This window comes from Tenacibaculum sp. 190524A02b (genome assembly GCF_964036645.1).
Classification (GTDB): domain Bacteria; phylum Bacteroidota; class Bacteroidia; order Flavobacteriales; family Flavobacteriaceae; genus Polaribacter; species Polaribacter vairaonense.
The window spans coordinates 1,727,228-1,784,898 of the sequence record NZ_OZ038525.1 but is presented as its reverse complement, the minus strand read 5'-3'; the positions used below and the strand labels follow the sequence as shown (position 1 = coordinate 1,784,898).

The window sequence follows — 57,671 nt, the reverse complement described above, 5'->3', positions numbered from 1 at the left end:
TTCAGATACTTTTTGAGCAATACCTACAATGACTTCACTAGCTTTTACAATACTTTCAGCAGGCACAAATTCATAACGTCCGTGGAAGTTGTGTCCACCAGCGAAAATATTTGGACAAGGTAACCCTTTGTAAGATAATTGAGAACCATCAGTTCCACCTCTAATCGGTTTAATTAACGGTGTAATTCCTATATCTTTCATCACTTCTTCAGCGATATCAACAATATGCATCATTGGTTCTACTTTTTCACGCATATTATAATATTGATCTGTAATTTCAACTTCTACTAAATCGTTACCTAGTTCTTTATTTATAGCAGCAACAGTATCAAGCATAGTTTGCTTACGTTGTGCAAATAAATTTTTGTCAAAATCTCTAATAATATAGTAAAGTGTAGTTTGTTCTACTTTACCTTCCATATGATGTAAATGGAAAAAACCATCGTACCCTTTCGTTTTTTCAGGAACTTCATTAGCAGGTAAAGCATTCATTAACTTACTCGCAATGTATGTTGAGTTTATCATTTTGCCGTAAGCATATCCAGGATGTACAATTTTACCATTAATAGTAACTACAGCCTTAGCAGCATTAAAGTTTTCGTATTCTAATTCTCCTATCTGGCTTCCATCCATAGTATAAGCCCATTCAGCACCAAATTTTTCAACATCAAATAAGTGTGCTCCCTTTCCTACTTCTTCATCTGGAGTAAAACAAATACGTATTTTACCATGTTTGATTTCTGGGTTTTGAATTAAGTACTCCATTGCAGAAACTATTTCAGTAACACCAGCCTTATCATCGGCACCTAATAAAGTAGTACCATCAGTAGTAATAATAGTTTGTCCTTTATATAAAAGTAAATCTTCAAAATAGCTAGGAGATAAAACTATGTTTTGCTCTTTATTCAAAATGATATCACTACCATCATAGTTTTCGTGAATTTGTGGTTTAACATTTGCACCTGTAAAATCTGGGCTTGTGTCAATATGTGCAACAAAACCAATAGTTGGAACTTCATAATCCAAGTTACTAGGGAGTGTTGCCATTATGTAACAGTTTTCATCTAGTTCAACATCTTCCATTCCTATTTCTTTTAATTCTTTTTCAAGGACTCTGGCTAAATCCCATTGTTTTTCAGTACTAGGGAAAGCTGGATTGTTAGGATCACTTTCTGTATCAATGGTAACGTACTTTACAAATCTATCTATTATGTGTTGTTTGTTCATCAGTTTAATTTTAAATGCCAAAAATAATTATTTCAATTGTATTTCATCAATTAATTTTATGGCTTTACAAATACGGTCATCAACCAATGAATCACCATAAATTTCTGTTTTTACATGCAAAAAACTCGCTTCGCTTACTTTGCTGAATAGGTTTAGAATATGGTAATTATACTTTCCTTTTTTTCCGTTAGCTAAACTGTAATAAGAAGTGTTGCCATAATGCTTAAATAATTTTCCCTTAACTTCTTTTAGTTTCAAATTAGAATTATCAGTAGAAATTTTTTGAATAAAAGCATTATCTATAGAGATAGGAGATTGAATTAATGAAATATCTAAAAGAGTAGCTTGTGTTAAACTTACTGTAGTATCTGCTGCGTATATAGATGACTGTCCGTTGTCATAATACAAATTCACTTTCCAGTGCTCAGGGAAGTCAACAGTAAAAAGCTTTTTAAAATCGGTATTAGTTTTTAAATTTTTAAAAGAACCAATGTTATTACAAATAAAGTCTTTTTTTAAATCAGAAGATTTACAAGAGCATATCAATAAAAATCCTATAACAAGTATATATATTCTCATGAAATATTTTAATTATGATGTTTTTCAAAATAAGCGATTAGCAAATCTACTACATAACTGTAAGATTTAATACCATTTGCTTGATTGTTTGCTTTTAAATATGAATTATACCCTTTTTTTAAGTAAGGTTCAATAGGGTTTTCATATTTTTTCCAATGCAAATAACTATTTCTATAATCTTTAAAAATACCTTTGTTAACTCCTTTATTAATAGTTTTGGCTAATTCTTTATCTCTACGAGTTAACTCTTGAATTAAATATCGAAAAGCCATTCGGTAACCAGCATACTGAAAGTACTTATCGTTGTTATAAATACAGGCTAAAAAACCAACAAAATTAGCATCATTTTCAGCAGACCATCCAATTTGGTGCGCCATTTCATGACAAGTAGTTGAAGGATATCCAGGTTTAGGCATTAGGTCGTTTACTTGTGCTTCTCCGGTTATTGGATTAAGGTATCCTGAGGTACCATTATAAGATTGTAATAAGCTAACTAACGAACTTTTTATAGAAGGTGCAGTATATGATAATTGTGGATATGTTTTTGCTAATGCATTAAAACCATTTGGGGCTAAGTGATACATTTGTTTTCTAGAATAAGGAACAGTAACAGCTATCGTATCATTTTGAGTAATAGTAAAATGAGAGTTGTTAAGTTTTGGAATGATTTTAATGAGTGTTGTTTCTAATTGTTCGGTAGTATAATTAGATTGCTCTAATGCTAAACTTTTAGCCAAAGGTTCCCTAAAATAATTCAATCCCCAGAAAGCGTAAAAACAAAAATAAAGAACAGATAAAAATGCAGTAAACTGTAGCAGTTTAGGAATGAAATTTGTAAATTTAGAAATAAACAGTTTATAAATGTTTTTACAAAAAATAAAAATGAGTAGTAAGCCTAATACATCTCCAAATGAAAAAGGAATCCATCCTAAAAGTATTCGGAGTATTTTAGCTATGTAGGGATAAATACCATTACTATAATAGCGTTCTATAAATATTGGTTTTTGGCTTAAATATTGCACAATCATTACTTGTATAGGCAATAAAAAAGTTAAAATTAAAGTTGTTTTAGAGTATTTCATTGCCATCAAAAATAAGAAAGAAGAAACGTTATCAACAAGTTAATAACAATTTTGTTTACAAAAAATGTGTATAAAGAAAGTTTAAGAAACCCACAGTAAATATCAGACTAAAAAATTACTTTTGTCGCCATGGAGAAAACGCATTCGGTTAGAGGAACTAAAATAGATAAATCAAGAATTATAAGTTTAGAAAAAGGAAAGTTACCACCACAAGCTTTGGATTTAGAAGAGGCAGTGTTGGCAGCGATGATGATTGATAAAAAAGGGATTGATACCGTTATTGATATTTTACATCCCGATGCTTTTTATGATAAGAGGCATCAAGAAATCTATAATGCTATTTATACACTTTTCCAAAATTCGGAACCTATTGATTTATTATCGGTTTCTAATCAGCTTAAAAAAAATGCAAAGTTAGAATTAGTTGGTGGAGATTTCTACTTAATTAATTTAACACAAAAAGTAGCTTCTTCGGCACATATTGAATTTCACTCAAGAATTATTCTTCAAAAGTATATACAGCGAACATTAATAACTATTTCTTCTGAAATTATTGAAAATGCCTATGATGAAACAGTAGATGTGTTTGACTTGTTAGATGATGCTGAAAGTAAATTATTTGAAGTAACTCAAGGAAACTTAAAAAAAGGAGCTGAAAAAGCAGATTCTCTTGTTCAGCAATCTATTAATAAAATCCAAGAAATTTCTACAAAAGAAGGAATGAGTGGTTTGGCTACTGGATTTACCAAATTGGATGCTTTAACTTCTGGATGGCAACCTTCCGATTTAATTATTATCGCAGCTCGTCCAGGTATGGGAAAAACGGCCTTTGTAATTTCCATGGCTAAAAATATGGCGATTGATTTTAATCACGCGGTAGCTATTTTCTCTCTGGAGATGTCATCAGTACAGTTAATTACCCGTATGATTTCATCTGAAACTGGATTAACGTCTGAAAAACTTCGTAAAGGAAATCTTGAACCGCATGAATGGGAGCAGCTAAACGTAAAAGTAAAAAAGCTGTCAGACGCACCTATTTTTATAGATGATACTCCTGCTTTGTCTATTTTTGATTTACGTGCAAAAGCGCGTCGATTAGTATCTCAGCATGATGTAAAAATTTTAATTATTGATTATTTACAGTTAATGACAGCAGGTGGTTCTGGAGCAGGGAATCGTGAACAAGAAATCTCTACTATTTCACGTAACTTGAAAGCTTTAGGGAAGGAATTAAATATACCAGTAATTGCATTATCGCAGTTATCTCGTTCGGTAGAAACGCGTGGAGGAAGTAAACGTCCTTTATTATCCGATTTACGTGAATCTGGAGCCATTGAGCAGGATGCCGATATTGTATCTTTTATTTTCCGTCCAGAATATTATGGAATGACAGAATGGGATGATGATGATCATTCACCATGTGAGGGACAAGGAGAGTTTATTGTGGCAAAACACCGTAATGGTGGATTAGATAACATTCGATTGAAGTTTACTGGACACTTAGCTAAATTCTCTGATTTAGAAGAAGGGTTTAGTAATGAATTCCAATCTAGTATGAATAACGGATTTAATGATGAAATAGCATCTAATAATTTTGCTTCTCCTGAAGATGCGTTTGGAGCGCCAGATAATGGAGGAATGGATGATGTGCCTTTTTAAATTCTAGTTGATTAATGATAAATCAACTGAAAATTTTACTTGGAAAAGATGGTTTTAGAAAGAATAAACTGCTTACTAAATTAAAGTTATTTGGTTTAGTAAATGAAAAAATAAAACAGTTAGAAATTCTTAATAAAGATGAGGAGATTGATATAAGATTACCAGAAGAATTTGAAGGTTCAATAATTAAAAAATGGAATTTTAAACCAGGAAGTATCGTAGATTACAATGATATTTTATGTGTAACAGAAAATAATCAAATGATATTTGAGCTTGAAAGTTTTTATTTGGGTAAAATAACTTATATTAACAAAACAAAATTACCTTTAAAAGGAGGGGAGCTTTTGTTGAAAATAAAAGGTTTGTAATTTGAAAAAACACATATACATATTAATATCGTTACTTCTATCAAACTCAATTTGGGCATCGTTTATCTATGTACCTATGAGTCACGATAACCAAAAAAATCACTTAAAAGCATACGGAATCGTTTATTATGCGTTGCAAAACGGATTAAAAGCAAAATGGCTATTGAATTATGATGGAGGTGCTTTTTTAGTAGAGAATAATGAGTCCGTAGAGAAAGAGTGTAAAATTAGAGGCGTGTCTTATCAGGTAGTTTCGTCTGCTAAAGCACAATTAATTTTAGAAGAAATAGCTTCACCTTCTAAAAATCAAGAAGCGGTAGTTTTAGAAAAAGCACCAAAAATAGCAGTATATTCTCCAAAGGATAAAATGCCTTGGGATGATGCGGTTACTATGGTGTTAACGTATGCTGAAATTCCTTTTGATGTTATATACGATGAAGAAGTATTAAGTGATAAACTATTATTGTATGAATGGTTACACTTACATCATGAAGATTTTACAGGACAATATGGGCGCTTTTATGGTGCATTTAGAACAGCACCTTGGTATATTCAACAAAAAAAAGATGCAGAAGCTTTAGCTGTTAAACTAGGATATAGTAAGGTATCAGAAGAAAAAGGAGCAGTAGCTAAAAAAATTAGAGATTATGTAGTTGGAGGTGGATTTATGTTTGCCATGTGTTCCGCAACTGATAGTTTTGATATTGCATTAGCAGCAGATGGTGTAGATATTTGTGAAAGTATGTTTGATGGAGATCCTTCTGAACCCAACTATCAATCAAGAATAGATTTTAATAAAACATTTGCTTTTAAAAATTTTGAGTTAATACGTAACCCTACTACGTATGAGTTTTCATCTATAGACATGACACGTAAACGTAGAATTAATAAAGAAACTGATTATTTTACATTAAAAGAATTTTCAGCTAAATGGGATCAAGTACCTACGATGTTAACGCAAAATCATACGCAATTGGTAAAAGGATTTATGGGACAAACTACAGCCTTTGATAGAAAAATAATAAAATCTACAGTCATGGTTTTAGGCGATAGTAAAACTAATGGAGAAGCTCGTTATATTCATGGCACAAAAGGAAAAGGAATGTTTACTTTTTATGGAGGCCATGATCCTGAAGATTACCAGCATAGAGTAGGAGATCCAAAAACGGAACTAGACTTGCATCCAACTTCACCAGGCTATCGTTTAATTCTAAACAATGTGCTATTTCCTGCTGCAAAAAAGAAAAAGCAAAAAACTTAATTATCAACTTTAGATTTCTCCAGTTCTTTAATAAAATAAGAAGGTTTTAATTCTGTGTATCTATAGAATGCTTTAGAAAATGATTCTGCATTTTTAAAACCTACTTCGTTAGCAATAGCCTTAATGGTGTATTTTCTCCATTTAGGGTCTTTTTTTAATCGTTGTACGGTGTAGTCAACTCTAAGTTTGTTGATGTAATTTTTGAAGTTACTATGCTTATGTTGATTAATTACTTTAGATAAATAGTTAGCGTTGGTATTTAACTTGGTAGCTAATTTTTGTAAATTAATAGAACTAGATAAAAAAGCTTCTTTTTGTTCAAACTGATTTAACTTTTCTAAAATATTTTTTATAACCTCTTCAGGTAATGAGATGTTATTTTTAGTACCGGATTTTTCCTTGGTAATTGATTTTTTAATTAAAAGTTGTTCTTTTTCGACTAAAGCTAAAAAACGTTTTTTATAGGTTCTTTTTTTCTGGATTTGATAAACTATAAGAAGTACAGTCAAGGCTAATAAAGAAAGGTAAGTGATCTTGTTTCTTTTTGATTGTTGTACTTTGGTCTCTAATTGGTTAATTATTTTTTTCTTTTCCTCAAGTAGATTAGGAATATCGTATTCTTCAGTAAATATTTTGTTTATTTTTTCCCTTTCATTGAAATGGAAGTCTTTAACTTTTAAAAGTTTGTTGATATAGGTTAATTTCTTTTCTAAATCTTGTTTATTCTCATAGTATTTCATCAAAAAAAGATAACTATCTTGTGTATATCTTGTATACATGTTTGACAAGCTAACTATAGAGTCTGTTTTCAAATGAAACTTGTATGCATTACTATTGTTGTTAATAGAGTCAGAAGCAATTCCTATTTTTGTATATATATCTGAAAGTATTCTTCTATTATTGTCTTTATTAATAAAGTTTAAGGTAACCTTAAAGGATTTAATGGCTTCAAGGAATCTTTGTTGATCAAATTGAATATCCCCTTTAACATATAGTGAATAATTTAAGTTTAATGAGTCACCTATCTGTCTATATAAGTTTATAGCTTTATTATTAAAAATGAGGGCAGAGTCTAAATAGTTTAGTTTTTTGTATACTAAAGCTAGATTTAAAGGAAGTGTGATAAGATCAGGGTTTTTAGTTATATCTTGAAAATTAGCTCTATTGTATATTTTTTTAAAAAAGAATAAAGATTTATTATAGTCTTTTACTGAATATTTTATGGCTCCATATAAAAAATTAGTTAACTTCTGTAAACTATCATTTTTTACTTTTTTTAATTGTTTAGTTACTAAAATAAGTTCTTTTAAAGCATTACTGTTTTTTCTATTATTGAAGTAGAACTTACTTTTATCCAAATAGATTGCAGAGGGAAAGTTTTTAGATGTAAAATTCTTAGTAAGTTTAATTAATGAGTCACAAAAGTTTAAATAAATACTGTCATTTTTTTTTACATCTGCTAAAAAGTATTTTCCATTTAACATTTTCATAGTATCTTTTTCTTTAATAGCCTTATTAAAATAAGCCTTTGCATATACAATAGGTTTTAGTTCAGAAGGCTTATCACCATAGAATAAATCAGCTAATTCTTTAAAACTTTTTTGAGTTAAAGAATCTATAATATTGGTTTTTTTTTGAGCGTAATTAGATAAAGTAATACTTACAAAAATTATAAAATAAAACACTCTTTTTAGAAAAAATGACATGAAATAGTTAAAAATATGAGTTCCAAATCTACGGTTTTTATAAATAAAGTGTAAAAGTTTTATGGTGTTTGTTATTAGGGTTTTAAGTTAGTTTTTTTAACTCGTTTTTCATGAAAACCGACAAGTTTTACTTGTGAAATAGCGATAAGATGAAGTTCTTTGACGTATGGAAATGAAGGGGCTCATAGAATACTTTATCGTCGGGAAAATTTACTGAAAAAGAACTACTGATTCAAGAGCCCTTTTTCTTTTTATGAAAAACCTAAAAAAAGTAATTGGCAATTCTTTTATAAACAATTACATTTGTCGCTATAAAACAAAACAATAATGCCAACAACACAACAACTTCAAGATTTTACGCAACAAGTTCGTAGAGACATCGTTCGTATGGTACATGCCGTAAGCTCTGGTCACCCAGGTGGATCATTAGGATGCGCAGAGTTTTTTACTTGCTTGTATCAAGAAATAATGGACTATTCTACTGATTTTAGTATGGATGGTAAAAATGAAGACCTTTTCTTTTTATCAAACGGTCATATTTCGCCAGTATATTATAGTGTATTAGCGCGTAGTGGTTTCTTTCCTGTTTCTGAATTAGCTACTTTTAGAAAAATGGATACACGTTTACAAGGGCATCCAACTACACATGAGCATTTACCAGGTATTAGAATTGCATCTGGATCTTTAGGACAAGGTATGAGTGTGGCTATTGGTGCAGCGGAAGCTAAAAAGTTAAACGGAGAAGACAAAATTGTATATTCATTACATGGTGATGGAGAGTTACAAGAAGGTCAGATATGGGAAGCAGCAATGTACGCTTCTGCTAAAAAAGTTGACAATTTAATTTCTACAGTTGATGTAAACGAAAAGCAAATAGATGGTACTACTGATCAAGTATTAGCTATGGGAAGCTTAAAAGCTAAATTTGAAGCTTTTGGTTGGGATGTATTAGAGATTAAAGAAGGAAATGATGTTGATGCTATTTTAAAAGGAATGGCTGAGGCAAAGTCTAGAACTGGTAAAGGAAAACCTGTATGTGTATTATTATATACAGAAATGGGGAATGGGATTGATTTTATGATGGGAACGCATGCATGGCATGGAAAGGCTCCTAATGATGAGCAGTTAGAGGCATCTTTAGCGCAAAACCCTGAAACTTTAGGAGATTACTAGCACGTAATTTTAATAAAATATTTTTAAGAGGCTATCTAAAAATTACTTTTTAGATAGCCTCTTTTGGTATGGAAAAAATAGCCTTAAATAAAACGTTAATATAAAAATGTTTGAAAGTTTAAGTTAGCTTAAAGATTTACTATTTGTAAAAAAATAACTTACAGTTTAATCTCTTAGTAATATTTAAACATGAAAACAACTAAACAAACTTATTTAGTATTACTGATAACTCTTTTAATATCAGTAAAAAGTATCGCACAACAATTTGTTTTAAAACCCTATTTACAGAATGGAACACCTAACCAAATGGTTATTATGTGGGAAACTAATATGTTAGGTAAATGTTATGTAGATTGGGGCACAAGTCCGTTTGCATTAAACAATACTGTAACAAGTACTTCTATAGCAAGTAGTGGAATTAACCGTTTGCATACAGCTAAAGTTACAGGCTTACATCCTTCAACAAAATATTATTATAAAGTAAGAACAAACACAGGAACAGTGTCTACTTTATATAATTTTAAAACACATCCAACAGTTTCATCAGAAGAATCTTTAAAGTTTGTAGCAATGTCTGACATTCAACAAGATAATAATAGCCCTAATGTTTTTAAGAGTGTAATAGAAAATGGAGTTTCTGTAGTGGCTAAAAACTCTTACCTAAATGGAGTAGAAGACTTGGATGCAATTATTATTCCAGGAGATTTAGTGGTTCAAAGTAACCATTCTTCATGGAGGAGTGAGTTTTTTAATCCTTCTAATACTATTACACCTTATGTACCAGTATATCCTGTTCCAGGAAACCATGATGTAATTGGTTCTGGAGGGCTTGGGTTATTTTTGAAGTTTTTTGATTTACCAACAAATGGAGCACCTTCTAGCCCAGAAGAATGGTGGTATAAAGATATGTCTAATGTTAGATTAATAGGTTTAAATTCTTCCAGCTCTTCAGGTAAGAAACAAGCGCAAGTTTCTTGGTTAAAACAAACGTTATCTAATGCAGAAAATAACATAGCAATAGATTTTGTTTTTGTACAATTACACCATCCGCATAAGTCAGAACTTTGGACACCAGGAGAATCTGATTTTACAGGAGAGATAATTAAAGAATTGGAAAAATTTACTGAAGCTTCAGGAAAACCATCAGTACATTTTTTCGGGCATACACATGGGTATTCAAGAGGCCAGTCAAGAGATCATAATCATTTATGGGTGAATGTAGCATCAGCAGGAGGTAAAATTGATTATTGGGGAGAGTTTCCAAACCAAGATTATGAAGAGTTTACCTATACGGAAGATGAATATGGGTTTGTTATGTTAGAAGTAGAAGCAGGTAACGATCCTAAATTTGTATTAAAGAGGTATTCAAGAGGAGATAAAAATGTAGTAAAAAATAACACAATATCAGATCAAATAACTATTAAAAGATATGGAATTGCTCCTACAGTGCCTGTTGGTATCTCACCAAAAGGAGAAGTGTCAGTAGATTGCGTTACTTTAAAAGCATCAGCTTTTACTAATGGAAATAATACACATCAAGCTACACAATGGCAAATTGTTGAAGGTTGTGATTTTTCAAGTAATACAGTCAAGAATATTTGGAAACAATCTATGAACTGGTATAATGAAGTAGATAGCCAATTAAATGATGACTTAACGGATGAAAAAATTACTGGATTGATGGCTAATAAAAATTATTGTTGGAGAGTACGCTACCGAAATACTAATTTAACATGGAGTTCTTGGTCTACACCAGTAAGCATAACCACAAAAGAAGGAAATAATGTAACTGAAAACTTACTGCTAAATGGAGGAGGAGAATCAGGAGTAACTAATTGGACAGGAGATATTGAATCTTTACAAAGTAATGCCTGTAATTCTATTCCTGTTTACCAAGGAAGTAGGATGTTTGCAGTAGGAGGTATTTGTGCTAATGAAAAAGCACAGGGGATTGCAAAACAAACCATAAGCGTAGAACAATATACATCTGATATAGATAACCTTACCTTAGAAGTAAAATATGAAGGTTTTCTTAGATCGTATAGTGGAACGGACAAACCAGAAATGTATATTGAGTTTTTAAATGCTAATAATACGATTATAGGCACTTCAGCCTCTATTACTAACAAAACTGCTGTGTGGACAAATGTTACTAACAAAGAAATTATTCCTCAAGGAACAAGAAGGTTAGTAGCGGTATTAAAAGGAACAAGAAATGGAGGAACTGATAATGATAGTTATTTTGATAATTTAAGTGTATTGTTAACTAAACCTAGTAGCTGTGGAATTGTTTCTTGTGAAGAGGCCTCTGCATCGGCTACCAATTGTTTACCGTGTAATGTATCTAACCTAATAGTTAATAACGGAGCGGAAAATGCTACCAATAACTGGATAGGTGATATAGAATCTTTAGCAAGTGGTGATTGTTATTCTGTAGAAGCTTACAAAGGACAAAGACAATTTGCAGTAGGAGGTGTGTGTGCTAATGAAAAAGATTTAGGATTAGCAAAACAAACGATTAATGTTGCAGATTATGGTGTAGGAATAGATAATGGACTATATACGGCTAGTTTATCAGGATATTTAAGAGCATATAAAGATGGAAATGATCAGCCAGAAATGTATCTAGAGTTTTTAAACTCAGCTAACTCAGTACTAAAAAGAACCAATGCACTATCCAATACAAAAGGACAATGGATTGAATTAAGTCAACAGGTAATTATTCCTGTAGGAACTAAACAAATTACTGTAGTATTAAAAGGAACAAGATTAAGAGGAGGAGATAACGATAGTTATTTTGATGAATTAAGCCTTACTTTACAAAATACAACTTGTAGTAGTCAGCGTAAGCCAAAAGTTAAAAAAAATAAGATTGTTTCTAAAAATAAAGAGAAAAGACAACAAAACACAGCGCTTTTAACAAAAGAAATAACTCCAGTTTCGGTATATCCAAATCCATCTTCAGGAGAAGTATATTATAGTGTTGTAAAGCAATTTGAAAAAATTACAATATTAGACATTAATGGAAAAGTTATTAAAGTTCAAAAATGTAATGAAGAAAAAGGAAGGTTAGATTTATCTGATTTAAAAATAGGAGCTTATCTGTTAATGTTTGAAGGAGATAATACTACGGTGAGTAAAAAAATCTATATACAAAAGTAAAACCAACTTAAACTACAAAACTAAAAATCCTCAAATTTTGAGGATTTTTTAGTATATTATAATAACATAAAAAGTAAGTAAAAGCGTACTTTTACGTCATAAATTCATAGCTTACATAAATATTAATAAATATGAAAATCGGAATTGTATGTTATCCAACTTTTGGAGGAAGTGGAGTAGTAGCAACAGAATTAGGAATGGCTTTAGCCGATAAAGGACACGAAGTACACTTTATAACATACAACCAACCTGTTCGATTAGATTTCTTTTCACATCGCTTACATTTTCATGAAGTAGTATTAGAAGAATATCCCTTATTTCAATACCAACCATATGAGTTAGCATTGTCTAGTAAAATGGTAGAAGTAGTTGAAAAATATCAATTAGAAGTCCTGCATGTACATTATGCCATACCGCATGCTTATGCAGCGCACATGGCAAAAAAAATGTTATTAGATAAAGGAATTAATGTAAAAGTAGTAACTACATTACATGGAACAGATATTACTTTAGTAGGAAGTCATCCAACATATAAAACAGCTGTAGAATTTAGTATTAATAAATCAGATGAAGTAACTACCGTATCTAATAGCTTAAAAGAAGATACCTTACGTTTATTTAATATTAAAAAAGAAATAAAGGTAGTATATAACTTTATAGATGGTGAAAAATATGCAAGAGCAGAAGAGTCAGAATGTAAGCGAGCAGCATTAGCCAATGAAAATGAAAAAATAGTAACGCATATAAGTAATTTTAGACCCGTAAAGCGTACAGATGATGTAGTACGAATATTTAATGAAGTTCAAAAAGAGGTTCCTTCTAAGTTAATAATGGTTGGTGACGGACCTGAACGATTAAAAGCTGAAAACTTAGCAAAAGAATTGGGGTTAGAAGATAGAGTACTGTTTTTAGGAAATAGTAATGAAGTAGCAAAAATATTATGCTATTCAGATGTTTTTTTATTACCCTCAGAAACTGAAAGTTTCGGGTTAGCAGCTTTGGAAGCAATGGCAGCAGGCACAGCAGTAATTTCTACAAACTCAGGCGGGTTACCAGAAGTAAACATTCATGGAAAAACAGGTTTTTTAAGCGAAATAGGAGCAGTTGAAGACATGGCTAAAAATGCAATTCAGATTTTAAAAAATGAAGAAACACTAAGTCAGTTTAAACAAAACGCAAAAGCTCACATAAAACTATTTTCATTAGAAACTATTTTACCACAATACGAAACTATTTATAAAAAATGTTACGCTACTATGGTGTAGTTTTTAGTGTTTATGTTAAGGCATGTTTGTTTATCCAATTAACAACTATAGGCCATATTTCTTTTCGAGAATTTTGAGATTTAAGAATGTGACTGTGATTATAGTTTTCTAAATTCCCATTTTCTTTTGAAAAATAGCATAGTTTATTGGCATTATTTTCAAAAGCATTTAAAAACTTTTCGCAACCACTTTTGGGAGCTATAAAATTATCTCCCTTTGCACAAATTGATAATATAGGGATTTTTATTTCTTTCATTTTAGACAAATAATTTATTCCATTTTTTCCAATAAATTTATTTTTCAAATTCCAATCAAACCATTGTTTCATTGTGTAATAATTTTCACCATTTTCAGTTGAGCCAGCTGTTTTAGAAGGGATTTTACCCAATAGGAAGGCTAAGTATTTACTTGAGAAAATTTTTATTTTATTACTTAATGTTTCGGCTGCTCCAAATGCTTGTACTCCAAAAAAGCTAATACTGTTTATTTTTGAGGAGTGCTTGGGTGTATTAATTAAAAACATAGTAAGTATAATTCCCCCACCACTGTGAGTTATACAATCTATATTTTTTATTTTTTGCTGATAAAAAAGAAATTCAAATGTTGATTTGAGGTCAAACTCTGCAATCGTTTCAAAATTGAATTTTTGTTTGGCTTTTAAACTGTTTCCATGGTTTCTCCATTCCATAATCCAGCAAGTGTAGCCTATATTGACTAAATATGATGCGATTCCATCACATATTTTTCTGTTTGAGAATGTTCCATGAGTCAAAAAAACATGTTTATTAAGTACTTTTTCAGAATAGAATTTCCAAAGTGCTATTGTATGATTATCTTCGGTTTTTATATGGTATAGTTGCTCTTTCAATAGTAATTTTTTTAATAAAGGTTAGTACATGGGGTGTGGCTAAAAAATAGTTTTGATTTATCTCATATTTTCAACCACCATTTTAAAGTTTCTAGTTTGTCAGACTCTAACTCGTTCAGATTTTGGTTTTCAAATTCAAATATTTTAACTTTTAATAAATCAAATCCATAATTTTCTTTTAACCAAAAAGGAAACTCTTCCACACTTTTATTCCAATTTTTAATAGTTGATTTTAGAATCGAGTTTAAGTCAATGTCAGTCCTTGGTTTTAGCGCATCTAATATTTTTCCAGCATATTTTTGATCAAGATATAGAGATTTTGGTCTACTAGTATTTTCAAATATTTTGATGATTCCAAGGATAATTATTTCATCTGAAACTTTGTTAAGAATATCAATCAGCTGGCAAACCCTTAAATCACCAATTTTGTCAGTTAGGTCAACTGAAAAATAAAATTCATTTATAAATTCATCTGGTGTTTTTGGAATATTCATTTTTAGTATGAAGATTGTCTTCAAATATACAGTATTAAAAGTATACTAAGTATATACCTAAAAAAGCTACAGATAGGTTTAAAGTTTAATACCTTATATTTCTTAAAGAGCTAAATGTATGTAAATTGTAGCTGAGCTTGTCGAAGTTACCACAGCGTATTTCGTTCTGTTTGTTAATACAAAAAAGACCTCCTTAAGTAAAAAGAGGTCTTATAATAATTTATTTTTTATTCAAATTAACTAGCGTAAAAAGCCAAGCTTTCTAAAATAAGTTCTTTGCTCACTTTACAATCAATTTTAAAATCTTCGTAGTTGTTTAACAAAACAAAGTTAATCTCACCACCAACATTCTTTTTGTCGTGTTTCATTAAATTAAGAATAGGATCATAATCCTCATTTTCAAAAGTAGCTTTACCATAAATTGTAATAATAGCGTCTTTTATCTCTTGTACTTGCTCTGTAGGGAAGTTTAATGTTTTTGAAGAAATGTAAGCTTCGCATACCATACCAATGGCAATCGCTTCTCCATGGGTTAAGCTTTCTTTATGATCACTTTCTAAAAAGTACGACTCTACACCATGTCCTATAGTATGTCCCCAGTTTAATACTTTTCTAAGTCCTTTTTCTTTAGGATCTTCTAAAACCACTTCATTTTTAATTTCAATAGAACGATGAATTAAATCCACAATATTCAAATCAGGATTGTCTTTAATTTGATTAAACAAATTAATATCATGTGTCATTCCATACTTAATAATTTCTGCAGTACCAGAACGAATTTCACGAGGTGTTACCGTATGTAAATACTCAGCATCAATAACTATTAGTTCAGGATTTGCAAAAACACCAATTTGGTTTTTTAATACGCCTAAATCCACACCAGTTTTACCACCAACAGAAGCATCAACCATACTTAATAAAGTTGTAGGAATGTTTACAAAGTCAATTCCACGTTTAAAAGTAGAAGCAACAAAACCACCTAAATCAGTAATAACACCACCACCTAAAGTAATTAGTAAGCTATGTCTATCAGCCCCTAATTCAGTCATGGCATTCCAAACACCTACACAAGTTTCTATATTTTTATGAATTTCACCTGGAGTAATTTGAATTACTTCAATAGGTTTGTCAGTGGCTAACAATTGCATAAACCGCGGGTAGCAACACTCCATAGTATTATCATCTACCAAAATAAAAATAGAAGAATAATTTCGCTCAGTAATTAAGCCAGCAAGTTCCTTATAAGCCTTTTCGTCAAAGTGTACGGGATAGGTTACCGCCTGAATAGTTGTCATTTGTTGTTTGTTTTACAGCGTGCAAATTAAATAGAAAAAATTAAAATATCTCATACTAGTCGGTTATATTTGTTTCCTTATAAAACAATAACACTACTTTAGTTGATGAAACTATTTGATAACACAGAAATAGCATTTAAGTTAAAATCTGATTCTGAATTAGAAAGAGCGCACTTTTTGTTTAGAATGATACAAAATCAACCAATGGTTCGTATTGGTACAGCAGTAACAAATTTTGCATTAAAAGCCCATTTACCTGTTGAAGGATTAATTAGATCAACAGTATTTGACCATTTTTGTGGTGGAATTACAGAAGAAGACTGTATTCCTAATATAGAAAAAATGTATAATAAAGGAAGGGTTTATAGTGTATTAGATTATTCTGTAGAAGGAAAATCAGAAGAAGAAAGCTTTGACGGAGCTTTAGAAAAAATACTAAAAATTATTGAATTTTCTAGAGAAAAGGAATCGATACCTTTTGCTGTATTTAAACCTACTGGTTTTGGACGTTTTGCGTTGTATCAAAAAATAACAGAAGGTGAAAATCTATCTTCAGATGAAGAAAAGGAATGGAGCAGAGTAAAAGAGCGTTTTCATACTGTATGTAAGGCAGCAGTAGAAAAAGATGTTCCTTTATTAATAGATGCAGAAGAGAGTTGGATGCAAGATGCTGCAGACGATTTAGTAGAAGAGTTAATGGAAGTTTATAATACTGAAAAAGCCATTGTATTTAATACCTTACAAATGTATCGCCATGATAGAATGGAGTATTTAAGAAGTTTACACCAAAGAGCGCATCAAAAAGGGTATCATATTGGTATGAAAGTGGTTCGAGGAGCATACATGGAAAAGGAAAGAGAAAGGGCAGAAGAAATGGGGTATGAATCACCTATATGTGCAAATAAACAAGCAACAGATGATAATTATAATGAAGCTGTTTATTATATGATGGAACATAAAAACATGGCCATTTTTGCTGGGACTCATAATGAAGAAAGTTCGATGCTATTAATAGAGTTAGCTAAGAAATATGGAATTAAAGAAGATGATAAACGTATGTGGTTTGGACAGTTGTACGGAATGAGTGATCATATTAGTTTTAATTTGGCAAAAGAAGGATATAATGTAGCAAAATATGTTCCTTTTGGTCCTGTTAGAGATGTGATGCCTTATTTAATTCGTAGAGCAGAAGAAAATACTTCTGTGGCAGGGCAAACTTCAAGAGAATTAAATTTATTAAAAACAGAAAAAGCCCGTCGTAAACTGTAATGACTACAGTAGAAGAAATAAAAGAAGCTATTCAAAAAAATAAAAAACGATTAGCCAAAGAACTTCAAGAGAGTAGAGAGTTAGTATACTTAATAAGAAAGTCTTTAGTTACATCTTTAAATGATGAAGAAAAGTCAAAAGTAAAACAACAAATGTTAGATATATGTAAGGCGATTCCTGCGTTTACAGTTTTCATGTTACCAGGAGGCGCCTTATTATTGCCTCTTTTAATAAAACTAATACCAGATATTCTTCCAAGTGCTTTCAGAGAAGATGAAGAGTCTGAAGAGTAGTAGTAGGCTTTAAAAAAATGCTAACTTTGCTGTGCAAAAATTGTAAACAGTTTAAAAATGAAAAAAATATTTCTAATTGCTATTGCAATCCTAGGTTTATTAAATGTAAATGCACAAAACAAAGGCGATTTTGAGTTTGGAGGAAATGCTGGAGTGAGTTTTTCCAATATATCTATTATACTCAACGGCTTTAATTATTCAACCAATTTTACCACAGGAATATCGGGAGAGTATTATTTTTCTGATCGTTGGGGAGTCAAGGCAAAGTTAATTTACGATCCTAAAGGTTGGGGAAATGGATTTATAGATGAAATTTTTTTTGAAGATGTTACCGTAACTGATTTTACCTTACATTATATAACAATGCCAATTATGGCAAATTGGCATTTTGGATCTGAAAGAAATTGGTATATAAATTTAGGTATGTATATGGGGTTTTTAATAGATGCAAAAGCATATATTAATGATGTTGATGTTAGTAATCCTATTGATAAAATAGAATTAGGGATAGCTGCTGGAATTGGATATAAATTTTCTGTAAGTGAACGAACCAAATTATTTTTTGAAATAGATACACAACATGAGACTAAAGGTATAGGAAAAGAAAGGTTAGCTATAAATTTTGGAGTACTATTTACTTTATAGGTTGTAAGTAAAACTAAAGAAGTTTCACATTACATTTGATAAGTCTTTTTATGAATGGATAAGGAGGGCTAATAAAAACGATTAAAGTATATAAAATGGTTTAAACCTATAATTCTTAATATAAGTACTAGAGAAATTAAGCCTTAATTTATTATTCTAAGATAAAATAAACAAGTACTTTTCAAATTCGGAATTAAAAATCTGTAATTTTTAAATAATAATACACTACTTTTGCCGCAAATTTAACGTAGTAAAATGCAATCAATTAGAAACATTGCTATTATAGCACACGTTGACCACGGAAAAACTACCTTGGTTGATAAAATTATAGATCAGGCTAAAATATTAGATGAGCGTAAAGAACGTACCGATTTATTATTAGATAATAATGATTTAGAACGAGAAAGAGGAATTACTATTTTATCTAAAAATGTATCAGTAAATTACAAAGGAGTTAAAATTAATGTAATTGATACTCCTGGGCACGCCGACTTTGGTGGAGAGGTAGAACGTGTATTAAAAATGGCTGATGGTGTTTTATTATTAGTAGATGCATTTGAAGGGCCTATGCCACAAACACGTTTTGTATTAGGTAAAGCAATTGAATTAGGATTAACACCAATTGTAGTAGTAAATAAAGTAGATAAAGAAAACTGTACGCCAGATTTAGTACACGAAAAAGTGTTCGATTTAATGTTTGCCTTAGAAGCAACAGAAGAGCAGTTAGACTTTACGACCATTTATGGTTCTGCTAAAAATGGTTGGATGAGTACAGATTGGCAAGAACCAACTGAAGACATTGTTCCATTACTTGATGCAGTTTTAGAAACAATTCCTGAAGCTCCTTATAGAGAAGGAACACCTCAAATGCAAATTACTTCGTTAGATTATTCTTCATTTAAAGGAAGAATCGCTATTGGTAGAGTTTTTAGAGGAGATTTAGAAAAGAATAAGGATTACATGTTATGTAAAGCGGATGGTACTAACAAAAAAGTACGTATCAAAGAACTACATGTATTTGAAGGAATGGGGAAAGTAGAAACAGATAAAGTTCGTAGTGGAGATATCTGTGCAGTAACAGGAATTGATGACTTTGAAATTGGTGATACTATTGCCGATTTAGAAGCTCCTGAAGCATTACCTAGAATTGAAGTAGATAAACCTACAATGAGTATGTTGTTTACTATTAATAACTCACCTTTTTATGGAAAAGAAGGAAAGTTTGTAACTTCTCGTCATTTACGTGATCGTTTATATAAAGAAACAGAGAAGAACTTAGCACTTCGTGTTGAAGATACTGACACAGAAGATAAATTTAACGTTTTTGGACGTGGAATTTTACACTTATCAGTATTAATTGAAACCATGCGTCGTGAAGGATATGAATTACAAGTAGGACGCCCACAAGTAATTCTTAAGGAAATTGATGGTGTAAAAAGTGAGCCGTATGAAACCTTAGTAATTGATGTTCCAGAAGACTTAGCATCTAAAGCTATTAACTTAGTAACTATGCGTAAGGGAGATTTATTAGTAATGGAACCAAAAGGAGATTTACAACATTTAGAATTTGATATTCCTTCTCGTGGTTTAATAGGCTTACGTAACAAACTTTTAACAGCTACTCAAGGAGAAGCAATTATCAATCACCGTTTACGTGGTTATGATGCTTATAAAGGAGAATTTTCTGATTTAGTAAATGGAGCTATTATTTCTTCTGAAGCAGGAAAAGCAACAGCTTATGCAATTGATAGATTACAAGATAGAGGGAAGTTCTTTATAGACCCTAACCAAGAGATTTATAAAGGTCAAGTGGTAGGTGAAAATGCAAAGCAAGATGATTTAGCCGTAAACTTAATTAAAGGAAAGAAGTTAACAAACGTACGTGCTTCAGGATCTGATGATGGAGTGAAGATTGCACCTAAAATAGACATGTCTTTAGAAGAATGTATGGAGTATATTAAAGATGATGAGTACTTAGAGGTAACTCCAGAAAGCTTACGTTTACGTAAAATTAATTTTGTAAAATAATCAAGTTTAAAACTTGAAAAACATAAAAAAAGACCGCAAATGAGCGGTCTTTTTTAGTTTATAGTTTTTGACTCAGTAAAAATTTATCAAACTCTTTTCTATTACTTGTAAATTTTAATAAATCTCTAAGTTTGTAAAACTGATCTTTTCGCTCTATATAAGGAAAGCTGTATTTTAAAACTTTTAATTTATCACCATCAAAAGAAAAATCATTAACAATAGTTCTTAATTGCTCAATACTAAAGCAATTTTTTTCAATATGCTGTTTTGCTAAAATTGTTTTTTGTTTAGAAAAACGCTCATCTTTTATGGTTCGCATTATATAATCAAATTCATTAGGTTCTACAAAACAATCATCATTTACTGCATTGGTATTTATATAAGCTATTTTATCGCTAATGAAATCATGTAATCTGTTTTTGTATAATCTCCCTTGAATTAACTGTTCCGTGAAATAGTAGTTTTCAATATCAAAAACAGCGTTAAAAGCATGCTTTAAAAAAGAAAAGCGATTCAAGTTAGCATCTAACTTTTGAGTCAATTTCATTATTTGAGAAGTACTTAAACAATGCCCATTAATCAATCTTTTCAACGTACCTAAATTAATAGCATCATTGTTAGATAAGTGTAAGCTACGAACTAAATCTTTAAACATAAATCTAGACATAGGCTCTTTACAAGAATTATGCACTAATCCATCATATAATTTATGATTTGGATAGTTGATAATTTGATCCGATTGAATTTGGGTAGCCTGGGTATTATGATACAATTGAATAGCATAAGAAAAAGATTGAAATAAATCATATACTTCAAAAAAGTTTTCTTTATCAATAATGGTAGGATAAGCATTTAAACATACTCTGTATTTCATTCTATCATTTGGAAAATAACTACATAAATCCAATAGGTCATTCACAGAAATCGTATTCTGATTAAAGAAGTTAATTGAACGCTTTAAAGATTTCTCTTTTTGCGAGTTATTTTTTTGTAACTCTAATTTTAAACTTTGATAGTTGGATTTCTTTTGACCAAAACTAAGAAAGCTGGTAAAAAGTAACAGTAGTAATGTAGTTTGTAGTTTCATAAGGTGTATTTATAAAATTATGGAAGCATCAATTTCAAAGAGCATGCCAAGAATATTATGTTTCTAAAAAATTAAACAATTAAAAAGTTTTTGTTAAAAATCAATAAAAATTGATTTTTTTCTTGGAAGTATCAAGAATTATTAGAAATATTTGTAGCATCAAAAACAAAGACATGACATTTATTCATTTACATCATCATCACCATACTTGCACTCAAGCGAGCTGAAAATGTATTGAATAAATAAAAATATATTTAACAACCCGTTTGAGTAAGTCAGGCGGGTTTTTAATTTTCTAAAAAGGAAAATAAACTACTCAAAAGATTTACTCAAACAAAAACTAACAACATGAGTAAATTAAAGATAGCGATTCAAAAATCAGGAAGACTAAATCAAGACTCGCTTCAAATTCTTAAAGAATGTGGAATTTCAATTGATAATGGAAAAGATCAATTAAAGGCATCAGCAAGTAACTTTCCTTTAGAGGTGTTCTATTTACGTAATGGAGACATTCCTCAGTATTTAAAAGATGGTGTAGTAGATATTGCTATTATTGGAGAAAACCTATTAATTGAAAAAGGAGAAGGAATTGAGTTTGTAGAACGATTAGGTTTTTCAAAATGTAAAGTATCTTTAGCAGTACCTAAAAATGAAGATTATACAGATGTAAGCTACTTTGAAGGGAAAAAAATAGCTACTTCATATCCTAAAACAGTACAAGATTATTTAGCTTCAAAAGGAGTAAATACACAATTACATATAATTAACGGTTCGGTAGAAATAGCGCCAAATATAGGTTTAGCAGATGGTATTTGTGATATTGTATCTAGTGGCTCAACCCTCTTTAAAAATAATTTAAAAGAAGTTGAGGTTATTTTAAAATCTGAAGCAGTATTAGCGGTTTCACCAAAATTAGAAGCTACTCAAAAAGAATTATTAAATAAGTTACAATTTAGAATTCAATCCGTCTTAAAAGGAAGACGCTCAAAATATGTGCTGTTAAATGCGCCGAACGATAAATTAGATAAAATTATAAGCATCTTACCCGGAATGAGAAGTCCAACAGTATTACCATTAGCAGAAGAAGGTTGGAGTTCAGTACATTCTGTTTTAGATAAGAATGAGTTTTGGGAAATTATAGATGAACTAAAAAGTAATGGAGCGGAAGGCATTTTAGTTTGTCCAATAGAAAAGATGGTAGTCTAAATTAAAGAGAAATTAGTAAGATGAATATTGTAAAATATCCAGAAAAAAGTACTTGGAAATCACTTTGTGAACGAGCTACTATTAATGAAAATACATTACAAGATAAAGTACAAGCTATTTTAGAAGACGTTAAGTTGAATGGAGATCAAGCATTGTCAAAATATGCAGCATTGTTTGATAAAGTAACTATAAATAGGTTTGAAGTAAGTAAGGAAGAAATAGCGCAAGCAAGTGCTCTAGTAAGTGCAGAATTACAATCAGCAATTAAATTAGCAAAACAAAATATTGAAGCTTTTCATGCTTCTCAAAAAGAAAAAGAAAATAAGGTTACAACTACAACAGGAGTTACTTGTTGGAGAAAAAGTGTAGCTATAGAAAAAGTAGGTTTATATATCCCTGGAGGCTCAGCTCCATTATTTTCAACTATTTTAATGTTGGGGATTCCTGCTAAGTTAGCTGGATGTAGTGAAATTGTTTTATGTACACCACCTGATAAAGAAGGAAATGTAAACCCAGCCATTTTATATACAGCATCATTAGTAGGTATTACTAAAGTTTTCAAAGTTGGAGGTGCGCAAGCTATTGGAGCTATGGCGTATGGCACAGAAACCATTCCTAATGTATACAAAATATTAGGACCAGGGAATCAGTTTGTAACCAAAGCTAAAGAACTCATCCAACAACAAGGAGTAGCTATAGATATGCCTGCTGGACCAAGTGAAGTATTAGTAATAGCCGATGAAACGGCAAATCCAGCATTTGTAGCGGCAGATTTATTATCGCAAGCAGAGCACGGAGCAGACAGTCAGGCAGTATTAGTAACTACTAAAGAAGAGGTAGCAGAGGCAGTTGTACAAGAAGTATTGGAACAGCTAGATAAATTACCAAGAAAAGAAACCGCTAAAAAAGCTTTAGAGAATAGTTTTGTTGTAGTATTAAACTCATCAGAAGAAAGTATTAACTTTAGTAATGTTTATGCGCCTGAACATTTGATTATTGCTTCAGAAAATGCGTATTCTTATATAGAAAAAATTACCAATGCAGGGTCAGTTTTCCTAGGGAATTATAGCTGTGAAAGTGCTGGAGATTATGCAAGTGGAACCAATCACACATTACCAACTAACGGATATGCAAAAAACTACAGTGGCGTATCATTAGATAGTTTTGTAAAGAAAATAACATTTCAAGAAGTTACACAACAAGGAATTGCAACTATAGGGAATGCAATAGAAGTAATGGCAGCAGCAGAAGGTTTGGATGCACACAAAAATGCAGTAACATTACGATTAAAAAGTTTACAATAAGCATGAAAACATTTGATATTAATAGCATAATAAGACCCAATATACAACGCTTAAAAGCGTACTCATCAGCAAGAGATGAGTTTAAGGGAACTGCAGAAGTATATTTAGATGCTAATGAAAACCCCTTTGGAACTTTAAACAGATATCCTGATCCAAGACAACTAAAAGTTAAAGAGAAGTTGGCAACCATAAAAGAGGTACATACTAATCAGATTTTTATAGGTAATGGAAGTGATGAAGTAATTGATTTAGCTTTCCGAATTTTTTGTGAACCAGGTCAAGACAAAGCTTTAACTTTTACACCTTCTTACGGAATGTACAATGTATCAGCCAATATTAATGATGTAGAGTTATTAGAACTACCTTTGAATTCAGAATTTCAAATAAACATTGAGGATTTAAAACCATATTTGGAGGATGAACAATTGAAACTAATTTTTATCTGTTCCCCCAATAACCCTACAGGAAACTGTTTTGAAAGTTCTACAATACAATACATTCTAGAAAATTTTAATGGAATGGTAATCATTGATGAAGCTTATATAGATTTTAGCGAAAGAACTTCTTTTATTCAACAAATAAATACCTATCCAAATTTAATAGTTAGCCAAACATTTAGTAAAGCTTGGGGACTTGCAGGAGTTAGAGTTGGTGCAGCCTATGCAAATGAATTTATAATAGATTTATATAATAAGGTAAAGCCTCCCTATAATGTAAGTACTATAAATCAAGAAGCAGTTTTAGAAGCACTAAATAACATCGGTCAATTTGAAATTAATAAAAATATCATCCTTAATGAGAAGGGAAAATTAATAGAACAACTACAGGAAATAGCACTTGTAAAGAAGATTTATCCTACAGAAGCTAACTTTATTTTGATTGAAGTAACCAATGCTAATACAATTTATGCAAAGTTGGTAAAACAAGGAATTATTACAAGAAATAGGAATAATTTAGTAAATAATTGTCTGAGGATAACCATAGGAAGTGTTAAAGAAAATCAGCAATTAATATCGGCATTACAAACATTATGAAAAAAGTACTATTTATAGATAGAGATGGAACTTTAATAAAAGAACCATCTGATGAGCAAACGGATTCATTTGAAAAGCTACAATTTTATCCAAAAGTTTTTCAAGGACTGAGTAAAATAGCAAAAGAATTAGATTTTGAGTTAGTATTAGTTACTAACCAAGACGGTTTAGGAACAGAAGTGTATCCTGAAAGTACTTTTTGGCCAGTTCATAACTTTGTAATGAATACTTTAAAAGATGAAGGTATTGTATTTGTTGAAGAAATAATTGACAGAACTTTTGCAAAAGACAATCAACCTACAAGAAAACCAAATACAGGTTTATTAACACATTATTTTTCGGAAGAATATGATTTAACCAATTCTTTTGTAATAGGTGATAGGCTTACAGATATAGAGTTAGCTAAAAACTTAGGAGCTAAAGGTATTTTTATTAATGACGAAACGTATTTTGGAGCTGATGAAATTACGGTAAAACGTAATGAGTTAGATGAATTTATAGCATTAGAAAGTAATGATTGGAATGCTATTTATGAGTTTTTGAAGTTAGAAGAAAGAACTTCTGAAATTATTAGAAATACGAATGAAACAAAAATAAATATCCAGTTAAATCTTGATGGAACAGGGAAAAGTAATATAAATACAGGTATTGCCTTTTTTGACCATATGCTAGATCAAATTGCTCGACATGGACAAATGGATTTAGATATACAAGTAAAAGGAGATTTAGAGGTAGATGAGCATCATACAATTGAAGATACTGCAATAGCTTTAGGAGAAGTTTTTAATGAAGCATTAGGGAATAAGTTAGGAATAGAACGTTATGGTTTTTGCTTACCAATGGACGACTGTTTAGCTCATGTAGCTATTGATTTTGGTGGAAGAAACTGGTTAGTTTGGGAAGCTGATTTTAAAAGAGAAATGGTTGGTAAAATGCCAACTGAAATGTTTTATCATTTTTTTAAATCGTTTACAGATGGAGCCAAATGCAACCTAAATGTAAAAGCAGAAGGTATAAACGAGCATCACAAGATAGAAGCTATTTTTAAGGCATTTGCAAAAGCGATTAAAGTAGCAGTTAAAAGAGATGCAAGTAAAATGATCTTACCGTCAACAAAAGGAACTTTATAGTTAATTAAGAATTGAAAATGATAGCGATTATTAAATATAACGCAGGAAATATAAGATCTGTACAAAATGCACTTGTACGCTTAGGGTATGAGAGTATCATTACAGATAATCCTGAGGAAATTAGAAAAGCAGATAAAGTAATTTTTCCAGGAGTAGGTGAAGCTAAAACAGCTATGGCTTATTTAAAAGAAAGAGGGTTAGACAAAGTTATTTTGTCATTAAAACAGCCTATGCTTGGAATATGTCTAGGTTTACAATTAATGTGTAAATCGTCAGAGGAAGGAAATACAGAGTGTTTAGGGATTTTTGATGCAGAAACTAAACAATTTCCTCCACAAGAAAAAGTACCTCATATGGGATGGAACAACTTTTCTGAAATAAAGAAAAGTAAGGTGTTAAATGGTCTTGAAAAAACAGATGATGTGTATTATGTACACGGATATTATGCAGAAGTTACAGAAGATACAATTGCTACCTGTAACTACATCAAACCATTTAGTGCCATAATGCAGAAGGATAATTTTTATGCAATGCAATTCCACCCTGAAAAATCAGCTAATGTAGGAGAAAAACTACTTGAAAGTTTTTTAGAATTATAGGTGTTAAAATTAGAATAAATCATGGAAAAAGATTTGATAGACAGAACTAAACGATTTGCTATTGATTGTTGGACATTTTGTGGGAAAATTCCTAAGTCCAGGGAGTACAATGCATATGTAAATAAATTAATACAGAGTTCTGGCTCAGTAGGGGCAAGTTATAGAGCTTCACAGAGAGCAAAGTCAACAGACGACTTTATCCATAGATTAAAGTTGGTGGAAGAAGAGGCAGAAGAAAGCGTGTATTGGTTAGAAGTTTTTGAAGAAGTAGCTCCAGAATATAAAGAAGAAATTGAGCTGCTAAAGAACGAAGGAAATGAATTATTATCCATAATAATTTTGGTAGTTTCTATCAATGCCGCCAAACAAAACAAAGGTTTAAAAGAGGCTAGTTTTACATATAGAGTGTAAAACTAGGTTTTCTTTACGGCTTAAAAAGTAAATATATTATGAGAATAATACCAGCTATAGATATTATAGACGGAAAATGTGTACGCTTAACAAAAGGTGATTACGCAACTAAAAAAGTATATAATGAAGATCCTTTAGAAGTAGCTAAAGAGTTTGAAGATAATGGCATTCAATATTTACACTTAGTAGATTTAGATGGTGCTAAGTCTCAACATATTGTAAATTATAAAATTTTAGAGAATATTGCCTCGAAAACTAGTTTAAATATTGATTTTGGAGGAGGTTTAAAATCAGATGAAGACCTACGTATAGCTTTTGAAAGTGGAGCAAAACAAATCACAGGTGGAAGTATTGCTGTTAAAAACCCAGATGTTTTTATTGGGTGGTTAACTAAATATGGAAGCGATAAAATCATTTTAGGAGCAGATTGTAAAAATAGAAAGATCGCAACACATGGTTGGTTAGAAACATCAGAAGTTGACGTAATTGATTTTATTAAAGAATACGAAGAGATTGGAGTAAAAAATACGATTTGTACTGACGTTGCTAAAGATGGTATGTTACAAGGTGCTTCTGTAGATTTATACTTAGAAATTTTAAATAAAAGTTCTGTTAACTTAATAGCGAGTGGTGGCGTTTCTAAAATTGAAGATTTATTAAGGCTAAAAGAAATTGGTTGTGAAGGAGCTATTTTAGGAAAAGCTATTTATGAAGGTTATATTACACTAAAAGAATTACAGGAGTTATGTTAAAAAAGAGAATCATTCCTTGTTTAGATATTAAAAATGGAAGAACTGTAAAAGGTGTAAATTTTGTTGATATAAAAGATGCAGGTGATCCTATTGAGTTAGCGAAACAATATGTAGAACATGGTGCTGATGAGTTGGTGTTTTTAGATATTACTGCAACACTAGAAAATAGAAAAACCTTAATAGAATTGGTTGAAAAAATTTCAAAAGAAATTAATATACCATTTACTGTTGGAGGAGGTATTAGTTCTGTTGAAGATGCTTCAAAATTAATTAAAGCAGGAGCAGATAAGATAAGTATTAATTCTTCGGCAGTTAAAAATCCGCAATTAGTAATTGAGTTAAAAGAACAGTTTGGAAGTCAGTTTGTGGTAGTAGCTATAGATACTAAGTTTGTAAATAACCAATGGAAAGTGTTTACAAAAGGAGGCACACATGAAACGGAGTTAGAAACAGTAGCTTGGGCAAAAAAGGTGACAGAATTAGGCGCAGGAGAAATTTTATTAACTTCAATGAATAATGATGGAACAAAAGCTGGATTTGCTCTAGATATAACAGGAGAAGTAAGTAAATCTATAAACATTCCTGTAATTGCTTCTGGAGGAGCAGGTAAAGAGGAGCATTTTGCCGATGTATTTACTAAAACTGAAGCTAGTGCAGGGTTGGCAGCAAGTATTTTTCATTTTGGAGAAATACCAGTGCCGCAATTAAAAAAATATTTACAAAATAAAAACATACCTGTAAGATGAAAATAGATTTTACTAAAGGAGATGGCTTAGTACCAGTTGTTGTACAAAACGCTACAACATTACAAGTACTAATGCTAGGCTATATGAATGAAGAAGCCTTTTTAAAAACACAAAAAGAACAAAAAGTAACCTTTTTTAGTAGAAGTAAAAACAGGTTATGGACAAAAGGTGAAGAATCTGGAAACTTTTTATTTGTAAAAGAATTACAAATAGACTGTGATAACGATACTATTTTAATAAAGGCAGAACCTAAAGGACCAACTTGTCATACAGGAACAACTTCTTGTTTTGCAGAAGAAACTGCTAAAGGTTTTGTATATGATTTAGAAAAAACAATACATGATAGAATAGACAATGATATTCAAGAATCATATACTAATAAATTATTTAAAAGAGGGATTAATAAGGTAGCTCAAAAAGTAGGGGAGGAAGCTGTAGAAGTGGTTATAGAAGCAAAAGACGATAATTTAGACTTGTTTAAAAATGAAGCAGCAGATTTATTATACCATTACTTGATTTTGCTAAAAGCCAAAGGAGTATCACTTACAGATATTGAAGCAATTTTAAAAGAAAGAAGCTAATAGAAAATAATTTTGTTTAAATAAAATTTGTATTTGTTGAACAAAATTTATAACTTCGGCGTAACGTTTTTAATGTCAAATCGTTAAAAACGTTATTTTTTGACTTGTTTTACTTTGTTTAACAGTTGTTTTAAAATAATAAACAAAAGTCTAAGTTAGCCGAAAAAAGACTAAAAATAAAGAGTAGGCAGTAACTCAAAAAACTATTAACAATGTTTACCCAAAAAATTCAAACTCTTTTAGCCGTTAGCATGTTCTTAATCGCACCTTTGTTCATTTCATGTTCAGATGATGATGATACGCCAGTAATAGATCCACCTAAGGATATTATTGATTTAGCAATTGCCACTTCAGATTTAAGCACCTTAGTTGCAGCAGTTCAAAAAGCAGGATTAGTTGATGTATTAAAAGGAAGCGGTCCTTTTACTGTTTTTGCACCTACCAATGCTGCATTTCAAGAATTATTAGATTCTAATGCGGATTGGAAAACTTTAGATGACATTCCTGCTGATGTATTAAAAAATGTTTTAAAATTTCATGTACTTGGTTCTAAAGTAAAATCTACTGAATTATCAGATAGTTATGTAAATACTCTAGCTGTAGGACCTAATGATGAAAATTTATCATTACAAGTTGCTACTACTGGAGGTGTTATGTTTAATGGATCTTCTAAACCAGTAAAAGTAGATGTAGAAGCTACCAATGGTATAGTTCATATTATTGATAAAGTAATGCTATCGCCTAATGTAGTTACATTAGCATTAAATAATGCTGGTTTTACATCATTAGTAGCCGCATTAACAGACTCTAGACATACAACTGATTTTGTTTCCGTATTAAAAGGAGATGGACCTTTCACCGTTTTTGCGCCAACTAATGACGCTTTTAAAGCCCTTCTTGATAGTAATGCCGATTGGAATTCGTTAGGGGATATTCCAATCGCTACGCTAGACGCCGTATTAAAATACCATGTAGTAAATGCAGCAAATGTACAGTCTGATCAGTTAAAAGATGAGCAAGAAATCACCATGCTAGGTAGTGGTAAAGTAACGGTAGATTTATCTAGTGGAGCTAAATTAAAATCTTCAAGCGGACAAACCGTAACAATTTCGGCTACTGATGTACAAGGTACCAATGGTGTAATACATGTAATTGATACTGTATTATTACCAGGCGTATAATTTAATATCAGTTTTTACCTTAAAATCGATAACGAGAATATCTCTTGTTATCGATTTTTTTGTTTTAATTCTTTGAAATTTAGAAGTTTTTAATAGTTTTAAATTCATTAAAAATCTGTTAGTTTTGTATATAGACAATAGAGGTAATAGATATTGATACAACCTTATATTAAAATCGTATGATTATAGATTAATATGACATTTGAGAAGATAAAAGAAAAAATAGAGTCTTACACTCATGAAGTAAATGATTTTCACCCTTTCTTAAAAAATTTTCTTAGACAGATTCCTAGAGTTAAACATGTTGAGTATACACATGGAAATAGAGAATATGGAGCAGATTTTATTTTGGTTTTAGAGGATGAAATTTTATTAAAAGAAACTTATGTAGGTATAGTTGTCAAAATAAAAAAAATAAGGCAATCAAATATTGATAATATTGAACGTCAAATAAATGAATCTTTTCGTTTGCCTAAAATGATTTTTAATGGGCAAAAAGAGATTTCTTTAGATACAGTATGGCTTATAACTAATAATGATATTACTAATAACGCTAAAGAAAAAATTAAAGGGTATTTTCATAATAAAAACTTATCAATTATAGATATTAATAGTCTAGTTACTATGGTAAGAAAACACTATCAAGAGTTTATTAATGAAATGAGAGAAGATATTTTTACTATAGAGAATAATCATATAAAAAGTAGTGGGAGAATACCTGAAATCGATAAAAAAGGTAAGTATTTAGGGTATTATGAAAATGAGCATAGAGAACAGTTTTTCTTTATTGGGGATTATGATAAAAAAAAGGCAACAATTCGAGGAGGAGATTTTGGGTGGGAAGAAGAAATAGAGGTGTCATTAGGTATGACCGAATTTGATTACATCTTTTCTAGTTCTGAAATTGTTTGGATAAGTAGTTGCTTTTCTACAATGATAGGGAATAGTTTTATAGATGTTTTCGAAGATTTTATAACAAAATTAGGCTTTCCTAAAAAGTTTTAGAAAATGAAAAAAGAATTATAATTTGTAACAACTCTAGTTATAATCTAGTCGTAATTAAAGTAAACAAAAATAGTATTTATGAAAAACACAGTTTTATTGATAATAGCTATAATAATAAGCCAACAGGTAGTTTATGGACAAAGCAAATCAACGAAGTTTAATTCAGATCATTTAATAGGACAGTGGTATTCAAAAAATATTCAAGGAAATAATAACTTGATTTTTGAAAAGAGAACAACAAAAGAACACGAATATGGATCAAGTATTGAGCTACTAAAAAATGGAGAATTTCATAATAGATATTCAGCACCTTGTGGAAATGATACTAAGTTGAGAACACATAATTATAAAGGAAAATGGGCTTTAAATACAAAAGAATGGATTATAACAACAAATAAACCTATAGATCATAAAGGGAAAGTTTATAAAATAGTAGCATTAAAATCAGACAAGCTAGTTCTTCAAAAAATTAAAAAAGAATAAAGTTTAAGAATCATTAACAAGTTGATGATAATATAATTTGAAAGCTTTAAATTTAAAAAACAGTGATACAACTTATAAAAGCTATAGGTAACTAGTTAGATTCACTATTTTTGCAGAATGAAAGAAGCATTAGAATCACTTTTTAAAGAATTTGAAAAAAGTATAGAAGCAGATAACTTTGTAAAACTAACATTGAGTAAACCAGTACGCAAAAGTGAGGAGTTAGCCAATGTATATGTACGCCAAATAACATTAAAAGGAGAAAAATGTTTTCAGTTTTTATACAGGTATACAACTAACGATCAGGCTAAAAACTTCTCGTTTATAGAAAGTTTAGAGCAAATTGAAAATCTATTAAGTGAAAACTTTAGAGCAGCTACATTATTTACTTTAGAGAATGATTTTTTGACATTTATTTCTAAAAAGAAAAAAGTTAGTTATAAAACAACCAACCCAAGTTTTAAAAATAAACTACCAGAAGCACACGATAAACAAAAGATAAAAAGAGTAGAAAATAGTAAGTATCTGTACTATTTAGGAATCACGGATAAACAAGATAAGGTTATTCCTAAAATGGCAGATAAATACAGACAGATAAATAAGTATCTTGAAATAATAGAAGCGCAATTAAAAACAGTAAAGCTCCCAAAACATGTAAATATTGTAGATATGGGGTCAGGTAAAGGATATCTTACTTTTGCTTTATATGATTATCTGGTAAATAAAAAAGAATATAAAGTTACTGTAACTGGGATAGAATTACGTGAAAGCTTAGTAAATTATTGTAATGACATTGCAAAAAAATGTGAATTTACAGATTTACAATTTGTAGCAAAACCAATTCAAGAATATGCGAACGATAAAATAGATATTTTGATAGCCTTACATGCTTGTGATACGGCTACTGATGATGCTATTTATAAAGGTTTAGTGGCCAATGCGGAATTAATTATTTGTGCGCCTTGTTGTCACAAACAAATTCGTCAGCAAGTAAAAGGAAAAGAACAAGAAAGTCCTATTTTAAAATATGGAATATTTAAAGAGCGTCAATTTGAAATGGTAACAGATACCATTAGAGCGTTAATTCTTGAAAAAAACAATTATAATACCAAAGTTTTCGAGTTTATTAGTAATGAACATACCCGTAAAAATGTGATGTTGATTGGTTCAAAATCATCTAAAAAAGTAGATGCTAATAAGATTGAAGAAAAAATTCAAGAGGTAAAAAAATCTTTTGCCATAGAGGAACATTATTTAGAAAGTTTGCTCTAAATGAAAAATACAATTGTTTCAATTTTTAAAGAATTACCTTTAACAGAAGAAACTCTTTCTGATATACAAGAAAGTTTTTTAGAAGTTAATTATAAAAAAGGAGCTACTATATTGAGAAGTGGTGAACAAGTTCAACATCAGTATTACGTAATAAAAGGATGTTTGAGGGCTTTTTTTATTGATGATAAAGGAAAAGAGCATACCATTCAATTTGCAATTTCTGATTGGTGGATTAGTGATTATATAGGCTATTTTTCAAAAGAGAAATCGGTATTAACTATTGAGTGTATTGAGGAAGCCACATTATTAAAAATAGCTAAAAAAGATATTGAAAATATATATGCTAATTATCCGCAAATAGAAAGCTTTTTTAGAAAGAAAATAGAAAAATCTATTGTAAGGTTTGAAAAACGAATTTTAGCTAATTTATCACAAACGGCAAAAGAACGCTATTTAAGTTTTACAAAAACGTATCCCAATATAGAGAAACACGTAAAAAATTATCACATTGCCTCTTACTTAGGAATAACTACAGAAAGTTTAAGTAGAATCCGTAAAGAAATAGCGAAAGATAAGTAATTAATATAAGTATATGAAAACTGCTATTATTATAGGAGCTACAGGTTTAACAGGAGGTTTACTGTTAGAAAAACTATTGAAAGATGATAGTTATAAACTAATAAAAGTATTTGGACGAAGAACTACAGGAATACAATCATCCAAACTAAAAGAATTTATTGGAGATATTATAAACCTTCAAACCTTTAAAAAAGATTTTACAGCTGATGAGGTTTTTTGTTGTATTGGTACCACAGCCAAAAAAACAAAAGATAAAGAAACGTATAAAACCATTGATTATGGAATTCCTAAAAAGGCAGCTATTTTAGCAAAAGAAAACGGGATTAAAACTTTTGTGGTAATTTCAGCTATGGGAGCTAATAGCAAGAGTACTATTTTTTATAATAAAACGAAAGGAGAAATGGAAAAGGCAGTTTTAAAGCAGCAAATAGAAAATACATATATACTGCGTCCTTCCTTAATAAAAGGTAAACGAACTGAGTTTAGATTGGGAGAAGATATGGGAAATTTCTTCGCAACTTTAATCAACCCATTTTTAATAGGAAGTTTAAGAAAATATAGAAGTATTAAGGCTGAAACTATAGCTAAATCTATGCAGAATATAGTAAAATACCTACCTAAGCAACATATAATACTATCTGATGAAATAAAACAAATTGCAGAGAAAAAACTAGAATAGAAGTAATATTAATTACCATACATCAATTTTTAAGTGCGAATCATCTGGTAATTTTGTGGTAAATAAAGTCAGAGATATTGTCTGATTTTTTAAAACAGTTAACCGATGAAAAAAGTAATATTTGTACTAACCAGTCACGAAGATTTAGGAGAAACAGGATACAAAACAGGATTTTGGATAGAAGAATTTGCAGCGCCTTATTATTTATTAAAAGATAATGGTGTTGAGGTAACTTTGGCTTCACCAAAAGGAGGACAACCACCAATTGATCCAAAAAGTAATGAGACTGATTTCCAAACACCAGCTACCATCCGATTCAATGAAGATAAAGAAACGCAAGATGTTTTGGCAAAAACAATTCCTTTACAGGAAATAAAAGAAGTTGATTATGATGCTATTTTCTATCCAGGAGGTCATGGTCCTTTATGGGATTTAGCGGAAGATAAAAATTCAATAGCTTTAATTGAGGCCTTTTATTCAAATAATAAACCAGTGGCGGCAGTATGTCATGCCCCCGCGGTTTTCAAGCACACAAAATATAAAGACGCTTCTTTAGTAAAGAATAAAAAAGTTACTGGCTTTTCAAATACCGAAGAAGAAGCAGTACAATTAACAGAAATAGTGCCCTTTTTAGTAGAAGATATGTTACAAGAAAATGGTGGAGTTTACAGTAAAGAAGCAGATTGGCACCCGTATGCAATAGAAGACGGACATTTAATTACAGGGCAAAATCCTGCATCCTCAGAATTAGTAGCGGAGAAATTATTGGCTAAATTATAAGAATAGATTTAAATACAACGGATTTACAATTTTCCGTTGTATTTAAAAATTATTTTGTGCTTCTTTAATTAAATCCAACGTAACTTTAAAAATTGGTTTTTGAATCATTTTGCCTTTTAACCAAGCATAAAAACTCATTACAAAAATATCTTCTTGTTTTGCACCAATAAAATCAAAAGAGTTTTCTACTTTTTTATAAAAATATTTAGAGGTAACTATTTGAGGGTTTTTATAATATAGTTCTACCAAGCTCAAGTAGGTAATTACTCTAGTTTCTTTTATACTTTGTAAATATTCGTAATATTTTCGTTTAAAACTTAATAATCTTGACTCAAATAAGTCAATGTTTTGAAGTTCAAGTTGTAATAAAATTTCAATTAAGTTCTTTTTAATAGTCCATTCAATACCATTTTTTTCAATATACCAATTATCTGAATGATAAAAAGAAGTATGTAATTGTTTAGCTTTTTTTAGTTCGTTAGCTTGAAAGTAGAACATAATTAAACTTAATTGGGCATCTAATAAAGTTTTAATATCTGAATGTTTTTTTTCAATATTACGTTCTAAAAGGCTAATAGCCTCCTGTTGTTGATTGGTGTAATTCAAGTTTAAAGCCAATAATAAGTTATAGGGTAATTTAAAGTTGGAATAATATTTCTTTTTCCCAGTTTCCATGTATGAGTACATAAGTTGTAAATACGCAGTAGATTCTTTAAATTTTTTATTTCGAAATAAAGTATTGGCAATTAAAAATAATACACGAATATGATAAAATAACTGTTTGTCTTTCTCCTTTTTATTTTTAAGTATTTTGTATGTTTCAATTAAAAAAGATTCAAAAGTCAAGTAATTTTTGCTTACAAAAGCAGAGATGTTAAAAATAGAAACTAATTGATAGAGCGACTTAAAAGATAAAGCATTATCTATATTAATGTCGTGCTCAGTAAAAATAGTATTTATAATTTCATTAAAATCAATAGTAATGGAAGTTTTTGATTGTTGAATATTCTTTAAAGTATGCTTTATTTTAGCATATACAATATTGAGTTCTTCTTCTAAAAAGTGATTTTTCTGATTGGCTTTAAAAGCGGAAATAACTTCTTTTAAATTGATAGAAGGTAAGGCATAAGCATACTGTATTTTTGTATGGTATATTTCACTAAGAATAGTAAATAATTGATATTCTATAGCTAACTTTTCAGCTTTGTCTAGTACTTTGTAGGCAATTTTATAATTTTTGTGTAGTAAAAAATCTCTTGCTGCAAGAAGGTATTTTACAATTTGCATGTCAATAGAATTTTCTCCTTGTAATTTATACGAAGCAACAAAATCTATTAATGATTCATATAACCGTTGTTTCAATACATAAAAAGCAGCTTTATTAAGTTTGCCATATAAATGATTGCAAATAAAGTGAGTATCGGTTTCTCCTTTTAAAGCAAGTTTAAATAAATCAATGTTTTTAGCATGCTTTCGTTTATTTCTCTTTTCTAAAAAATAGATGAATTGTTGTTGTTCTTCAGTAGATAAAGAAGAAATAATAGCATGTAATTCTTTCATTTAATCGTTAGGTTATTTTTGTTTTTTGTTAGTGAAATTAGTGTTTTTTTTAAAATAAAGGTAAATTATATCGTTAGTTTTTTTTGGATTTAGTTTTTAAGAGGTAAGTAAAAACCTACACTTTTGTAACGTAATTTAAAAATAAGAATTATGAATAATCAAGCAGAAATAAGTAAGCAAGAAGAAAAATCAAAAAGAATAAAAAAGAAAGAAGTAAAAGTATTTGATCAAAAACCAACGTCTGCATTTATAGGAGCATCTTGGGCTGTTTTATTAATAGGAATCACGGCATATTGTGTTGGATTATGGAATGCAGAAATGGAGTTAAATGAGAAAGGGTATTATTTTACAGTACTATTATTTGCTTTGTTTTCAGTAATTTCTGTTCAGAAATCAGTAAGAGACAAACTAGAAGGTGTTCAAGTTACAGAAATTTATTACGGAATGAGTTGGTTTACTACAGTAACATCAATAGTATTATTAATAGTTGGATTATGGAATGCAGATTTATTATTAAGTGAAAAAGGGTTTTACGGAATGTCGTTTACATTAAGTGTATTTGCAGCAATATCAGTGCAAAAAAATACCAGAGATATAGAGTATATAAAAACTAATGTAGAAGAAGGAGAAGGATAATAGTTGACATAAAAATAGCAAGAAAAAGTAATGCGAGCTTAATGTAAGTTCGCATTTTTTATTAATGTTCCTGAAATAAAAATATACTTGATATATCCTTTGAAAGTAAAATATAAATAATTAATAACCTGAGTTTTTAACCTTTTAAACTATAGGGATTATAGGGTATGTTTGAGTTAAAAACTAGCGTCTATAAAAAGATGTTGTTAGTCTGTCAATATGTGTTATCTGCCTATTTTTTTTTGAAAAGAGTAATTATTGATAAAAATTTAAATAGGTTATTATAAGAATAACTTCAAAGCATTTTAAAAGTAATAAAAAACTACGGGGTTGTTTTTAAAATGTTTTAACATAAAAGTATTTATGTTTTTTACTTGCTCCCAAACAAATTTCAGTGCAAATGCATTGAGATTACATTTTACATATAGATCAACTAACTAAAACCAAATTATAATGATACGGAAAGTAATCAATTTTCTATTTGTTCTATTAACTATAGGGATAAATGCACAACAAAAATACAATGCTAAAGGTCAAGAAAAAGGCATAATAGTCGTTAAGCTTACAAAAAATCAACTCAACAAATTAGAGAGAGAACAACAAGAAAATCTATCATCTAGAAACATTATACTTTCTTCAAAAAAAGAAGGACATGCAAAATTTGGAATTCAAGATGTGGATTTTTGTAATAAAAAGGTGAAAGCTACATCTATAAAAAGAGTTTTTAGATATGCTGGAAAGCATGAAAAAAAACATAGAAAACATGGTTTACATCTTTGGTATGAAATTGAATTTGATAAAAATATTGATATTAATGAGGCAATTTCTCTATATAAAAATAATAGCGAAATAGAAATAGCGCATGAAAGGAATAAAACTCAAAGAATAGAAACGAATAATAATATATTAAAGGGAAAAGCTAGTAATAATAAAATAAACAAAAGAGCAACATTTCCCAATGATCCTAGATTTCATGAACAATGGCATTACCATAATACGGGACAGGAAGATGGAATTGGAGGAAGTGATATAAAGCTAAAAGAAGCTTGGGAATTAGAAACAGGAGATGATCGAGTAATAGTATCTATTATGGATTACGGAGTAGATCCCACGCATCCAGACTTAGATGGAAATATGTGGGTAAATAGTGGAGAAATTCCAGGAAATAACATTGATGATGATAACAACGGGTATGTAGATGATATTTATGGATATGATTTTGTAGCTAACACAGGTACTATTATAGTAAATAACAATCATGGAACTCATATTGCTGGAACCATAGCAGCAGAAACTAATAATGGTATTGGTGTATCTGGTATTGCTGGAGGAACAGGAAACAATGATGGAGTACGTATTATGACAAATATTATTCATGGTGATGGAAGAGGAGCTATAGATGATGCATTTGTGTATGCGGCAGATAATGGAGCAGTAATCTCACAAAATAGTTGGAATTCTGGAGGTAGATTTGAACCGTCAAGAAAGGCAGCAATTGATTATTTTATAGCAGAAGCAGGAGGAGCAAATCAAGCCATGAACGGAGGGATATTGTTTTTTTCAGCAGGGAATAACAATTTAACTTCGCCAGCATATCCTGGAGCTTATGAAAAAGTGTTTTCTGTAGCTGCTACAGATAATAAAGATAAAAAATCGAACTTCTCAAATTATGGAAATTGGACAAATATTGCTGCGCCAGGTGGAGAATCAACTATAGGAAAAGATAAGAGTACTATTTTAAGTACTGTATACAACAATCGTTATGGGTTTTCTTGGGGTACTTCTATGGCAACTCCTCATGTGTCAGGAGTAGCAGCATTAATAGTTTCTTATAATTATGGAAATATTACACCTGAGCAAGTTAAAAAGGCCTTGATTCAGGGAGTAGATCCTATAGATCATTTGAATAAAGGTTATGAAGGTAAGTTAGGAGTTGGAAGATTAAATGCAGTTCGTTCATTAAGGGCAAGTAAAGGTTTAGGAATACCAGAAAGTGTAACAGTAAGTAATGAAGGATTGAATAATGTAAAATTATCATGGAATCAAGTTTCAGGAGCCACACAATATGGAATAAGATATAAAACTTTAGAAACTTCTCAATGGCAAGAAACTACATTAATAACAAGCACCAAATATACATTAGAAGGTTTAGAAAAAGGAACAACTTATGAGGTGCAAGTGTGGTCTAAAAATTCTTCGGAAACTTCTTATTATTCATCGTCGGTTATTTTCTCAACTACCATAGATGTCATTTTACCACCTTCTTCTATTACGCTTTCAAATGTAACAGGAGCAAGAGCTGAAGTAAGTTGGGATAAATCGTTAGGAGCCGAAGAGTATGATGTAGATTACAAATCTATAGTTGCTTCGACATGGAATACGATAAATATTCAGGAGGTAGATGGAAGAAAAGCATTGTTAAAAAACTTAATGGGAACTACGGAGTATATGGTAAGAATTAGAGGGAAAAAAGATACTTTGATTTCGGAATACTCATCGATAGTAAGTTTTACTACACAGGCAATGGACTGTAATGGGAATCCATTCTGGGTAAGCACAAAAGCTTATAATGGAGGTGATGTAGTAGTATATGATGGAACTATTTACAAAGCAAATTGGTATTCAGAAGCAGGAAAAATTCCAGAAAATAATAGGGCATGGTCTAAACAAGGAATTTGTATACAAGGAGGAGGTAATATTTCCCCTACTGTAGTAATAACAAGTCCAACTAATGAACAAATAATAGAACAAGAGACGCTTTCTTCAATAATACTTTCAGCAAATGCTTCAGATTCAGATGGAACTATAGCAAGTGTTCAGTTTTCAGTAAATGGAACGAATTTATCTCAAGGGAATGATATTTCCTGGTTACCAAATGCTTTTGGAAGCTATACAATAAAAGTTGAAGCAGTTGATGATAAAGGAGCTAAAGCAACTGATGAAGTAATAATTACTGTAAAAGAAAAAATAGCTAATGAAGCTCCACAGGTAACTATTACAAGTTTAAGTGATGGACAAGTAATAGAGCAAGAAACACTTTCTTCAATAACGCTTTCAGCAAATGCAGTAGATTCAGATGGAACTATAGCAAGTATTCAGTTTTCAGTAGATGAAACTAATTTATCTACAGGGAATGATATTTCTTGGTTACCAAGCACTTTTGGAAGCTATACAATAAAAGTTGAAGCAATTGATGATAAAGGAGCTAAAGCAACTGATGAAGTAATAATTACTGTAAAAGAAAAAATAGCTAATGAAGCTCCACAGGTAACTATTACAAGTTTAAGTAATGGACAAGTAGTTGAACAAGAAACACTTTCCTCTATAGTGCTTTCAGGAAATGCAACAGACTCAGATGGAACTATAGCAAGTGTTCAGTTTTCAGTAAATGGAATGAATTTACCTCAAGGTAATAATATTTCCTGGTTACCAAATACTTTTGGAAGTTATACGATAAGAGTTGAAGTAATAGATAATAAGGGAGCCAAAGCTACAGATGAAATAACAATTAATGTAAAACAAAAAGTAAATAATGAAGTTCCACAGGTAACTATTACAAGTTTAAGTAACGGACAAGTAATTGAACAAGAAACACTTTCTTCAATAACACTTTCAGCAAATGCAAGAGACTCAGATGGAACTATAGCAAGTATTCAGTTCTCAGTAGATGGAACCAATTTATCTTCTGGGAATACTATTTCTTGGTTGCCTGCTTTTTTTAAAAGCTATACAATAAAAGTTGAAGTAATTGATGATAAAGGAGCTAAGGCATCTGATGAAATAAATGTAACAATTAAAGAAAAAACGACAGGAGGAGGCTGTAATAATATTCAGATTTGGGATGCAAATACTGAATATAAAGTAAAAGGAATTCAAGTAGCTCACAAAGGAAATATTTACGAAAGTAAATGGTGGACTAAAAATGAAGAACCTGGAACTGGCGGACCTTGGGGACCATGGAACTTGATAAGTTCTTGCTCATCATTTTCAGAAATACTTGTTTATCCAAATCCAGCACAAAACATTGTCAATATAACTATTGATTCTAGCAGTTTTTCTAAGATTACTCTTCAAGAAGTATCAGGAAGTTATAAAAAAGTGTTAGAGAATAATAATAGACAGGTTAAAGGTAAAAAACAATTAAATTATAATTTGTCTGGAGCTCCTAAAGGAGTCTATTTACTCAAGATAATTAGCTCGAATAAAGTAACTACTAAAAAAATAATAATCAACTAAAAACAAAACTAAACAAGTAAACTCTAAAACCTCTTCAAAATGAAACAGTTAAAAATATTAATGTTTCTGGCTATAATTTTAGTAGCCGGAATGATCCCTAGTGCTTTAATGGCTCAAGAATACCACCAAGGAGTTATTCAACTTAAATTTAAAAAGAACCAAACAAGTTCACTTCAAAAAATGCTTTTAAATAGAGCAAGTAAAAGTGGAGAATTAAAAAGAACTTTAAAAAGAGGTTTTATAGAAACAGGTTTAAAAAAAGTAGATGAACAGAATAAGCAGTTCAAAGTACATGCTATGAAAAGGGTTTTTAGACCTGCTGGAAAGTTTGAAGATAAACATGTAAAAGCAGGATTACATTTATGGTATGAATTAAAATTTGATACTAAAATGAGTTTGAAATCTGTGATTAACTCATATAAAAAAATAACAGAAGTAGAATTAGTAAACCCTATTGAAAAAATAAAATCACCAAGTATAACAGCTTTAAAAGAAAAAAGGAAACGAATAACAAGAAAAGAAAAAAAATTAAAAGCTAACAGTTTTCCTAATGATCCACTTTATGCTAAACAATGGCATTATCACAATACAGGACAAAGTAATGGAACACCAAGTGTAGATATTGATTTAGAGCGAGCTTGGAATATTCAAAAAGGTGATTCTAGGGTAATAGTGGCTGTTACAGATCATAGTGTGGATCCAAATCATGAAGATTTAAAAGGAAATATGTGGGTAAATAGTGGAGAAATCCCAGGAAATAATATTGATGATGATAATAATGGTTTTGTAGATGATATACATGGGTATGATTTTTTTAAAAATTCAGGAACTCTTGATGGCAATGATAGACATGGAAATCATGTGGCAGGAACCATTTCAGCAGAAACTAATAATGGAATTGGAGTAGCAGGAATTGCAGGAGGAACAGGAAATAATGATGGTGTACGTATAATGTCTGTAGGAGTATTTGGGAAAAGAGGTTCAGGAGGATTTGCAGAAGGTTATGTATATGCCGCAGATAATGGAGCAGTAATCTCACAAAATAGTTGGAATAGTGTAGGAACAAGTTCAGCTTCAGCAGAAAGAGATGCTATTGATTACTTTATAGCTAATGCAGGAGGTGTAGACAAAGCAATGAATGGAGGCGTAGTTATTTTCTCGATGGGAAATGATCATGGTGAAGTGAGAACCAATCATGCCACATATGCTCCAGTTATAGCAGTGTGTGCCACAGATGAAAATGATGAAAGGGGAAATTATTCAAACTATGGAAACTGGGCAGGTGTTTCAGCTCCAGGAGGAGCAGGCGGCTTTATTGACGGAGAATGGCAATTTACTAGAGATGGAGTTTGGAGTTCTGTAAATAACAATGAATATAGAGAATTTTCAGGTACATCTATGGCAGCACCCCATGTGTCTGGAATAGCGGCTTTATTGGTATCTAATAATTACGGAAGTATTACGCCTCAACAAGTAAGAAAAATCATAGAAGGAACTACAGAATTTATAGATTATAAGAATTCAGGAGTTGAAGGAAAGTTAGGAGTAGGGAGAGTAAATGCTTATGAAGCCTTGCGAGTAGCAGAAAATATGCATATACCCATACTTGTTAGAGCTAATAATACAACAACAAATAGTACTACTATCACTTGGGGAACATTAAATTCAGATAATGAATTTGAAGTAGCTTATAAAAAAGTATCAGCTACAAGTTGGGTAACAAGCATAACAAATGGTTTGAGCTTTAAAATTAATAATTTAGAAGAAGGAGAATGGTATGATGTCAAGGTGAGAGCTAAAAATAGTGCTGGATATTCACCATATTCAGGCACTTCTACTTTTATAACAAAAGTCTCATCATTGGCAGTGCCTTCAAATTTTACGATTTCAAATATTAAAGAATTAACAGCAGATTTATCATGGGAAAGGCCCAAGCATGTACTAACATATCTATTAAGATACAGAGTAGTTGGCAATAGTAAATGGGAAGAAAAGCAAATAAATTTAGGGAATACAAAAAGCTTAGTAGCATTATTTCCAAAAACTAAATATGAGTTACAAATAAAAGCTAAAAGTGGAGGTGTTGAATCAGATTATACTCCGGTACAGTCATTTACAACACTGTATACTAAGTGTGGTGAAATTGAGCCATGGCAGCCTAAAGGTTATGGAGTTAACGGAACTAAAGTAGCTTACAATGGTAAAATTTATGCCAATGCATGGTGGGCAGGACCAAATGATGTACCTGGTAAAAATAGCACTTGGAGGTTCCAAGGAAACTGCCCAAAGGATAATGATAACGAAGCTCCACAGGTAACTATTACAAGTTTAAGTAATGGACAAGTAGTCGAACAAGAAACACTTTCTTCAATAACGCTTTCAGCAAATGCAACAGATTCAGATGGAACTATAGCAAGTATTCAGTTTTCAGTAGATGGAGCGAATTTATCTTCGGGGAATAATATTTCTTGGTTGCCAAGCGCTTTTGGAAGTTATACGATAAAAGTAGAAGTGACAGATGATAAAGGAGCTAAAGCTACAGATGAAGTAATAATTATTGTAAAGGAAAAAGTAGATAATGAAGTTCCACAGGTAACTATTACAAGTTTAAGTAATAGACAAGTAGTCGAACAAGAAACACTTTCTTCAATAATGCTTTCAGCAAATGCAACAGATTCAGATGGAACAATTGAATCAATTCAGTTTTCAGTAGATGGAACTAATTTATCTATGGGGAATGATATTTCTTGGTTACCTGCTTCTTTTAAAAGTTATACAATAAAAGTTGAAGTAATAGATAATAAGGGAGCCAAAGCTACAGATGAAATAACAATTACTGTAAAACAAAAAGTAAATAATGAAGTTCCACAGGTAACTATTACAAGTTTAAGTACTGGACAAGTAATTGAACAAGAAACACTTTCTTCAATAACGCTTTCAGCAAATGCAACAGATTCAGATGGAACTATAGCAAGTATTCAGTTTTCAGTAGATGGAGTGAATTTATCTTCGGGGAATAATATTTCTTGGTTGCCAGCTTCTTTTAAAAATTATACAATAAAAGTAGAAGTAAGAGACGACAAAGGAGCTAAGGCATCTGATGTAGTAAAGGTAACAATTAAAGAGAAAACTACTGGAGGTGGAGGAGGTTGCAATAGCATTCAGGCTTGGGAAGCAAATACTGAATATAAAGTAAAAGGAACCCAAGTAGCTTATAAAGGAAGCGTTTATGAAAATAAATGGTGGACTAAAAACGAAGAACCTGGAGCTGGTGGACCTTGGGGACCATGGAAACTCATAGGGGCATGTATTGATTTGGCAACAATAAACAACCTTATAACAATAGCTCCAAATCCAACACAAGGAGTATTGAAATTACATTTAGAAAGTGGTTTAAAACAACCTTCAGGAATAAAGATAAGCAGCTTAACAGGTAAGTACAATCTTGGCTTAGATAAGAATCTAGAAAAAGGAGAATTAATATATGATATTTCAAGGTTTCCTAAGGGAGTTTACTTACTAGAGATAACTATTGGTAAGCAGGTAGTCAGTAAAAAAATAATCCTAGAATAAACTTTAAAACTCAGTTCAAATTTAGGGATGTCTAATTAAATGAGGTGTTATAAGTTAGATGAATAACCTTAAAAATCAAACCAATGAAAAATCAACTAAAACAAGTGCTTACATCCATAATTTTTTGTGTTATGGGAACTGTAGTAGCTCAGAAACAACAATTTAATAATAAGAATCAACAAAAAGGAGTTGTTATTGTAAAGTTTAAGCCTTTCCAGGAAAAGCAATTACGAAAACAGCTCATAAAAACAAATCAAAATAGAGTTTTAACAGCGTCAAAAAAAATAGGATATGTAACTACTGGTTCAAAAAGCTTAGACGCAAAAAATAAAGAACTGAAAGTATTTTCAATGAAAAGAGTCTTTAGGCCAGCAGGAAAACATGAGGCCAAACATAAAAAATTTGGATTGCATCTTTGGTATGAAATTACTTATAATAACCATGAAAGCGTAGACAAAGCAATTGAATTATATAAAAGAGATAAAGGAATTGAAGTAGCTCATGCTCGTTATAAAGTAGATAAAAATAGAAATAACAACACTTTTCAAGAAGTACCTATAAAACCATTAAATAAGCACAATAAAATCAACAATAATTTTACGGGAATACCAAATGATCCTGATTTTGATAAACAATGGCACTATAAAAATACAGGGCAAGAAGGAGGTACTATTGGAAGTGATATAAATTTAGAAGAAACCTGGAAAATAGAAAAAGGAGATTCTAGAGTAATCGTTGCAGTTATGGATGAAGAAGTAGAGTCTTCACATCCTGATTTAAAAAGAAATATGTGGGTAAATGAAGGTGAAATTCCAGGAAATGAAATTGATGATGATAATAATGGTTATGTAGATGATATTCATGGTTATAATTTTGTTTGGGATAGAGGTGAGTTAAAAGGAGAAGATCATGGTACGCATGTAGCTGGAACAATTGCAGCAGATACTAATAATGGAATTGGAGTAGCTGGAGTAGCAGGAGGAACAGGAAAAGGTGATGGTGTACGTATTATGTCTTGTGCTATTTTAAGTTGGGGTATTGGAGGTTTGGAAGAATCTTATGTTTATGCAGCAGATAATGGAGCAGTTATTTCTAATAATAGCTGGGGATTACATGTAGATTCTAGCCAAGATAAAGTAACAGCTACAAAAGCAGGCATAGACTATTTTATTGCTAATGCTGGAGGAAAAGAAAAAGCAATGAATGGAGGATTAGTAATTTTCGCTGCAGGAAATGATAATAATGAATATAGTGATTCTTTTCCTGATGCTTATGAACCAGTATTTCACGTAGCTTCAACTGATAATAAAGATAAAAAATCTAGTTTTTCTACTTATGGTTCTTGGGTTGAAATAGCTGCGCCGGGCTCTAAGATTCTGAGTACTTTACCAGGTGGAAAATATGGTTATAACTCTGGTACCTCAATGGCAACTCCTCATGTTGCGGGAGTGGCGGCTTTAATTGTGTCTAAAAATTATGGCAGAATTACGCCAAATCAGGTAAAGGCTTTGTTGCAAGGAACGTCAAAACAAATAGACAATCTTAACTCAGGTTTTGAAGGGAAATTAGGTGCAGGTAGATTAGAAGCATATGCTTCATTATTGGCAGATGTAAATAACATACCTATAAATGTGGCATCAGATACTAAAACTGAAACCAGTATAAAAATAGATTGGAGTTCTGTTATTGAAGCTAATAGTTATGAGTTACGCTATAAGGCAATTGGAGAGTTGAATTGGAAATCTATATTGGTTAATACAAATTCTACAGTGATTAACAATTTAAAAAAAACTACAGAATACCAAGTACAAGTTAGGGCAAAAGGGAATTTTGGAACGTCAGTTTTTTCAGAAAGAAAAGTATTTTGGACAAGTAATAATAATCCATTACCACCTAATAATGTTAGTCCTTTTGCAAGGAGACTGAAAAGTGCGGGACTTAAATGGGATGAGGTTGATGATGCAACAGCTTATGAGGTAAGTTATAAAAAAAGTACTGATGCAAATTGGATAATATTTATTCCACGAAGTAAGAATAGAGCCAAACTTAACGGTCTTACTGAACAAACAGAATACCAAATTAGGGTAAGAAGTATTTATGGAAATACATATTCAGAGTATTCTGATGAGTTAGTGTTTTTTACGGGAACTCCTGTATGTAGCGATTTTGATCCTTGGGATCCAAATACAACATATCCAGGAACAGACTTTTGGACTGAAGGAAGTATTGTTTCTCATAAAGGTTTCATCTATGAAAATAAACATTGGACACAAAACCAAGAACCAGGTGTAAGTAGTGCTTGGAAAAAATTAGAAGCTTGTTCTGGCTCAGGAAATAATACACCAAAAGTATCTATAATATCCCTATCAAATCAACAGGTTATCATACAATCATCTTTTGAAGCGATAACTCTTTCAGCAAATGCAACTGATTCTGATGGAACCATTGATAAAATTCAATTTTCAGTAAACAATACAAATTTAACTCAAGGGAATAATATTGATTGGATACCAACAGCTTATGGAGCTTATACAATAAAAGTAGAGGTTACAGATAATCAAGGTGCCACTGCGGTAGATATTATAACAGTAACTATTAAAGAGGAAAAAGGAAATCAACCACCAGAACTAACAATGGTTACGCCTGTAAATGGTCAAATATTTGAACAAGATGTTTTTAAACCTATTGTTTTAAAGGTAAATGCTACAGACTCAGATGGAACAATTGAATCAATTCAATTTTCAGTCAATAATGTAGACTTGGAGAAAGGGAATGATAAAGAATGGATTCCAGAAAGTTATGGAGATTATATAATTAAGGTAATTGTTACAGATGATAAACAAGCCATAACAAGTAAACAAATAACAATTACTATTAAACAGCCAGTAACAAATGTAGGCTGTGAGGGAATTGCAGTATGGGATGCAACTAAAGAATATAACGTAGCAGGGCTTCAGGTGGTTCACAAAAAAAATATTTATGAAAGTAAATGGTGGACAAAAAATGAAGAGCCTGGAACTGGTGGACCATGGGGACCTTGGAAATTAATAAGAGCATGTTCAGAAGTACAAAATTTTATGGTATCACCTAATCCTGTTCAAAACAGATTAAAATTAAAAGCTAATATATTACCAAAAATGAATGTTCAAGTGTCTGTTTCTACGTTAGCAGGTGAATTGATAAAAGAAGAAGTGTTAAAAGCTGAGAGTAATTCATTGAGTTTTGATGTATCATCATTACAAAAAGGGATATATGTATTGAAAATAAAGACTCAGCAATACACACAAACACAAAAAATCCTTATAGAATAAAAGTAATATTTCTAGTGAATAGTATTATAAATGCTGTTTACTAGTTTTTTGCAAACAATTAACCAATAAAATAAAGCTTAAATCAAATGTTTTTTTCAAACAAAAAAGTGACAAAAACCTTTATAATGGGATTATGTATCTTATTATTGGGTTTAGGAGATAGTTATGGTCAAAAAGACCCAGAAATTAATAAAAAAGGACAGTATATGAATAAAATACATGTCCGATTTAATGATAATCAAACAAATAAATTAGATAAAAAATTAAAAAATAAAAGCTTATTAAGAGCATCAAATAAAGGATATGTTACTTTAAATGATACTGAAGTAGATTTTTGTAATAAAAAATTTAAAGCACATAGTATAAAAAGATTATTTAGACCTGCTGGAAAGTTTGAGAAAAAACATAGAGCGCATGGATTACATTTATGGTATGTAATAGAGATTGAAGCCAATAAAGATGTTGAAGCTGTTGTAAAACAATATAAGTCAACATCATCTGTAACTATAGCTGAGCCTGTTTACAAAGCTCATTTTACTGATGGATATAAAGAAAATAGTAGCTCAAATATAGTAAGAGAGATTAAATCAAATAAATCTAAAGTTCGTAACCTCAATACTTCACCCAATGACCCAAGGTATAATGAGCAATGGCATTATCACAACACAGGACAATCGCCAAATGCAGTACTAGGGATGGATATAAATTTAGAAAAAGCCTGGGAAATTGAAAAAGGAAACTCTCAAGTAATAGTTGCTATTGTAGACGAAGGGATTGATATAAACCATCCAGATTTAAAAGGAAACTTATGGGTAAACGAAGGAGAAATACCTGGAAATAACATTGATGATGATAATAATGGGTTTGTAGATGATGTTCATGGGTATAATTTTGCTGATAATACAGGAACAATTCCTGCTGCTTGGCATGGTACTCACGTAGCGGGTACGGTTGCTGCAGAAACCAATAATGGTATAGGAGTTTCTGGTATTGCAGGAGGAACAGGGAATAAAGATGGTGTTCGATTAATGGCTAATACTATTTTTGGAAATGCAGTAGGAGGAGAAGCTGAAGCTTTTGTATATGCAGCAGATAATGGAGCGGTTATTTCACAAAATAGTTGGGGATCTCAAGCTCCTTCTATAAAAGAAGCTACTAAGGCAGCTATAGACTACTTTTTAAAGAATGCGGGTGGATCTGATAGTCCAATGAAAGGCGGCTTGGCTGTTTTTGCAGCAGGTAATGATAATACATATAGACCAAGCTATCCTTCAGGATATGACCTTGTAATATCCGTAGCGTCATTATCTAATTCAGGAGAAAGAGCTCATTATTCAAATTATGGAAATACAATTGATGTTTCTGCACCTGGTGGAGATCAGGAAATTAATGGACATACAGCTGGGGTATTAAGTACATTACCTAATAATAGATATGGATTTGCAAATGGAACTTCTATGGCATGTCCACATGTTTCAGGTGTAGCAGCTTTAGTGGTGTCTAAATTTGCAGGGAAACTATCTGGAAAAGAACTCAAGTATATTATAGAAAACAGTACAGATTCCGTTGATCATCTTAATCCAGATTATGTAAGACAATTAGGTTCAGGAAGAGTAAATGCGTTCAAAGCACTGAAATATGGAGATTCAGATGTTCGTACTCCTTCTAATATTACAATTTCTGAAATAGGTGCGCAAACTGCAATAGTAAATTGGGATTTAACTGATAAGGCATCTAGATATCGCATCAAATACCGAAGTAATAACGGGCAATGGGTTGAAGAGGTGATTAATGGTACTTCTGTTAAGTTATATAATCTTATTAAAGGAACCAGTTATGAAATTCAAGTACGTGCTGAAAGCTTATCTAAGATGTCTGAATATTCGAGTATTATAAAGTTTTCTACTATTTCTATAGAAACACCTCAAAAGATAATTGTTTCAGCTATCACTACCAATAAAGCAACTATAAGTTGGAATAGGAATAATGAGGCAAATCAATACGAGCTTCGCTATAAAAAAAAGGAAAAAATTACTTGGATGAATGTTTTACCAACTATAAATGCATCTCAAGTTTTAATCAATTTAGCACCCAATACTTTTTATGAAGTACAAGTAAAAGCATCTAAAGAAGGTGTTTCGTCTTTATACTCAAATTCTATATTATTTTTAACATTAGATGACGGTAGTGGAGGTTGTAATGGGATAGCTATTTGGGAGAAAGATAAAACTTATGGAGAACCAGGAATGAAAGCTGTATATAATCATGTTATTTATCAAAATAAATGGTGGAGTCAAGGAAATATTCCAGGAACTACAGACCACTGGAAAAAAATAGGAGAATGTGAATCTGATAACAATATACCAACAGTATCTATAACATCACCTTTAAGTGAACAGGTTATCATACAATCATCTTTTGAAGCGATAACTCTTTCAGCAAATGCAACTGATTCTGATGGAACCATTGATAAAATTCAATTTTCAGTAAACAATACAAATTTAGCTCAAGGAAATAATATTGATTGGATACCAACAGCTTATGGAGCTTATACAATAAAAGTAGAGGTAACAGATAATCTAGGAGCTACTGCAGTAGACATTATAACTATAACTGTTAAAGAGGAAAAAGGAAATCAACCACCAGAACTAACAATGGTTACCCCTGTGAATGGTCAAATATTTGAACAAGATGTTTTTAAACCTATTGCTTTAAAGGTAAATGCTACAGACTCAGATGGAACAATTGAATCAATTCAATTTTCAGTAAATAATATAGATTTGGAGAAAGGGAATGATAAAGAATGGATTCCAGAAAGTTATGGAGATTATATAATTAAGGTAATTGTTACAGATGATAAACAAGCCATAACAAGTAAACAAATAACAATTACTATCAAACAACCAGTAACAAATGTAGGCTGTGAGGGAATTGCAGTATGGGATGTAGCTAAAGAATATAACGTAGCAGGGCTTCAGGTGGTTCACAAAAAAAATATTTATGAAAGTAAATGGTGGACAAAAAATGAAGAGCCTGGAACTGGTGGACCATGGGGACCTTGGAAATTAATAAGAGTATGTTCAGAAGTACAAAATTTTATTGTATCACCTAATCCTGTTCAAAACAGATTAAAATTAAAAGCTAATATATTACCAAAAATGAATGTTCAAGTGTCTGTTTCTACGTTAGCAGGTGAATTGATAAAAGAAGAAGTGTTAAAAGCTGAGAGTAATTCATTGAGTTTTGATGTATCATCATTACAAAAAGGGATATATGTATTGAAAATAAAGACTCAGCAATACACACAAACACAAAAAATCCTTATAGAATAAAAGCAATATTTCTAGTGAATAGTATTATAAATGCTGTTCACTAGTTTTTTGCAAACAATTAACCAATAAAATAAAGCTTAAATCAAATGTTTTTTTCAAACAAAAAAGTGACAAAAACCTTTATAATGGGATTATGTATCTTATTATTGGGTTTAGGAGATAGTTATGGTCAAAAAGACCCAGAAATTAATAAAAAAGGACAGTATATGAATAAAATACATGTCCGATTTAATGATAATCAAACCAATAAATTAGACAAAAAATTAAAAGGTAAAAGCTTATTAAGAGTATCGAATAAAGGATATATTACTTTAAATGATAATGAGGTAGATTTTTGTAATAAAAAATTTAAAGCATATAGCATAAAAAGATTATTTAGACCCGCTGGGAAATTTGAAAAAAAACATAGACAACATGGTTTGCATTTATGGTATGAAATCGAATTTAATGCTAAGGAGAATATTGATGATGTTGTAAGAGCTTATCAAAAAACGACAGCTATTGAAATAGCAGAATCAGTAAGAGAAATAATTTTTTACGATGGATATAAAAAAGATAAATCAAAAATTAGTATAGCTAAACTTACAAATCAAGAAAATGAAATTAACTTATTAGTTGCTCCTAATGATCCAAACTACAATGAACAATGGCATTATAAAAATACAGGACAATCACCAGATGCTATAGCCGGGAATGATATAAACTTAGAAGAAGCTTGGAAGTTAGAAACGGGAAGTAAGCAAGTAATTGTAGCTATAGAAGATACAGGTTTTGATGTAACACATCCAGATTTAAAAGGAAATTTATGGATAAACGAAGGAGAGATACCTGGAAATGGGATAGATGATGACAATAATGGATATATAGATGATATTCATGGATATAATTTTGCAGATGATGTAGGTGCTATTCCAGCAGGAAAACATGGTACTCATGTAGCAGGCACGGTTGCTGCTGAAACTAATAATGGTATAGGGGTTGCAGGAGTTGCAGGTGGTTCAGGTAATAATGACGGAGTTTTACTTATGTCAAATACTGTTTTTGGACATAAAAAAGCAGGTTTTTCAGAAGCATTTGTATATGCAGCTGATAATGGTGCGGTAATATCTCAAAATAGTTGGGGATATGGAGGAGTAAGTGCTTCAATTCGTGAGTCAGATAAAGCAGGAATTGATTATTTTATAGCTACAGCAGGAGGTAATAAAGCTCCAATGAATGGAGGTGTTGTAATTTTTGCAACAGGTAATAATGGAGTTGAAGGTAACTTTTATCCTAGTAGGTATGAGCCAGTATTATCAGTGTCTTCAGTTGCCAATTCAGGAAAAAAAGCAAGTTATTCTAACTATGGGACTTGGGTTGATATTTCTGCACCTGGAGGTGATCAAAGAACAAGTGGTTTGACAGCTGGGGTATTAAGTACAATTCCAGGAGGGAAGTATGGATATTTACAAGGAACCTCTATGGCGTGTCCACATGCATCTGGTGTGGCAGCTTTAGTAGTGTCTAAGTTTAAAGGGAAATTAGAAGGAAATGAACTTAAAACAATTATGGAAAACAGTACGAATTCTGTGGACCATTTAAATGCTAATTATAAAGGAAAATTAGGCTCTGGGGTTATAGATGCATTGAAAGCGTTAAAATATGGAGATGCACAAGTGGTTACACCTATAAAGGTGAGAATGGAGGAGGTAGGAGCCTTAAGAGCTATAGTAAAATGGGATAAAGTAACCAAAGCGCTTCGTTACAGGGTGAAATATAGAAAGCAAAGAGGAAACTGGAAAGAAGTAGTAATAAATGATACTCAATTAAAAATAAAAGGACTTACTAAGAACACTTCATATGAATTACAGGTAAGAGCTGAAAGTCTAACTAAGAATTCAGTATACTCTCAAAGTGTAAATTTTAAAACATTAGATATTGAACCGCCTAGAGAAGTAACAATAACATCGATACAAGCATCATCAATTATGGTTAGTTGGAGTAAAGTAGAGAATGCAAATGAATATTCACTCCGTTATAGGGCAATAAAAACACCTAATTGGGAAACTGTTGAAGGTATTACTGAGCTAACAGTTCCTTTGACAGAATTATCTCCAAATACTTTTTATGTGGTACAAGTAAAAGCAAGTAAAAATAATTCATCATCTATTTATTCAGAAACGACTAAATTTTTAACATTAGATGATGGAAGTGGAGGCTGTGGAGGAGTACCGGTTTGGAAAAGTAATGAGACTTATGGGACATCTGGAACAGAGGTTTCTTATCAAGGTTGGATATATGTAAATAAATGGTGGGCAAACTCAAAAGATGTCCCAGGTTTAAGCAGTGTATGGGAAAAAGTTAGAGAGTGTAGTTTAATAAATGATAATCAATTACCAACTGTTGAAATATTAACTCCACAGAATGGACAAGTAATAGAGCAAGAAACATTAACGTCAATTGTACTGTCAGCAAAAGCATCAGATGCTGATGGTATAATTACCAAGATAATCTTTGAAGTAAATGGAGTACAGCTTACTGAAGGGAATAATATTAATTGGACACCAGAAAAATTTGGTAATTATACGATTCAGGTAACTGTGACTGATGATAAAGGAGCCATAGCTACTGCAGAGTCAAAAATAACAATTAAACAGAAAGTTTTAGGAAACCAAGTACCAACAGTAGAAATAACAACACTTCAAGATGGACAAATTATAGAGCAAGAAGTATTAAAAACCATTATTTTAACTGCAAATGCTACTGATTTAGATGGAACTGTAGAAAGTATTCAGTTTTCAGTGAATGGAGTAAATTTATCAGAAGGGAATAATGTGAATTGGACACCAAACGATTTTGGTAATTATACAATAAAAGTAGTAGCCACAGATGATAAAGGAGCTATTGGATTGCAAGAAATAAATGCTACGATTAAAGAAAGGAGAGATGAGAATCAGCCACCTCAGGTTACTATTACGAATCCAATCAATGGACAAATTATAGAGCAAGAGACATTACAGTCCATTACTTTAATAGCAAATGCTACTGATTCAGATGGAACTGTAGAAAGTATTCAGTTTTCAGTGAATGGAGCAAATGTATCAGAAGGAAATAATGTGAATTGGACACCAACTGGTTTTGGTAATTATACAATAAAAGTTGTAGTAGTAGATAATAAAGGAGCTATGGGAGTTAATGAAATAAGTATTACTATAAAAGAAAAAGTGCAAGGAGGAGATTGTAACGGAGTACCTTCTTGGGATGCTACCACTGAATATAAAGTGAAAGGGATTCGAGTATCCCATAAAGGAAATGTTTATGAGAGTAAATGGTGGACTAAAAATGAAGAACCTGGTACTGGTGGTCCATGGGGACCTTGGCTTTTAGTTAAGTCTTGTAGTGTTCAAAATATGAATACTCAGTTATTACAAGATATACAACAAGATAAGGAAGTAGAAATAGAGATTCTAGAAGCAAATTTATATACCCTAACAGGAAAAAAAATAAAAACACTTTCTCACAAAGGGCAAATGATAAATTTGGAAGGAGTAAAACAAGGGCTATATATTTTGGTTGCTAAAACTAAAAAAGGAGATAGAATAGTAAGGAAGATAAGCATACAAAAATAATTTTTAAAGTGTGTATCATTTAAAAATCAATTAATGAATAAGTAAGGTAAATGGGATTTAATGATGCACACTTTTTTAACAAAGAAATATGAAACGTACAATACACTATATACTTGGTATTACTCTAATACTAACAATAAAAACATTTGGACAGCAAAGATTGAATAAACTAGGACAGATTGAAAAAACTATTTGTTTAAAGTTTAAAAAGGAAGAATCAAAAAAATTAGATAAAGCTTTAGTAAGAACGAAAAAAGGAAGTAAGTTCTTAAGAAATAAAAATGAAAAAGGAGTATCTATTGGTATTCCACCTTTTGATATAGTAAGTAGAGCTTTAAAGATAGAGTCTGTAAAAAGAGTTTTTAGACCATCGGGGAAGAATGAAGAAAAACACAGAAAAGCAGGATTACACTTATGGTATGAAATAAAATATGAATCAAATACAACTTTAAAAGAAGCCATAAAACAGTTAAGGAGTAGTAAATCAATAACCATTGCACATGAAGTGTATCCAATAAAAAACAATGATGGAAATAAAAAAATCACTAGCATAAAAGAGCAAGTTGAAAAAGTGAAAAATAGTGTGGTTTCTGATCCTAGGTATAAAGAGCAATGGCATTATAATAATACTGGACAAAAAGGAGGAACCGTAGGAAGAGACATACATTTAGAAGAAGCATGGCAAATAGAGAAGGGAGATAGTAGAGTAATTGTAGCTATTAATGATACAGGTTTAGATACAAATCATCCAGACTTAAAAGGTAATTTATGGGTAAATGAAGATGAAATACCTAATAATGGAAAAGATGATGATAATAATGGATATGTAGATGATGTACATGGTTATGATTTTACAGCAAATTCAGGAAATATTCCAGCTTTAGAACATGGAACCCATGTTGCTGGTACTGTAGCTGCGGAAACGAACAATGGAATTGGAGTAGCTGGAGTAGCTGGAGGTACTGGTAAGGGAGATGGTGTTCGGTTAATGGCATGTAAAATTTTACTAGGAGCTGTAGGAGATATGGGAGCTGAAGCATTTGTATATGCGGCGGATAATGGAGCTATTATTTCACAAAATAGTTGGATGTATTGGGCATTTGGAGCAGGTGACGCAAGAGTCCCTGTGTTGGAAGAAGCTATGGATTATTTTAAGAAAAATGCAGGAGGAACAAATAAAGCAATGAGTGGAGGTATTATATTTTTTGCAGCAGGAAATGAAAATAGAAACATATCGTATATACCTCATAATTTAGATCGCCAAATACTGGTTGCAGCGCTAAACAATAAAGATGAAAAAACAAGATTGACAAATTTTGGGAAAAGGGTAGCAATTTCAGCACCTGGTGCAGGTACAGGTATTAAAGGAATATTAAGTACAACTCCTAATAATAATTATGGTTTTTTACAAGGTACTTCAATGGCATGCCCTCATGTATCAGGAGTGGCAGCATTAGTAGTTTCTAACAATTATGGAAATATAAATCCAGAACAGTTAAAAAGAATATTATTAGAAACTACAGATCCAATAGAGCATATCAATCCCAATTATAATGGTATGTTAGGAACAGGAAGGTTAAATGCTTATAAAGCACTACAAGTAGGAAATGGAGAGGGAATACCCTTAGGAATACGATTGGAAGAAAAAAATAGAAATACCGCTAGGTTAGCTTGGAATTCATTGCAAGGTATAAGTAGTTATACTGTTAGGTATAAAAAGGTAGAATCAAGTAATTGGAGCTTTCAAAATGTAATTTCTAATCGTGTAGATTTAAATAATCTTGAGGAAGGAAAAGAGTACGAATTTCAAGTTAGCACAGCCAACTCTAATGCTTATTCATATATATTTACTTTTATTACAAAGGTGTTAAATCTAGAAGTTCCTACAGGTATTATAGCAACAAATATAAGAGACCGAACTGCTGAGTTAAATTGGAAAATAAGCCAAGGAGCAGAGTTTTATGAGTTAGATTATAAAAAAATAAATACAAATGATTGGAGTACAATTACTATAGAAGAAGGGACAAAGGTTCGTATAGAAGGTTTAGATCAAGATACTACATATGAAGTAAGAGTAAAAGCGATAAATCAAAATATAATTTCAGAGTATTCAAATTTATACACATTTACTACAAAAAAAGCCAAGTGTGGCGCAATTCCTATTTGGGAACCAAAATCATATAGAGTAAAAGGTACACAAGTCGCTTATAAT

General features: G+C 31.0%; 42 protein-coding genes and 2 pseudogenes (2 of these 44 running past the window's edge). 35 read left to right on the top strand and 9 right to left on the bottom strand.

Features of this window, described 5'->3' with window-relative positions:
- The 3 genes in view from pepT to ABNT65_RS06910 are tightly spaced (at most 24 nt apart) and all read right to left on the bottom strand, a layout consistent with a single transcriptional unit that may run on beyond the window.
- Nucleotides 1–1,230, bottom strand: the 5' portion of a protein-coding gene (pepT, locus tag ABNT65_RS06920) for a peptidase T (protein WP_348707555.1). The gene continues 12 nt to the left of window position 1, outside the view; only the first 1,230 of its 1,242 coding nucleotides appear in the window; it begins with the start codon at nucleotides 1,228–1,230; the stop codon falls past the left edge of the window.
- 24 nt (nucleotides 1,231–1,254) lie between these two features.
- On the bottom strand, nucleotides 1,255–1,806 hold the full coding sequence (locus ABNT65_RS06915) for a hypothetical protein (RefSeq protein ID WP_348740350.1): 552 nt from the start codon (nucleotides 1,804–1,806) through the stop codon (nucleotides 1,255–1,257).
- 8 nt (nucleotides 1,807–1,814) lie between these two features.
- Nucleotides 1,815–2,888: a DUF3810 domain-containing protein gene (locus tag ABNT65_RS06910; protein WP_348747518.1), complete on the bottom strand. Its 1,074-nt coding sequence runs from the start codon at nucleotides 2,886–2,888 to the stop codon at nucleotides 1,815–1,817.
- 129 nt (nucleotides 2,889–3,017) lie between these two features.
- On the opposite strand from ABNT65_RS06910, the gene dnaB reads away from it, so the two are divergent.
- The 3 genes from dnaB to ABNT65_RS06895 all read left to right on the top strand — a co-directional run bounded on the left by dnaB (nucleotide 3,018) and on the right by ABNT65_RS06895 (nucleotide 6,176).
- Entirely contained in the window at nucleotides 3,018–4,547 is a 1,530-nt protein-coding gene (gene dnaB / locus ABNT65_RS06905) for a replicative DNA helicase (protein WP_348747517.1), read from the top strand.
- Between the two features lie 14 nt (nucleotides 4,548–4,561).
- Nucleotides 4,562–4,915 carry a biotin/lipoyl-containing protein gene (locus tag ABNT65_RS06900; protein ID WP_348747516.1) on the top strand — a complete coding sequence of 118 codons (354 nt, stop codon included), beginning with the start codon at nucleotides 4,562–4,564 and terminating at the stop codon, nucleotides 4,913–4,915.
- A 76-nt stretch (nucleotides 4,916–4,991) separates the two neighbouring features.
- Nucleotides 4,992–6,176 (top strand): asparagine synthetase B, encoded by a 1,185-nt coding sequence (locus tag ABNT65_RS06895; protein ID WP_348740346.1) that lies wholly within the window; start codon nucleotides 4,992–4,994, stop codon nucleotides 6,174–6,176.
- Here ABNT65_RS06895 and ABNT65_RS06890 read toward each other — a convergent pair.
- Nucleotides 6,173–7,861, bottom strand: a complete 1,689-nt coding sequence (locus tag ABNT65_RS06890; protein ID WP_348747515.1) for an AraC family transcriptional regulator — start codon at nucleotides 7,859–7,861, stop codon at nucleotides 6,173–6,175. The genes ABNT65_RS06895 and ABNT65_RS06890 overlap by 4 nt on opposite strands.
- Nucleotides 7,862–8,209: 348 nt before the next feature.
- Here ABNT65_RS06890 and ABNT65_RS06885 point away from each other — a divergent pair, with 348 nt between their 5' ends.
- The 3 genes from ABNT65_RS06885 to bshA all read left to right on the top strand — a co-directional run bounded on the left by ABNT65_RS06885 (nucleotide 8,210) and on the right by bshA (nucleotide 13,482).
- Nucleotides 8,210–9,055 carry a transketolase gene (locus ABNT65_RS06885; protein ID WP_348707423.1) on the top strand — a complete coding sequence of 282 codons (846 nt, stop codon included), beginning with the start codon at nucleotides 8,210–8,212 and terminating at the stop codon, nucleotides 9,053–9,055.
- Between the two features lie 189 nt (nucleotides 9,056–9,244).
- Complete coding sequence (locus tag ABNT65_RS06880) at nucleotides 9,245–12,217, top strand: fibronectin type III domain-containing protein (protein WP_348747514.1); 2,973 nt, start codon at nucleotides 9,245–9,247, stop codon at nucleotides 12,215–12,217.
- A gap of 131 nt (nucleotides 12,218–12,348) precedes the next feature.
- Complete coding sequence (bshA, locus tag ABNT65_RS06875) at nucleotides 12,349–13,482, top strand: N-acetyl-alpha-D-glucosaminyl L-malate synthase BshA (protein WP_348707420.1); 1,134 nt, start codon at nucleotides 12,349–12,351, stop codon at nucleotides 13,480–13,482.
- Nucleotides 13,483–13,492: 10 nt separating this feature from the next.
- Here the strand turns inward: bshA and ABNT65_RS06870 are convergent, their stop codons facing one another.
- The 3 genes from ABNT65_RS06870 to aroB form a co-directional block, all read right to left on the bottom strand.
- Nucleotides 13,493–14,350 (bottom strand): alpha/beta hydrolase, encoded by an 858-nt coding sequence (locus ABNT65_RS06870; RefSeq protein WP_348747513.1) that lies wholly within the window; start codon nucleotides 14,348–14,350, stop codon nucleotides 13,493–13,495.
- 62 nt (nucleotides 14,351–14,412) lie between these two features.
- Nucleotides 14,413–14,844, bottom strand: coding sequence for a hypothetical protein (locus ABNT65_RS06865; RefSeq protein WP_348747512.1), 432 nt, complete (start codon nucleotides 14,842–14,844; stop codon nucleotides 14,413–14,415).
- A 236-nt stretch (nucleotides 14,845–15,080) separates the two neighbouring features.
- Nucleotides 15,081–16,139, bottom strand: a complete 1,059-nt coding sequence (gene aroB / locus ABNT65_RS06860; RefSeq protein WP_348707416.1) for a 3-dehydroquinate synthase — start codon at nucleotides 16,137–16,139, stop codon at nucleotides 15,081–15,083.
- Between the two features lie 105 nt (nucleotides 16,140–16,244).
- Between aroB and ABNT65_RS06855 the strand changes: the two genes are divergently transcribed.
- The 4 genes from ABNT65_RS06855 to typA all read left to right on the top strand — a co-directional run bounded on the left by ABNT65_RS06855 (nucleotide 16,245) and on the right by typA (nucleotide 20,374).
- On the top strand, nucleotides 16,245–17,408 hold the full coding sequence (locus ABNT65_RS06855) for a proline dehydrogenase family protein (protein WP_348707554.1): 1,164 nt from the start codon (nucleotides 16,245–16,247) through the stop codon (nucleotides 17,406–17,408).
- Nucleotides 17,408–17,701 (top strand): LETM1 domain-containing protein, encoded by a 294-nt coding sequence (locus ABNT65_RS06850; protein WP_348747511.1) that lies wholly within the window; start codon nucleotides 17,408–17,410, stop codon nucleotides 17,699–17,701. Before ABNT65_RS06855 ends, ABNT65_RS06850 begins: the two co-directional genes overlap by 1 nt.
- Before the next feature lie 57 nt (nucleotides 17,702–17,758).
- A complete protein-coding gene (locus ABNT65_RS06845) occupies nucleotides 17,759–18,346 on the top strand; it encodes a porin family protein (RefSeq protein WP_348747510.1) in 588 nt (195 codons plus the stop codon).
- A gap of 255 nt (nucleotides 18,347–18,601) precedes the next feature.
- Nucleotides 18,602–20,374 carry a translational GTPase TypA gene (typA, locus tag ABNT65_RS06840; RefSeq protein WP_348707413.1) on the top strand — a complete coding sequence of 591 codons (1,773 nt, stop codon included), beginning with the start codon at nucleotides 18,602–18,604 and terminating at the stop codon, nucleotides 20,372–20,374.
- A 58-nt stretch (nucleotides 20,375–20,432) separates the two neighbouring features.
- Here the strand turns inward: typA and ABNT65_RS06835 are convergent, their stop codons facing one another.
- Entirely contained in the window at nucleotides 20,433–21,461 is a 1,029-nt protein-coding gene (locus tag ABNT65_RS06835; RefSeq protein ID WP_348740341.1) for a DUF4476 domain-containing protein, read from the bottom strand.
- 348 nt (nucleotides 21,462–21,809) lie between these two features.
- Here ABNT65_RS06835 and hisG point away from each other — a divergent pair, with 348 nt between their 5' ends.
- From hisG to ABNT65_RS06755, 16 genes are all read left to right on the top strand, one after another.
- Entirely contained in the window at nucleotides 21,810–22,667 is an 858-nt protein-coding gene (gene hisG / locus ABNT65_RS06830; protein ID WP_348707411.1) for an ATP phosphoribosyltransferase, read from the top strand.
- Between the two features lie 20 nt (nucleotides 22,668–22,687).
- Entirely contained in the window at nucleotides 22,688–23,971 is a 1,284-nt protein-coding gene (hisD, locus tag ABNT65_RS06825; RefSeq protein ID WP_348747509.1) for a histidinol dehydrogenase, read from the top strand.
- A 2-nt stretch (nucleotides 23,972–23,973) separates the two neighbouring features.
- The gene (hisC, locus tag ABNT65_RS06820; protein WP_348747508.1) at nucleotides 23,974–25,005 is read left to right on the top strand and encodes a histidinol-phosphate transaminase; all 1,032 of its coding nucleotides are present in this window, start codon (nucleotides 23,974–23,976) and stop codon (nucleotides 25,003–25,005) included.
- Nucleotides 25,002–26,135 carry a bifunctional histidinol-phosphatase/imidazoleglycerol-phosphate dehydratase HisB gene (hisB, locus tag ABNT65_RS06815; RefSeq protein ID WP_348707408.1) on the top strand — a complete coding sequence of 378 codons (1,134 nt, stop codon included), beginning with the start codon at nucleotides 25,002–25,004 and terminating at the stop codon, nucleotides 26,133–26,135. The genes hisC and hisB overlap by 4 nt, the downstream gene beginning before the upstream one ends.
- Nucleotides 26,136–26,152: 17 nt before the next feature.
- Nucleotides 26,153–26,734: an imidazole glycerol phosphate synthase subunit HisH gene (hisH, locus tag ABNT65_RS06810; protein WP_348707406.1), complete on the top strand. Its 582-nt coding sequence runs from the start codon at nucleotides 26,153–26,155 to the stop codon at nucleotides 26,732–26,734.
- Between the two features lie 21 nt (nucleotides 26,735–26,755).
- Entirely contained in the window at nucleotides 26,756–27,145 is a 390-nt protein-coding gene (locus ABNT65_RS06805) for a four helix bundle protein (protein ID WP_348707404.1), read from the top strand.
- Between the two features lie 38 nt (nucleotides 27,146–27,183).
- Nucleotides 27,184–27,897 carry a 1-(5-phosphoribosyl)-5-[(5-phosphoribosylamino)methylideneamino]imidazole-4-carboxamide isomerase gene (hisA, locus tag ABNT65_RS06800; protein ID WP_348707402.1) on the top strand — a complete coding sequence of 238 codons (714 nt, stop codon included), beginning with the start codon at nucleotides 27,184–27,186 and terminating at the stop codon, nucleotides 27,895–27,897.
- Nucleotides 27,891–28,643, top strand: coding sequence for an imidazole glycerol phosphate synthase subunit HisF (gene hisF, locus ABNT65_RS06795; RefSeq protein ID WP_348707400.1), 753 nt, complete (start codon nucleotides 27,891–27,893; stop codon nucleotides 28,641–28,643). Before hisA ends, hisF begins: the two co-directional genes overlap by 7 nt.
- The gene (gene hisIE, locus ABNT65_RS06790; protein WP_348707398.1) at nucleotides 28,640–29,224 is read left to right on the top strand and encodes a bifunctional phosphoribosyl-AMP cyclohydrolase/phosphoribosyl-ATP diphosphatase HisIE; all 585 of its coding nucleotides are present in this window, start codon (nucleotides 28,640–28,642) and stop codon (nucleotides 29,222–29,224) included. Before hisF ends, hisIE begins: the two co-directional genes overlap by 4 nt.
- A gap of 212 nt (nucleotides 29,225–29,436) precedes the next feature.
- Nucleotides 29,437–30,405, top strand: a complete 969-nt coding sequence (locus tag ABNT65_RS06785) for a fasciclin domain-containing protein (protein WP_348747507.1) — start codon at nucleotides 29,437–29,439, stop codon at nucleotides 30,403–30,405.
- 195 nt (nucleotides 30,406–30,600) lie between these two features.
- Nucleotides 30,601–31,410, top strand: coding sequence for a hypothetical protein (locus ABNT65_RS06780; RefSeq protein ID WP_348747506.1), 810 nt, complete (start codon nucleotides 30,601–30,603; stop codon nucleotides 31,408–31,410).
- Nucleotides 31,411–31,488: 78 nt separating this feature from the next.
- Nucleotides 31,489–31,893, top strand: coding sequence for a lipocalin family protein (locus tag ABNT65_RS06775; protein WP_348747505.1), 405 nt, complete (start codon nucleotides 31,489–31,491; stop codon nucleotides 31,891–31,893).
- A gap of 117 nt (nucleotides 31,894–32,010) precedes the next feature.
- Nucleotides 32,011–33,165 (top strand): SAM-dependent methyltransferase, encoded by a 1,155-nt coding sequence (locus tag ABNT65_RS06770; protein ID WP_348747504.1) that lies wholly within the window; start codon nucleotides 32,011–32,013, stop codon nucleotides 33,163–33,165.
- Nucleotides 33,166–33,744, top strand: coding sequence for a Crp/Fnr family transcriptional regulator (locus ABNT65_RS06765; RefSeq protein WP_348747503.1), 579 nt, complete (start codon nucleotides 33,166–33,168; stop codon nucleotides 33,742–33,744).
- A gap of 13 nt (nucleotides 33,745–33,757) precedes the next feature.
- Nucleotides 33,758–34,423, top strand: coding sequence for an NAD(P)H-binding protein (locus tag ABNT65_RS06760; protein WP_348747502.1), 666 nt, complete (start codon nucleotides 33,758–33,760; stop codon nucleotides 34,421–34,423).
- A gap of 105 nt (nucleotides 34,424–34,528) precedes the next feature.
- Nucleotides 34,529–35,203, top strand: coding sequence for a type 1 glutamine amidotransferase domain-containing protein (locus tag ABNT65_RS06755; protein WP_348747501.1), 675 nt, complete (start codon nucleotides 34,529–34,531; stop codon nucleotides 35,201–35,203).
- Nucleotides 35,204–35,245: 42 nt separating this feature from the next.
- Here the strand turns inward: ABNT65_RS06755 and ABNT65_RS06750 are convergent, their stop codons facing one another.
- On the bottom strand, nucleotides 35,246–36,763 hold the full coding sequence (locus ABNT65_RS06750; protein WP_348747500.1) for a hypothetical protein: 1,518 nt from the start codon (nucleotides 36,761–36,763) through the stop codon (nucleotides 35,246–35,248).
- 150 nt (nucleotides 36,764–36,913) lie between these two features.
- On the opposite strand from ABNT65_RS06750, the gene yiaA reads away from it, so the two are divergent.
- The 9 genes and pseudogenes from yiaA to ABNT65_RS06715 all read left to right on the top strand — a co-directional run.
- Complete coding sequence (yiaA, locus tag ABNT65_RS06745) at nucleotides 36,914–37,399, top strand: inner membrane protein YiaA (RefSeq protein WP_348740322.1); 486 nt, start codon at nucleotides 36,914–36,916, stop codon at nucleotides 37,397–37,399.
- A 453-nt stretch (nucleotides 37,400–37,852) separates the two neighbouring features.
- Entirely contained in the window at nucleotides 37,853–41,635 is a 3,783-nt protein-coding gene (locus tag ABNT65_RS06740; RefSeq protein WP_348747499.1) for a S8 family serine peptidase, read from the top strand.
- Nucleotides 41,636–41,674: 39 nt separating this feature from the next.
- Nucleotides 41,675–45,208, top strand: a complete 3,534-nt coding sequence (locus ABNT65_RS06735; RefSeq protein WP_348747498.1) for a S8 family serine peptidase — start codon at nucleotides 41,675–41,677, stop codon at nucleotides 45,206–45,208.
- Between the two features lie 83 nt (nucleotides 45,209–45,291).
- Nucleotides 45,292–48,519 (top strand): S8 family serine peptidase, encoded by a 3,228-nt coding sequence (locus ABNT65_RS06730; RefSeq protein WP_348747497.1) that lies wholly within the window; start codon nucleotides 45,292–45,294, stop codon nucleotides 48,517–48,519.
- 86 nt (nucleotides 48,520–48,605) lie between these two features.
- A pseudogene (locus tag ABNT65_RS20995) lies at nucleotides 48,606–49,178 on the top strand (subtilase family N-terminal domain-containing protein); the annotation flags it as partial.
- 84 nt (nucleotides 49,179–49,262) lie between these two features.
- Nucleotides 49,263–50,075, top strand: a pseudogene (locus tag ABNT65_RS20990) (S8 family serine peptidase); the annotation flags it as partial.
- On the top strand, nucleotides 50,061–51,851 hold the full coding sequence (locus ABNT65_RS20985) for a fibronectin type III domain-containing protein (protein ID WP_412766864.1): 1,791 nt from the start codon (nucleotides 50,061–50,063) through the stop codon (nucleotides 51,849–51,851). The pseudogene ABNT65_RS20990 and the gene ABNT65_RS20985, both read left to right, overlap by 15 nt.
- A gap of 125 nt (nucleotides 51,852–51,976) precedes the next feature.
- Nucleotides 51,977–55,459 (top strand): S8 family serine peptidase, encoded by a 3,483-nt coding sequence (locus tag ABNT65_RS06720; RefSeq protein WP_348747495.1) that lies wholly within the window; start codon nucleotides 51,977–51,979, stop codon nucleotides 55,457–55,459.
- 88 nt (nucleotides 55,460–55,547) lie between these two features.
- A protein-coding gene (locus ABNT65_RS06715; protein ID WP_348747494.1) for a S8 family serine peptidase crosses the window boundary here: on the top strand, nucleotides 55,548–57,671 show its 5' portion. The gene runs 1,083 nt beyond the window's last position; the window shows 2,124 of its 3,207 coding nt (coding positions 1–2,124); it begins with the start codon at nucleotides 55,548–55,550; its stop codon lies off the right edge, out of view.

Bases quoted from the DNA above. Each gene is read 5' to 3' on its own strand.
- ABNT65_RS06915 (WP_348740350.1), bottom strand. From the start codon at position 1,806: ATGAGAATATATATACTTGTTATAGGATTTTTATTGATATGCTCTTGT.
- ABNT65_RS06910 (WP_348747518.1), bottom strand. From the start codon at position 2,888: ATGAAATACTCTAAAACAACTTTAATTTTAACTTTTTTATTGCCTATA.
- dnaB (WP_348747517.1), top strand. From the start codon at position 3,018: ATGGAGAAAACGCATTCGGTTAGAGGAACTAAAATAGATAAATCAAGA.
- ABNT65_RS06900 (WP_348747516.1), top strand. From the start codon at position 4,562: ATGATAAATCAACTGAAAATTTTACTTGGAAAAGATGGTTTTAGAAAG.
- ABNT65_RS06895 (WP_348740346.1), top strand. From the start codon at position 4,992: ATGAGTCACGATAACCAAAAAAATCACTTAAAAGCATACGGAATCGTT.
- ABNT65_RS06885 (WP_348707423.1), top strand. From the start codon at position 8,210: ATGCCAACAACACAACAACTTCAAGATTTTACGCAACAAGTTCGTAGA.
- ABNT65_RS06880 (WP_348747514.1), top strand. From the start codon at position 9,245: ATGAAAACAACTAAACAAACTTATTTAGTATTACTGATAACTCTTTTA.
- bshA (WP_348707420.1), top strand. From the start codon at position 12,349: ATGAAAATCGGAATTGTATGTTATCCAACTTTTGGAGGAAGTGGAGTA.
- ABNT65_RS06865 (WP_348747512.1), bottom strand. From the start codon at position 14,844: ATGAATATTCCAAAAACACCAGATGAATTTATAAATGAATTTTATTTT.
- aroB (WP_348707416.1), bottom strand. From the start codon at position 16,139: ATGACAACTATTCAGGCGGTAACCTATCCCGTACACTTTGACGAAAAG.
- ABNT65_RS06855 (WP_348707554.1), top strand. From the start codon at position 16,245: ATGAAACTATTTGATAACACAGAAATAGCATTTAAGTTAAAATCTGAT.
- ABNT65_RS06850 (WP_348747511.1), top strand. From the start codon at position 17,408: ATGACTACAGTAGAAGAAATAAAAGAAGCTATTCAAAAAAATAAAAAA.
- ABNT65_RS06845 (WP_348747510.1), top strand. From the start codon at position 17,759: ATGAAAAAAATATTTCTAATTGCTATTGCAATCCTAGGTTTATTAAAT.
- typA (WP_348707413.1), top strand. From the start codon at position 18,602: ATGCAATCAATTAGAAACATTGCTATTATAGCACACGTTGACCACGGA.
- ABNT65_RS06835 (WP_348740341.1), bottom strand. From the start codon at position 21,461: ATGAAACTACAAACTACATTACTACTGTTACTTTTTACCAGCTTTCTT.
- hisG (WP_348707411.1), top strand. From the start codon at position 21,810: ATGAGTAAATTAAAGATAGCGATTCAAAAATCAGGAAGACTAAATCAA.
- hisD (WP_348747509.1), top strand. From the start codon at position 22,688: ATGAATATTGTAAAATATCCAGAAAAAAGTACTTGGAAATCACTTTGT.
- hisC (WP_348747508.1), top strand. From the start codon at position 23,974: ATGAAAACATTTGATATTAATAGCATAATAAGACCCAATATACAACGC.
- hisB (WP_348707408.1), top strand. From the start codon at position 25,002: ATGAAAAAAGTACTATTTATAGATAGAGATGGAACTTTAATAAAAGAA.
- hisH (WP_348707406.1), top strand. From the start codon at position 26,153: ATGATAGCGATTATTAAATATAACGCAGGAAATATAAGATCTGTACAA.
- ABNT65_RS06805 (WP_348707404.1), top strand. From the start codon at position 26,756: ATGGAAAAAGATTTGATAGACAGAACTAAACGATTTGCTATTGATTGT.
- hisA (WP_348707402.1), top strand. From the start codon at position 27,184: ATGAGAATAATACCAGCTATAGATATTATAGACGGAAAATGTGTACGC.
- hisF (WP_348707400.1), top strand. From the start codon at position 27,891: ATGTTAAAAAAGAGAATCATTCCTTGTTTAGATATTAAAAATGGAAGA.
- hisIE (WP_348707398.1), top strand. From the start codon at position 28,640: ATGAAAATAGATTTTACTAAAGGAGATGGCTTAGTACCAGTTGTTGTA.
- ABNT65_RS06785 (WP_348747507.1), top strand. From the start codon at position 29,437: ATGTTTACCCAAAAAATTCAAACTCTTTTAGCCGTTAGCATGTTCTTA.
- ABNT65_RS06780 (WP_348747506.1), top strand. From the start codon at position 30,601: ATGACATTTGAGAAGATAAAAGAAAAAATAGAGTCTTACACTCATGAA.
- ABNT65_RS06775 (WP_348747505.1), top strand. From the start codon at position 31,489: ATGAAAAACACAGTTTTATTGATAATAGCTATAATAATAAGCCAACAG.
- ABNT65_RS06770 (WP_348747504.1), top strand. From the start codon at position 32,011: ATGAAAGAAGCATTAGAATCACTTTTTAAAGAATTTGAAAAAAGTATA.
- ABNT65_RS06765 (WP_348747503.1), top strand. From the start codon at position 33,166: ATGAAAAATACAATTGTTTCAATTTTTAAAGAATTACCTTTAACAGAA.
- ABNT65_RS06760 (WP_348747502.1), top strand. From the start codon at position 33,758: ATGAAAACTGCTATTATTATAGGAGCTACAGGTTTAACAGGAGGTTTA.
- ABNT65_RS06755 (WP_348747501.1), top strand. From the start codon at position 34,529: ATGAAAAAAGTAATATTTGTACTAACCAGTCACGAAGATTTAGGAGAA.
- ABNT65_RS06750 (WP_348747500.1), bottom strand. From the start codon at position 36,763: ATGAAAGAATTACATGCTATTATTTCTTCTTTATCTACTGAAGAACAA.
- yiaA (WP_348740322.1), top strand. From the start codon at position 36,914: ATGAATAATCAAGCAGAAATAAGTAAGCAAGAAGAAAAATCAAAAAGA.
- ABNT65_RS06740 (WP_348747499.1), top strand. From the start codon at position 37,853: ATGATACGGAAAGTAATCAATTTTCTATTTGTTCTATTAACTATAGGG.
- ABNT65_RS06735 (WP_348747498.1), top strand. From the start codon at position 41,675: ATGAAACAGTTAAAAATATTAATGTTTCTGGCTATAATTTTAGTAGCC.
- ABNT65_RS06730 (WP_348747497.1), top strand. From the start codon at position 45,292: ATGAAAAATCAACTAAAACAAGTGCTTACATCCATAATTTTTTGTGTT.
- ABNT65_RS06720 (WP_348747495.1), top strand. From the start codon at position 51,977: ATGGGATTATGTATCTTATTATTGGGTTTAGGAGATAGTTATGGTCAA.